The 55,713-nt window shown below is 70.7% G+C and carries 54 protein-coding genes, 1 tRNA gene and 1 other RNA gene (2 of these 56 running past the window's edge); 27 read left to right on the top strand and 29 right to left on the bottom strand.

The window, feature by feature from the left end:
- Nucleotides 1–93, bottom strand: partial view of a hypothetical protein gene (locus AN215_RS13620; RefSeq protein ID WP_070009346.1) — the beginning only. The gene continues 807 nt to the left of window position 1, outside the view; 93 of the gene's 900 nt are visible here — the first part of the coding sequence; it begins with the start codon at nt 91–93; its stop codon lies off the left edge, out of view.
- 236 nt (nt 94–329) lie between these two features.
- Between AN215_RS13620 and AN215_RS13615 the strand changes: the two genes are divergently transcribed.
- A complete protein-coding gene (locus AN215_RS13615; protein WP_107374327.1) occupies nt 330–1,604 on the top strand; it encodes a pyroglutamyl-peptidase I in 1,275 nt (424 codons plus the stop codon).
- Between the two features lie 54 nt (nt 1,605–1,658).
- Here the strand turns inward: AN215_RS13615 and AN215_RS13610 are convergent, their stop codons facing one another.
- The 7 genes from AN215_RS13610 to AN215_RS13580 all read right to left on the bottom strand — a co-directional run bounded on the left by AN215_RS13610 (nt 1,659) and on the right by AN215_RS13580 (nt 8,226).
- Nucleotides 1,659–2,546, bottom strand: coding sequence for an aminoglycoside phosphotransferase family protein (locus AN215_RS13610; RefSeq protein ID WP_070009345.1), 888 nt, complete (start codon nt 2,544–2,546; stop codon nt 1,659–1,661).
- Nucleotides 2,547–2,747: 201 nt separating this feature from the next.
- On the bottom strand, nt 2,748–3,629 hold the full coding sequence (locus AN215_RS13605) for a GNAT family N-acetyltransferase (RefSeq protein ID WP_070009344.1): 882 nt from the start codon (nt 3,627–3,629) through the stop codon (nt 2,748–2,750).
- Nucleotides 3,630–3,894: 265 nt separating this feature from the next.
- Nucleotides 3,895–4,362, bottom strand: coding sequence for a nucleoside deaminase (locus AN215_RS13600; RefSeq protein ID WP_070009568.1), 468 nt, complete (start codon nt 4,360–4,362; stop codon nt 3,895–3,897).
- A 156-nt stretch (nt 4,363–4,518) separates the two neighbouring features.
- Nucleotides 4,519–4,956 (bottom strand): VOC family protein, encoded by a 438-nt coding sequence (locus AN215_RS13595; RefSeq protein ID WP_070009343.1) that lies wholly within the window; start codon nt 4,954–4,956, stop codon nt 4,519–4,521.
- Between the two features lies 1 nt (nt 4,957).
- Nucleotides 4,958–5,566, bottom strand: a complete 609-nt coding sequence (locus tag AN215_RS13590) for a DinB family protein (RefSeq protein WP_070009342.1) — start codon at nt 5,564–5,566, stop codon at nt 4,958–4,960.
- Nucleotides 5,567–5,737: 171 nt separating this feature from the next.
- Nucleotides 5,738–6,922, bottom strand: coding sequence for a 4-hydroxybenzoate 3-monooxygenase (locus AN215_RS13585; protein WP_070009341.1), 1,185 nt, complete (start codon nt 6,920–6,922; stop codon nt 5,738–5,740).
- Nucleotides 6,919–8,226 carry an MFS transporter gene (locus AN215_RS13580; RefSeq protein ID WP_079122954.1) on the bottom strand — a complete coding sequence of 436 codons (1,308 nt, stop codon included), beginning with the start codon at nt 8,224–8,226 and terminating at the stop codon, nt 6,919–6,921. Before AN215_RS13580 ends, AN215_RS13585 begins: the two co-directional genes overlap by 4 nt.
- Before the next feature lie 117 nt (nt 8,227–8,343).
- On the opposite strand from AN215_RS13580, the gene AN215_RS13575 reads away from it, so the two are divergent.
- Complete coding sequence (locus AN215_RS13575; protein WP_216093800.1) at nt 8,344–9,120, top strand: IclR family transcriptional regulator; 777 nt, start codon at nt 8,344–8,346, stop codon at nt 9,118–9,120.
- Between the two features lie 28 nt (nt 9,121–9,148).
- On the opposite strand, the gene AN215_RS13570 is transcribed toward AN215_RS13575, so the two are convergent.
- Nucleotides 9,149–10,057 (bottom strand): alpha/beta hydrolase family protein, encoded by a 909-nt coding sequence (locus AN215_RS13570; protein ID WP_070009566.1) that lies wholly within the window; start codon nt 10,055–10,057, stop codon nt 9,149–9,151.
- 155 nt (nt 10,058–10,212) lie between these two features.
- On the opposite strand from AN215_RS13570, the gene AN215_RS13565 reads away from it, so the two are divergent.
- Complete coding sequence (locus AN215_RS13565; protein ID WP_070009339.1) at nt 10,213–11,172, top strand: TIGR03621 family F420-dependent LLM class oxidoreductase; 960 nt, start codon at nt 10,213–10,215, stop codon at nt 11,170–11,172.
- Between the two features lie 156 nt (nt 11,173–11,328).
- On the opposite strand, the gene AN215_RS13560 is transcribed toward AN215_RS13565, so the two are convergent.
- Both AN215_RS13560 and AN215_RS13555 read right to left on the bottom strand, forming a co-directional pair.
- Nucleotides 11,329–12,663, bottom strand: coding sequence for an SPFH domain-containing protein (locus AN215_RS13560; RefSeq protein ID WP_070009338.1), 1,335 nt, complete (start codon nt 12,661–12,663; stop codon nt 11,329–11,331).
- The gene (locus tag AN215_RS13555) at nt 12,660–14,132 is read right to left on the bottom strand and encodes an SPFH domain-containing protein (protein WP_420856104.1); all 1,473 of its coding nucleotides are present in this window, start codon (nt 14,130–14,132) and stop codon (nt 12,660–12,662) included. The genes AN215_RS13560 and AN215_RS13555 overlap by 4 nt, the downstream gene beginning before the upstream one ends.
- A gap of 1,067 nt (nt 14,133–15,199) precedes the next feature.
- On the opposite strand from AN215_RS13555, the gene AN215_RS13550 reads away from it, so the two are divergent.
- The 8 genes from AN215_RS13550 (at nt 15,200) to AN215_RS13515 (ending at nt 23,863) form a co-directional block, all read left to right on the top strand.
- Nucleotides 15,200–16,924, top strand: a complete 1,725-nt coding sequence (locus tag AN215_RS13550; RefSeq protein ID WP_079122951.1) for a sensor histidine kinase — start codon at nt 15,200–15,202, stop codon at nt 16,922–16,924.
- A gap of 3 nt (nt 16,925–16,927) precedes the next feature.
- The gene (locus AN215_RS13545; protein WP_245694430.1) at nt 16,928–17,332 is read left to right on the top strand and encodes a roadblock/LC7 domain-containing protein; all 405 of its coding nucleotides are present in this window, start codon (nt 16,928–16,930) and stop codon (nt 17,330–17,332) included.
- Nucleotides 17,329–17,682, top strand: coding sequence for a DUF742 domain-containing protein (locus tag AN215_RS13540; RefSeq protein ID WP_070009336.1), 354 nt, complete (start codon nt 17,329–17,331; stop codon nt 17,680–17,682). Before AN215_RS13545 ends, AN215_RS13540 begins: the two co-directional genes overlap by 4 nt.
- Entirely contained in the window at nt 17,663–18,283 is a 621-nt protein-coding gene (locus AN215_RS13535; RefSeq protein ID WP_070009335.1) for a GTP-binding protein, read from the top strand. Before AN215_RS13540 ends, AN215_RS13535 begins: the two co-directional genes overlap by 20 nt.
- A complete protein-coding gene (locus tag AN215_RS13530) occupies nt 18,280–19,812 on the top strand; it encodes a cytochrome P450 (RefSeq protein WP_216093799.1) in 1,533 nt (510 codons plus the stop codon). Before AN215_RS13535 ends, AN215_RS13530 begins: the two co-directional genes overlap by 4 nt.
- Nucleotides 19,813–20,194: 382 nt before the next feature.
- Nucleotides 20,195–21,298 carry a selina-4(15),7(11)-diene synthase gene (locus AN215_RS13525; RefSeq protein WP_070009334.1) on the top strand — a complete coding sequence of 368 codons (1,104 nt, stop codon included), beginning with the start codon at nt 20,195–20,197 and terminating at the stop codon, nt 21,296–21,298.
- 196 nt (nt 21,299–21,494) lie between these two features.
- Nucleotides 21,495–22,838, top strand: coding sequence for a cytochrome P450 (locus AN215_RS13520; protein ID WP_245694428.1), 1,344 nt, complete (start codon nt 21,495–21,497; stop codon nt 22,836–22,838).
- 89 nt (nt 22,839–22,927) lie between these two features.
- Complete coding sequence (locus AN215_RS13515; RefSeq protein WP_070009333.1) at nt 22,928–23,863, top strand: LysR family transcriptional regulator; 936 nt, start codon at nt 22,928–22,930, stop codon at nt 23,861–23,863.
- 240 nt (nt 23,864–24,103) lie between these two features.
- Here AN215_RS13515 and AN215_RS13510 read toward each other — a convergent pair whose 3' ends face one another.
- Complete coding sequence (locus AN215_RS13510; RefSeq protein ID WP_245694426.1) at nt 24,104–25,231, bottom strand: hypothetical protein; 1,128 nt, start codon at nt 25,229–25,231, stop codon at nt 24,104–24,106.
- A 221-nt stretch (nt 25,232–25,452) separates the two neighbouring features.
- Here AN215_RS13510 and AN215_RS13505 point away from each other — a divergent pair, with 221 nt between their 5' ends.
- Nucleotides 25,453–27,318 carry a S9 family peptidase gene (locus AN215_RS13505; RefSeq protein WP_070009332.1) on the top strand — a complete coding sequence of 622 codons (1,866 nt, stop codon included), beginning with the start codon at nt 25,453–25,455 and terminating at the stop codon, nt 27,316–27,318.
- On the opposite strand, the gene AN215_RS13500 is transcribed toward AN215_RS13505, so the two are convergent.
- The 3 genes from AN215_RS13500 to AN215_RS13490 form a co-directional block, all read right to left on the bottom strand.
- Nucleotides 27,230–28,120, bottom strand: a complete 891-nt coding sequence (locus AN215_RS13500; protein ID WP_070009331.1) for an SURF1 family protein — start codon at nt 28,118–28,120, stop codon at nt 27,230–27,232. The genes AN215_RS13505 and AN215_RS13500 overlap by 89 nt on opposite strands.
- A 183-nt stretch (nt 28,121–28,303) precedes the next feature.
- Nucleotides 28,304–30,403 carry a hypothetical protein gene (locus tag AN215_RS29205; RefSeq protein WP_107374326.1) on the bottom strand — a complete coding sequence of 700 codons (2,100 nt, stop codon included), beginning with the start codon at nt 30,401–30,403 and terminating at the stop codon, nt 28,304–28,306.
- Nucleotides 30,403–30,975: a SigE family RNA polymerase sigma factor gene (locus AN215_RS13490; RefSeq protein ID WP_070009561.1), complete on the bottom strand. Its 573-nt coding sequence runs from the start codon at nt 30,973–30,975 to the stop codon at nt 30,403–30,405. Before AN215_RS13490 ends, AN215_RS29205 begins: the two co-directional genes overlap by 1 nt.
- A 474-nt stretch (nt 30,976–31,449) precedes the next feature.
- Between AN215_RS13490 and AN215_RS13485 the strand changes: the two genes are divergently transcribed.
- Nucleotides 31,450–32,424: an aminoglycoside phosphotransferase family protein gene (locus AN215_RS13485; protein WP_070009560.1), complete on the top strand. Its 975-nt coding sequence runs from the start codon at nt 31,450–31,452 to the stop codon at nt 32,422–32,424.
- Nucleotides 32,425–32,471: 47 nt separating this feature from the next.
- On the opposite strand, the gene AN215_RS13480 is transcribed toward AN215_RS13485, so the two are convergent.
- Together AN215_RS13480 and AN215_RS13475 are read right to left on the bottom strand one after the other, a co-directional pair.
- Nucleotides 32,472–33,623 carry an aspartate-semialdehyde dehydrogenase gene (locus tag AN215_RS13480; protein ID WP_070009328.1) on the bottom strand — a complete coding sequence of 384 codons (1,152 nt, stop codon included), beginning with the start codon at nt 33,621–33,623 and terminating at the stop codon, nt 32,472–32,474.
- Nucleotides 33,620–34,972: an aspartate kinase gene (locus AN215_RS13475; RefSeq protein WP_070009327.1), complete on the bottom strand. Its 1,353-nt coding sequence runs from the start codon at nt 34,970–34,972 to the stop codon at nt 33,620–33,622. Before AN215_RS13475 ends, AN215_RS13480 begins: the two co-directional genes overlap by 4 nt.
- A gap of 298 nt (nt 34,973–35,270) precedes the next feature.
- Here AN215_RS13475 and AN215_RS13470 point away from each other — a divergent pair, with 298 nt between their 5' ends.
- The 6 genes from AN215_RS13470 to AN215_RS13445 all read left to right on the top strand — a co-directional run bounded on the left by AN215_RS13470 (nt 35,271) and on the right by AN215_RS13445 (nt 38,794).
- Nucleotides 35,271–35,654 carry an ArsR/SmtB family transcription factor gene (locus AN215_RS13470; RefSeq protein WP_216093798.1) on the top strand — a complete coding sequence of 128 codons (384 nt, stop codon included), beginning with the start codon at nt 35,271–35,273 and terminating at the stop codon, nt 35,652–35,654.
- Nucleotides 35,654–36,304 carry an SRPBCC family protein gene (locus AN215_RS13465; RefSeq protein ID WP_070009326.1) on the top strand — a complete coding sequence of 217 codons (651 nt, stop codon included), beginning with the start codon at nt 35,654–35,656 and terminating at the stop codon, nt 36,302–36,304. The genes AN215_RS13470 and AN215_RS13465 overlap by 1 nt, the downstream gene beginning before the upstream one ends.
- Nucleotides 36,305–36,544: 240 nt before the next feature.
- Nucleotides 36,545–36,730 carry a hypothetical protein gene (locus AN215_RS13460; RefSeq protein WP_070008647.1) on the top strand — a complete coding sequence of 62 codons (186 nt, stop codon included), beginning with the start codon at nt 36,545–36,547 and terminating at the stop codon, nt 36,728–36,730.
- Between the two features lie 120 nt (nt 36,731–36,850).
- Nucleotides 36,851–37,330 carry an SRPBCC family protein gene (locus AN215_RS13455; protein WP_070008648.1) on the top strand — a complete coding sequence of 160 codons (480 nt, stop codon included), beginning with the start codon at nt 36,851–36,853 and terminating at the stop codon, nt 37,328–37,330.
- Nucleotides 37,331–37,415: 85 nt separating this feature from the next.
- Entirely contained in the window at nt 37,416–38,069 is a 654-nt protein-coding gene (locus AN215_RS13450) for an SRPBCC domain-containing protein (RefSeq protein ID WP_070009325.1), read from the top strand.
- Between the two features lie 260 nt (nt 38,070–38,329).
- Nucleotides 38,330–38,794 (top strand): SRPBCC family protein, encoded by a 465-nt coding sequence (locus AN215_RS13445; RefSeq protein ID WP_070009324.1) that lies wholly within the window; start codon nt 38,330–38,332, stop codon nt 38,792–38,794.
- Between the two features lie 40 nt (nt 38,795–38,834).
- On the opposite strand, the gene AN215_RS13440 is transcribed toward AN215_RS13445, so the two are convergent.
- The gene (locus AN215_RS13440; protein ID WP_070009323.1) at nt 38,835–39,497 is read right to left on the bottom strand and encodes a DNA alkylation repair protein; all 663 of its coding nucleotides are present in this window, start codon (nt 39,495–39,497) and stop codon (nt 38,835–38,837) included.
- Between the two features lie 384 nt (nt 39,498–39,881).
- Between AN215_RS13440 and AN215_RS13435 the strand changes: the two genes are divergently transcribed.
- Entirely contained in the window at nt 39,882–40,658 is a 777-nt protein-coding gene (locus AN215_RS13435; RefSeq protein WP_070009322.1) for a vWA domain-containing protein, read from the top strand.
- A 13-nt stretch (nt 40,659–40,671) separates the two neighbouring features.
- Here the strand turns inward: AN215_RS13435 and AN215_RS13430 are convergent, their stop codons facing one another.
- The 9 genes from AN215_RS13430 to ffs all read right to left on the bottom strand — a co-directional run bounded on the left by AN215_RS13430 (nt 40,672) and on the right by ffs (nt 49,414).
- A complete protein-coding gene (locus AN215_RS13430; protein WP_070009321.1) occupies nt 40,672–43,047 on the bottom strand; it encodes an ATP-binding protein in 2,376 nt (791 codons plus the stop codon).
- Nucleotides 43,048–43,111: 64 nt separating this feature from the next.
- Nucleotides 43,112–43,753: a DUF6879 family protein gene (locus AN215_RS13425; protein WP_070009320.1), complete on the bottom strand. Its 642-nt coding sequence runs from the start codon at nt 43,751–43,753 to the stop codon at nt 43,112–43,114.
- Complete coding sequence (locus AN215_RS13420; protein ID WP_070009319.1) at nt 43,746–44,015, bottom strand: hypothetical protein; 270 nt, start codon at nt 44,013–44,015, stop codon at nt 43,746–43,748. The genes AN215_RS13425 and AN215_RS13420 overlap by 8 nt, the downstream gene beginning before the upstream one ends.
- Nucleotides 44,016–44,161: 146 nt before the next feature.
- A complete protein-coding gene (locus AN215_RS13415) occupies nt 44,162–44,437 on the bottom strand; it encodes a DUF1905 domain-containing protein (protein WP_070009318.1) in 276 nt (91 codons plus the stop codon).
- A gap of 96 nt (nt 44,438–44,533) precedes the next feature.
- Nucleotides 44,534–45,208 (bottom strand): DUF5063 domain-containing protein, encoded by a 675-nt coding sequence (locus AN215_RS13410; protein ID WP_070009317.1) that lies wholly within the window; start codon nt 45,206–45,208, stop codon nt 44,534–44,536.
- A complete protein-coding gene (gene recR / locus AN215_RS13405; protein WP_070009316.1) occupies nt 45,201–45,800 on the bottom strand; it encodes a recombination mediator RecR in 600 nt (199 codons plus the stop codon). Before recR ends, AN215_RS13410 begins: the two co-directional genes overlap by 8 nt.
- Nucleotides 45,801–46,095: 295 nt before the next feature.
- Nucleotides 46,096–46,446: a YbaB/EbfC family nucleoid-associated protein gene (locus AN215_RS13400; RefSeq protein ID WP_079122948.1), complete on the bottom strand. Its 351-nt coding sequence runs from the start codon at nt 46,444–46,446 to the stop codon at nt 46,096–46,098.
- A gap of 238 nt (nt 46,447–46,684) precedes the next feature.
- Entirely contained in the window at nt 46,685–49,216 is a 2,532-nt protein-coding gene (locus AN215_RS13395) for a DNA polymerase III subunit gamma and tau (RefSeq protein ID WP_070031180.1), read from the bottom strand.
- A gap of 99 nt (nt 49,217–49,315) precedes the next feature.
- An RNA gene (ffs, locus tag AN215_RS13390) (signal recognition particle sRNA small type) lies at nt 49,316–49,414 on the bottom strand.
- Nucleotides 49,415–49,487: 73 nt separating this feature from the next.
- Here ffs and AN215_RS13385 point away from each other — a divergent pair.
- A tRNA-Ser gene (locus AN215_RS13385) sits at nt 49,488–49,572 on the top strand.
- 115 nt (nt 49,573–49,687) lie between these two features.
- On the opposite strand, the gene AN215_RS13380 is transcribed toward AN215_RS13385, so the two are convergent.
- Nucleotides 49,688–51,202 carry an alpha/beta hydrolase gene (locus AN215_RS13380; RefSeq protein WP_070009314.1) on the bottom strand — a complete coding sequence of 505 codons (1,515 nt, stop codon included), beginning with the start codon at nt 51,200–51,202 and terminating at the stop codon, nt 49,688–49,690.
- Between the two features lie 289 nt (nt 51,203–51,491).
- On the bottom strand, nt 51,492–52,274 hold the full coding sequence (locus AN215_RS13375; protein WP_216093797.1) for a siderophore-interacting protein: 783 nt from the start codon (nt 52,272–52,274) through the stop codon (nt 51,492–51,494).
- 129 nt (nt 52,275–52,403) lie between these two features.
- Between AN215_RS13375 and AN215_RS13370 the strand changes: the two genes are divergently transcribed.
- The 6 genes from AN215_RS13370 to AN215_RS13345 form a co-directional block, all read left to right on the top strand.
- Complete coding sequence (locus AN215_RS13370; protein ID WP_070009313.1) at nt 52,404–53,135, top strand: TetR/AcrR family transcriptional regulator; 732 nt, start codon at nt 52,404–52,406, stop codon at nt 53,133–53,135.
- Between the two features lie 210 nt (nt 53,136–53,345).
- Entirely contained in the window at nt 53,346–53,651 is a 306-nt protein-coding gene (locus AN215_RS13365) for a hypothetical protein (protein ID WP_070009312.1), read from the top strand.
- A 237-nt stretch (nt 53,652–53,888) separates the two neighbouring features.
- Complete coding sequence (locus AN215_RS13360; RefSeq protein ID WP_070009311.1) at nt 53,889–54,182, top strand: hypothetical protein; 294 nt, start codon at nt 53,889–53,891, stop codon at nt 54,180–54,182.
- 253 nt (nt 54,183–54,435) lie between these two features.
- Nucleotides 54,436–54,729, top strand: a complete 294-nt coding sequence (locus AN215_RS13355; protein WP_070009310.1) for a hypothetical protein — start codon at nt 54,436–54,438, stop codon at nt 54,727–54,729.
- 266 nt (nt 54,730–54,995) lie between these two features.
- On the top strand, nt 54,996–55,265 hold the full coding sequence (locus tag AN215_RS13350; RefSeq protein WP_070031160.1) for a hypothetical protein: 270 nt from the start codon (nt 54,996–54,998) through the stop codon (nt 55,263–55,265).
- A 245-nt stretch (nt 55,266–55,510) separates the two neighbouring features.
- Nucleotides 55,511–55,713, top strand: partial view of a hypothetical protein gene (locus tag AN215_RS13345; protein WP_139140731.1) — the 5' portion only. Its footprint extends 115 nt past the window's final position; the window shows 203 of its 318 coding nt (coding positions 1–203); it begins with the start codon at nt 55,511–55,513; its stop codon lies beyond the right edge, outside the window.

The raw sequence follows: 55,713 nt of genomic DNA, 5'->3' as shown, positions 1-55,713 counted from the left end.
CGCGCCGGCCTTCCCCTCCGCCCCGTTCCCGCATCCGGCGACCGCCAGCAGCAGCCCGGCGGCCACCGCCGCGAGACTCCCCCTCTTGATCATCCAACGACCCCTCTCCGGCCTCTGACCACGTCTTCGCGGGCCGGACCCCGGCACCGCATGCCCAGTTCAACGGCGGTGCGGTTTGTTCGGTAACCCCGTCCCCAGCCGTGAACAACGCCTGTGGCCTGGAAGTGAACGCCGGAGCCGAGCAGTTGCGGGACCGCGTGATCGGGAGCAGGATCTCCACGACCTGTCGTCCTCGTCCAGGCCGACACTGCCTAACGGAGGAGAACCGGATGCGGAGACTGCGCGCACAACTGGCCGCGGTGATAGTCGTGAGCATCGCCCTGCCCGTGACGCCCGCGCTCGCCGGGGAGTCCGCCGGGTGCACCGACACCTCGGTGCCGCTGACCGTGGAGGAGCAGCGCCTCGACGATCCCGTCCCCAAGGAGATCCTGGAGCGTTCCGGCTTCGGCGCGGTGGCTTCGGACTTCACCCGTGCCCTGTGCCGTGCGGACTCCTTCCGCGAGGCGCGGCGGACGGCCGAGCGGCAAGGGCAGCGGCTGTGGCAGCGCGCGGTGGAGCGGGCCCAGGGGCGCGGCCAGGCGGACGGGGACCTCAGCCGCGCGGACGACCGGCCCTTGTACTGGGCACGGCTGGGGATGACGGCGGCGCTGCGGCAATGGAAGCCCGGCTTCGCGCTCTCCGACGCCCAACGCACGGCTCTGGGAGACCAGTTGGAGCGCAGCTCGCGTGGTCAGGACGCCATCGGCTTCCCCGGGGATGAGAAGAAGGACATGAAGCGGGTCCTGGTCACCGGATTCGACCCGTTCACGCTGGACGAGGACATCCGGATCAGCAATCCGTCCGGGGCCGCCGCACTGGCGCTGGACGGCACGGTGGTGCGCACCAAGGCGGGCCCGGCGAGGATCGAGACGGCCATGTTCCCCGTGCGCTGGGCGGACTTCACCCAGGGCATGGTCGAGCGGACGCTCCGGCCGCATCTGCCGGAGGTGGACCTGTTCACCACGGTCAGCCAGGGCCGGCCCGGCAGGTTCGACATCGAGCGCCACAACGGGGCGTGGCGGGGGACCTTCCCCGACAACGACAACATCTCGGCCTCCGGGACCGTGCCCGTCTCCGACCCCGCCACGCAGCCTCAGTGGACGGCGACCACGCTCCCCTACCAGGACATCGTGTCCGCCCCGACGGGCCGCTTCCCGGTGAAGGACAACACGGAGGTCGTCGAGATCCCCGCCGGGGAGAACGAACCGGTCACGCGGCCGGACGGCCCGACCGAGGGCTCCACCGCGCGTGAGGGAGGCGGCGGGGACTACCTGTCCAACGAGATCGCCTACCGCGCGACGCTGCTGCGCGACCGGCTCGGTCTGGACATCCCCGGCGGCCATGTGCACACGCCCGTCCTCGAGTTCGGCCCCGGAAACACCGACCCGGCCACCGGCAAGATCACCGACCCGGAGTTCCTCGAGAACCGGCGGGACATCGTCGACCAGGTCCGTTCGATCGTCCGGGTCGCTGCCGGCACGGACAGCGCGGAGTCCCGTAGTTAGTTCGTGACCGCACAGGTTCGCCGGGCCGGTCATCGCGGCCGGTGAATGGGGTGACTACTCCGTGAGGCGGTCCGCTTCGGCCAGCAGCAGATCGCCGAAGGGCTGAAAGCCGATACTGCAGGCGTAGACGCCGCTGACGACCCGGTGAACGGTTCCCCATTCCCAGATGGCGGTGGCATCCACGCCCGTGCGAGAAGCCAGTTGCTCAGTCCGCGCCCGGAGGTCATCGCCGAGGTCCGGGTTGCAACGCACGATTGTGCCGAGATCGCATGCCGGTTCGGCCCGCAGCCCGGTTGGATCGATGAGCTTGTAGCCGCCGTCACTCGCCTGCAGGGCGTTCATCTCGTGGATATCACCGTGGACCAGAACCGCGGATCGATCGTCGTGGGCGAGTCGACGACGGCTCAGGCAATTCAGCGCGTCCGCCACAGTGGCCGGCGAACACGGTCGTCCCGCCTGCTCCCATAGTCCTGGCAGCCGCTCAGCGTACTGCTCAGCCAACTTCGCGCCGGTTGGAAGATCGATGCCGGGACCGACCGGACGCCACAGGCGGACCGCCGCTTCGCACAGCAAGTTGTGGCGGCTTGCAGGATCGGCGACGGTGTCGTGCATCGGAGCCCCAAGGCGCTCCAGCAGAAGGGCTTGTCGCTCCAAGTCTTCGCCCAGCAGCTTGGCGCATCCCTCTCCGTTCGCCAGGCGCAACACCACGGCCTCCTGCCCGATGTCCCGACCTGGCACACCGATCTTGAGGACCGCCGGAGTTCCGTCGACAAGCGTCACTTCGAGGACCAGGGCGGCGTGACCGCCCGCGAAGCCGGCCCCGGTCGTCAGGGACCACCTTCGGGCCAGCGAGTCGACCACGCCTGGCAGCTCGTCCAGCCAGGACTCGTTCCCGTCGGCTATGACCGTCTTGCGGACCTGGTCAGGAATGTCGAGGCTCATACCGCCAACCTAAGGCCGTGATCGCATTGGTTCGCCGATTGGTTCAGGCTGCTGTCCCGGGGGCCCGCCCCTGCGGGAGTGCCCGCCCCAGCGAATGCCTTTCTCGTTGCGGATGCGGGTGGGTTCCTTGCGTTCGCGGCCAGAGGCCGGACCGGGTGGTGCGGTGGTGCCCAAGTGCCCGGTCGGGCCCTTGCGTTCGCCCTAGAGGTCGAGCTGGTAGCCGGACTCCGTGTGCGTGGGCGCGTAGCCGAGGCTGTCGTTGATGCGTCTCATGTGCGTGTTGCTTTCGGCGGTGTCGGTCAGGAGGCCGCCGAGGTCCGGATACCGCGCTCGGGCCTGCCGGACCGACTCGGCCTTCATCCACCGGCCGAGCCCGTGCCCGCGGTGCTCGGGCAGCACGCCGGTGCCGTAGTGCATGCCGTCGCCCGTGCCGTTCCCGGGGACGACGAGTTCCGTGAACCCGGCGACCGAGCCGTCGGAGGTGTCGAGTGCGACGACGGTGTGCAGCCGGTCGCCGCGCTCTTCGACGGCCTTCGCGGCTGCCCGCACCCGGTCCACGTCCCAGGTCACGGTGGGGAGTTCGGCGTCGTCCACGGGCATGTCGTCCATGGCTCGGCGCACGGCTGCGAACGTACGGGCGAGGTCGCCGGGGACGGTCCCCTGCCAAGACGCCAGCCGGTAGCCGGGATGCGGACGCTCGACGATCCCGGCGAGGCCGGTGGTTGCTACGTCCGCGAGCGGCAAGCGGGCGTACCTCAGGGTGAGGACCTTGCGGAAGCCGCGGGCGCGCAGGAAGCGTTCGCCTGGCGATCCGGCCACGGCCCGTGCGGCGAGGCAGCGTCCGGCATCGCTGCGTGCGGCGGCCACGGCGGCGTCGAGGAGCCGGGAAGCGACGCCCTTGCGCCGTTCCACGGGATGCACGTGGACGGCCAGTTCGGCCAGGTGCGCCTGTCCGGCATCGGTGGACAGGCGCAGAAAGGCCGTACCGACGGGAACGGAAGAGGCGTCGGACGCCAGCCATGCGAGGCGCCGGCTGTACGGCCCGTGCCGGGGGTCGGTCAGCGGGGTGATGTGAAGCGGCAAGGTGTCTCCGTCGTGAAGGGGTACATGAGGTCGGTACGCGGGCTCGACTGCTCGGCACTCCTGCGCATGTGCTCCACACCTCCTCTTCGACGGTGCCGGTCCGGGACACCCCGGACGGCTGGGAGAACGTAGACGGCCTGACGCGTCCCCGGCAAAGGGTTATCGCCACGGTGCCGCGTGCGACCGTGTGTTGCTCCCTCTCCGGGACCGGTCAGCACCTGCTGAGTTCGCGAACGACCGGCACACCTGCCGGCACGCACACTGCTCAGGACGGGCTGTCGCCGTGGCAGCGGCGGTGCAGTTCGTGCACCTGCTCCGCGAGGGCCGGTACCGGGCCCTCCACCACTACTCCGGGCGCGACCTCCCGGACCGGGAGGGTACGCACGGGAGGCGCGGGGACGCCCAACTCCGCCAGCCAGGCCGCCAGTTGCTCGGACGAGCTCACGTACACGATGCGGCCCAGTCCGACCCAGCCGTGCGCCGCGGCGCACATGGGGCAGTGCTCACCGGAGGTGAAGACGGTCGCCGCCGCGCGCTCCTCGGGAGTCATGTTCGCCGCTGCCCAGCGCGCCAGCTCGAACTCCGGGTGGCGGGTGCGGTCGCCGAAGGCCACGCGGTTGCGGTCCTCCGCCAGCGCCGTGCCGTCCGCGGCGGCGAGCACGGAGCCGAACGGCTCGTCGCCTGCCTCCAGTGCCTCGGTCGCCAGCTCCACGCAGCGGCGCAGGTGCCGCATCTCGACGTCGTCCACCGTGCTTCCCCCAGAGTGTGACCTTCGCGGATGCCAAGCGTACGAGGGGCCGGGCGCCGGTGACTCCGTTCCGGCGGGCAGGCCGGCCCGGCGGCCCGGCGCAGACCGGCCCCGCCATACGCGGCTGAGGTACGCGGCTGATCAGTCGAGGCAGAACTCGTTGCCCTCGGGGTCGGCCATCACGATGTGCCCGGTGAGGAGCGGCGGATCGGGTTCGTGACGCTCGAGCCGGGTGGCGCCGTGCGAGACGAGCCGTTCTGCCTCCGCCTCCAGGACGGCCATCCGCGCTTCGCCCTCCAGTCCGGGGGCGGCCCGCACATCGACGTGCATCCGGTTCTTCGCCTGCTTGCCCTCCGGCACCCGCTGGAAGAAGAACCGCGGCCCCGACCCGTCCGGATCGGCCACGGCCGAGGCGTCGTTGCGCCTCTCGGGCGGCACGCCCATCGCCTCCAGTGCCTGCTCCCACGAGGCGAAGCCCCCGGGCGGGTCCTGCAGCCGGTAGCCGAGGGCCTCGGCCCAGAAGGCGGACAGTCTGGCCGGGTCTGCGCAGTCGAGAGTGATCTGGATGTCGCGGGCCATCTCAGCTCGCCTCCTCTTGGGTCCGGTCCGGAGTACGGCTCGGGAGTTGCCGGTGGGCGTGCAGGTGGAGGTCGCGGAGCAGGCACACCTCCGACAGGTGGTGGATGAGCTCGCGGTTGATGTGCAGCACGAGCGCTGAGAGCGGACGGTCGGCGTACGGTCCCTCGGCGTCCCCGCACGGGCGGGCGAGGCCGGCTTCGCCGAGGGACTCGACCCCGGCCAGCCACGTGGCGTACTCGGCGTCGAGCTGTGCCAGCGCCTCGCCCGCGGTCTCCGCGTACTCGAACGAGTTGTAGTCGGTGGGCTCACGGCCGAAGTGCGAGGCGCTGCGCATGGCGAGCACGCCGACGATCACGTGGCCGAGCCGCCAGGCGATCGTCGCGAACGGCGGAGGATCGGGCTCCGGCATGGCGAAGTCGATGGTCATGGCGCCGGATCCGCCCTGCACCGGTGCGGAGCCGGTGCCACGCCGCCGCACGCTCCAGCAGTCGGCCACCGGCTCCCAGAAGTACTCGTCGTCGGTGAGCCCGTCGAGGCGCGCGCGAAGCTGGTGGGTCCAGTGCCAGTCGATCTGGTCTCGGAGCTGGAGGTTCCAGTTCTGGTCGGTCATGAGGACAGCCTGGCGCGTGTTGCGGACAGCTTCGTTCCGCAACGTGTGGGAGACGAGTGAGCGCGTGTCAGCGCCGGGCGCCGCGGCCGTACGGAGCCTCGGATCGGCCCGCGGACTCCGGCCCGACCCAGCCGGAACCGGGCAGGACCCGGGCGGGACCCGGGCCGGGGCTCAGTAGCCGATGGGGAGCCCGGCGTAGTTCTCGGCCAGGCCGGCCGCGGCGCTCGGCGAGCGCACCACCCATTCCAGTTGTGAGCGCTGCAGTTGGGCGTCGAAGGGATCGCCGGTGACGTGCAGCATGCTGGTCATCCACCACGAGAAGTGGGTGCCGCGCCAGACCCGCCGCAGCGCCGTCGCGGAGTAGTCGTCCGCAAGGCGCGGGTCGCCTTCGCGCAGCAGTGCCGCCAGCGCCCGGGAGAGCAGCGCAACGTCGGCCACGGCGAGGTTCAGTCCCTTGGCACCCGTCGGAGGGACGATGTGGGCGGCGTCGCCGGCCAGGAAGAGCCGGCCGTACCGCATGGGCGTCGAGACGAAGCTCCGCATCGGCAGGACGGACTTGTCCGTGATCCGCCCGGGCTTCAGCCGCCACCCGTCCTGCCCGTCGCCCAGTCGCCGGGCCAGCGCTTCCCAGATCCGGTCGTCCGGCCATTCGGCGACGTCCTCGTCCGGGTCGACCTGCAGATAGAGGCGGCTGACCGAGGGCGAGCGCATGGAGTGCATCGCGAAACCCTCGGGGTGCCAGGCGTAGATGAGCTCGTCGGTGGACGGAGCGACGTCGGCCAGGACTCCCAGCCATGCGTACGGGTACTCCCGGCCGAACGAGCGGCGCGCACCGTCCGGGATGGTCCGGCGTGCGGGGCCGTGGAAACCGTCGCAGCCGGCGACCACGTCGCAGTGGACGCGGTGAGGACTCCCGTCCGCATCGACGAAGGTCACAGCGGGGCTGTCACCGTCCAGGTCGTGCAGGGCGACGTCGCTGACCTCGTAGTAGGACTGCTGACCCGCTGCGGAGCGTGCCCGCATCAGGTCACCGGTGATCTCGGTCTGCCCGTACACCCACACCGACCGGCCCACGAGCGAGTGGAAGTCGATGTGGTGGCGCTCGTGCGGGAACTGGAGGTAGATCCCCCGGTGCTCCATGCCCTCGCGGCCCAGCCGGTCGCCGACACCGGCGTCGCCGAGCAACTCGACGGTCGAGTGCTCCAGCATTCCGGCACGGATGCGGCCTCGTACGTACTCGGGCGCGCGGTTCTCCAGCAGGACCGACTCGACGCCTTCACGGTCGAGCAGATGGGACAGCAGCAGCCCGGCCGGGCCGGCCCCGATGATCACCACCTGGGTACGCGTCCTCCTCACGAGCGGCTCCCGCGCAGGTGCGCCGGTACGGCCACGAGGGCCAGGACGGCGAGGACCGCGGCCACGGAGAAGGCGTAGAAACCCCAGGGGTAGGCGATCCCCGCGCTCACCAGCAGGCCGCCGAGGAAGGGGCCGACGATGGCACCGAGGCGTCCGACGCCGGCGGCCAGGCCCAGGGCGGTGCCGCGTACCTCCGCCGCGAACAGGTGGCCGACGAAGGCGTACACGAGCACCTGGGCGCTGAAGACGAAGACGCCGGCGAGGAAGACCGCGGCGTACACGACCGCCGTCGACTCCATCTTGACCGACAGCAGCGCCAGGAAGACGGCCGAGACGGCGAACCAGAGCAGCACGGTCCGCTTGTTGCCCCGCGCGTCCGAGACCCGCCCGGCGATCAGCAGGCCGGCCACGGCACCGAGGTTGAGCGCGAGCAGCAGGCCCAGCGAGTCACCGAGCGAGTAGCCGGCGGCGCCCATGATCTGCGGAAGCCAGGTGTTGAGCCCGTACACGAGGAGCAGGCCCATGAACGAGGCGATCCAGATGCCGAGGCTCACGCGCAGCAGCCGGCCGCGCATGAGGGCGGAGGGCCGCACGGGCGCTTCGGCAGGAGAAGCGGCCGGGGAGGCGGCAGGGGAGGCGCTCTTGCCGCGGGCCTCCAGGAACGCCTGCGACTCCGGCAGCTTGACCCACATCAACGGCAGCGTCAGCAGCCCGGCGACCCCGCCGATGACGAACATCGCCTCCCAGCCGAACTCGGGGATGACCACGATCGCCAGCACGGCGGTGAGCACCGCGCCCACGTGGTAGCCGGTCATCATCTGCGTCACGGCCGAGCCGCGGCGGCCTGCCCGCGCGTACTCGGTCATGTACGCCAGTGCGGTGGGCAGGCAGGCGCCCAGGCCCAGGCCGCTGAGGAACCGCAGGGCCACGAAGGTGGTGATGTTCGGGGCCCAGGCGATCGCGAGGGTCAGCACGGAGAACACCGCGATGCAGGTCAGCAGGCTGGCACGGCGGCCGAACCGGTCGGTGAGGGGGCCGATCGCCACCGCGCCGATTCCGACGCCGACCAGCCCGAGAGTGGCGGCCGTCGTGAGGGAACCGGAGTCGAATCCGAGCGCGTGCGACTCGGTGAGCGCGGGGATCACCGCTCCGAGCACGACCAGGTCGAACCCGTCGAGCGCGACCGCGAGCCAGCAGAGCAGAACCGGCCAGAACCCGCCCTGGGCTGCGCGGGCGGCGCCCGACGCCGCGGCGGAGTTCGTGGCGGAAGGGGGCACCGGGGAACTCGGGGACGTTGACGACATGGTGTTTCTCCTTGTCGGGGTGACCGACATCGTGGGGCGTGGCACACTCCACGCACAGCACTGTCTTTCACTGGGCGGAAGCCGATGTCCGGAAACAACAGTCAGCCGGGTCGCACCGTGGCATCACGCATGCTGGCGATCCTCGACGCGTTCGACTTCGAGCACCCGCGGCTCTCCCTCTCCGAGCTCGCCCGGCGGGCGGACCTGAGCCTGCCCACCACCCACCGGCTCGTCGGCGAACTCACGAGCTGGCGCGGCCTGGAGCGTGAGGACGACGGCAAGTACCGAGTGGGGCTGCACCTGCTGGAGCTGGGGCTGCTCAGCGGTGTGCACACGCGCCTGCGCGACGTCGCCATGCCGTTCATGCAGGAGCTGTACGAGGCCACCAGGGAGAACGTCCATCTCGCCGTACGCGACGGCGACAAAGCCCTGTACGTGGAGAAGCTCACGGGCCACCGGTCCGTACCGATCATCTCCCGTACCGGCGGACGACTGCCGCTCCATACGACCGGCGTCGGCAAGGCGCTGCTGGCCTGGGCCTCACCCGCCGTCATCGACAGCCATCTCGGCCGGCAGCTGAGCCGCCCGACGAGGTACTCGATCCGGGAGCCGGGCCGTCTCCGACGTGACCTGCGGCGCACGCGGCGGCGCGGGTTCGCCACCACGCGCGAGGAGATGACGCTGGGCAGCTGCTCGGTCGCGAGCCCGGTGCTGGTGGACGACGAGCCGGTCGCAGCCGTCGGCGTGGTGGTCCGCTCCAGCAGTCTGGAACTGGACCGGCTGGCTCCGCCCGTACTCGCGGCCGCACGCGGCATCGGCGCCCGGCTCGCGGAGGCCGGCGACGACCCCTATCCCGGTTACGTACGGGACCACACCCCGCGGCCAAACCGCTGAGCCGGGCGGCTCCTTCGGTGCCGCGCGGTCAGCCGATCGGGCATGTGTCGCGGGACTCGGTGATGAGGCCCGTGCTGGGAAGCCGGCAGAGGGAGGCGGCTGAGCCGGAGTCGCCGGCGACGAAGTGGCGGAACCAGGCGACGACTTGGCGGGTCACCAGTCCGTCGGGCGGAGTGGCCACGAAGTGGTCGCCCTTCAGCTCCAGGTACGCCTTCTCCCCGGCCCCGCTCAGACCGTCGTAGAAGGCCTCGGCGTGGTCCGTGACAGGGGCGATCTCGTCGTTGTTGCCGCCGATGACGAGCGTGGCCGCCTTCACGCGGGGCCAGTCGCGGCGGGTCTCCTCGTACGGAGTCAGCGGTACCGCCGCCTTGATGTCCGGGTTGCGGGACGCGGCGAACAACGCACCGCCGCCGCCCATCGAGTGGCCCATCACACCGAGGCGCTTGTCGTCCGTACGGTCCGCGGCGGCGCTGCGTCCGGTCGCGTAGTCGAGGGCGTCCAGCAGCTGGCGGCCCCGCTGGGACGGCGAGTCCTCCAGCGTCTTCGTGTTGAAGGTGATCACCACGAAGCCGTGCGAGGCCAGCAGTTCCCCGTACGGCGTGACCATGGACTCGTCCGCGCCGAGCCCCGGTGAGGCGGCGATGACCCCGAAGTCACGGCCGGTGTCGTCCGGGTAGTGGACGGTGCCGCTGCCGAAGTCGCCGTCCACGTCGCCGGGCGAGACGGTCTGCGTACGTACCTTGTACGGGCCCTTCCCCGGCCCTTCGACGTCGCGCTCGGGCGGGGCCTCGCCCGGGCTGCTCTTCGGCGGGGGATTCTCAGGCGGCTCCCCGGCGCAGGCCGAGCTCGCCACGGCAGCGGCAAGGAGGGCTGCGGCGAGCAGCCCGGCGGCCTTGCGGCGCCTGGGAGCTGGGGCGTCAGCGGCAACTCGTGCCATGACCATGACCGTACGAACGCCCGGGCGCACCGGCAACCCCCGGAGCACGCCTGCGGGGTCTGAGTTCGGCGCCCCGCGTTCTGCCCTCGGCAGAGCCGGGTGCCGGACGGCGCCGCAGAGCCATGGGCGGGCCGCCCGGTGGGTAGTTTCGGCGCATGCTGCGGGAGTTTCGGTTTTCACACGGGCTGGAGAGCTACGAGTCGTACGACGCGGTCGTCGCGGAGTGCCGCCGGGCCGAACGGCTCGGTTACGACGCCGTGTACGCCGCGGACCACCTCGGCATCGCGGCCCCCTTCCCGCTGCTCGTCGCCGCCGCACAGGCGACCGAGCGGCTGAAAGTGGGGACCCTGGTGCTGAACGCGGCCTTCTGGAACCCGGCGTTGCTGGCCCGGGAGGCCGCGACCGCCGACATCCTGACGGGCGGACGGCTCGAACTCGGCATCGGTGCCGGGCACATGAAGTGGGAGTTCGACGAAGCGGGCATCCCGTGGCGGGCCTTCGGCGAACGCGCGGATCATCTGCGCGACACCGTACGGGAGTTGGGACGGCTCTTCGCGTCGGACGGCTATGAGCAGGAAGCCGGCATGCGGACCAGGTTCGGCCTCCCCGCCCTGCGTCCCGTACAGCGGACCGGGTTCGACGGAGCGGGGCCGCCGCTGATCGTGGGCGGCACCGGTGACCGGGTGCTGGACATCGCGGCGGAGTACGCGGACATCGTCGGCATCGCGGGGGTGTACCAGGTCAGAGGCGAGCCGCCGGGGACGATGCGGCTCGGTACCGCCGCCGAGGCCGACGAGCGTGTTCGTCACGTGCGGGAGCGTGCGGGAGCGCGGGCCGACCGGGTCGAATGGCAGGCCCTGACGCAGATGGCCGTGGTGACGGAGGACCGGCAGGCGGAGGCGGAGCGCCTTCTGGAGCGGTTCGGCCCGTCCATGAGCCGGGACGAACTCCTGGAGTGCCCCTTCGTGTTCATCGGCACGGTCGAGGAGATGGCCGAACAGGTGATGCGCAACCGCCGGCGGTACGGCTTCACCCACTACACCGTGCACGGCCCGTACGCGGAGGCGTTCGCCCCCGTCGTCGCCCGCGTACGGGAGCTCGCGGCCCGCGGCTGAACGGACGCGCACGGGCCTGAGCCCGGCCCCCGCCGGGCACGGCGCGCACATGCACGCGGCTGAGCTGCCCCGCCGGGCACGGGCCCGGAGCCGAAGGCCCGGAGCCCGGGCCCATGCCCCGCACGAGCGGCGGTGGCACGGGCCCGGACGGCCAGGTCAGGCCTCGCCGCCTCCCTGACGGGTGCCGCTCTGCGGCCCCCACCCGGCGGCAGCCGGGCCGGACGTCAGCGAACCGTTCAGCTTCGGCATCAGCTGGGCCGTGAGCAGCGTCGAGAGCGCCGAGTTGTCCCCGCCCCCGCCGTCGGTGCGGACGACCACGGGCTGCGGGGCACGCCCGGCGAGGATCGCGCCCACCTCCAGCCGCCTGCGGGCCAGTTCGTACTGGAGCACCGCACGGTTGTCGCGGTAGGCCTGCGCCAGACGGCGCTGCGCACGGGACTCGTTCTCGGCGGAGATCAGGCCGCTGCGGCCGCGGGTCTCGATCTCGAAGCGGACCTTCTGCGCGTTGGTCTCCTGCTCCTCCAGGAGCTGCGCGACGTCCTCGCGCGCCTTGTTGAGCGCGGCCTTCACCTCGACGATGCGGGCGTCCCGCACCTTCTTCGCCCGCTCGATGTCCATCTGCAGGCTGTCGATCCGGCGCTTGCGCGTCAGACCCCATTCCTGGTCGTACGCGGTGCGTTCCTTGGCGACACGTTCCCGCGTGGCCAGGTGCTGCTGGTACTGGGCCGGCAGCTGGACGTCCGGGATGTTGGAACCGGTGATGCGCACCCCGTAGCGGGCGAGCTGGCGGTTGAGAAGCTCCTGCATGTCGGCGACGTCGGAACCGCGCAGGTCGTACGCCCGTTCCGTCTGGACCAGCCGCGCGCGCTGCCGGATGGCGTCCTGCACCGCCTGGGAGAGCACCAGGTCGAAGTTGCCGGCGCCGATGGTCCGTACGAACAGGACCGCGTCGGTGATGCGGAACTTCAGGAAGAACTCGATCGAGCGCAGCGGCACGTTCTCCCGGGTCGGGCAGGCCATCACCGGGGCCGAGTACGGGATCTCGGTGGCGGTGTCGACCACGAAGTCCACCCGGGACCAGGGGTGCCAGAGGTAGTGGCGCCCGGGGTCGAGGGTGCGGCTGACGGCTCCGTAACGGGTGAGGACACCGGCTGTGCCCTGCTCGATCTCCGCGATGGAGGAACGCCACCACCACAGCACCCCGGCCAGCACCAGGAAGGCACCGGTCGCGTAACTCACCGTGGCGAGCGCGCCGTAGGCGATGTCGGCCGCGCCGCCGTCGCCGGACTCCTTCAGCGTGAACATCACGCCGGTCAGCAACGCGAACAGCCCCAGCCAGATCAGCAGCAGCCACCACAGCCTGCGGGTGTGCTTGGGGATGATGACGGGGACCAGCTTGTCCGTCTCGCCGCCGCGCAGCAGCTGACGGATCTCGCTCCAGGGCGCGACCTCTTCGGAGATGACCGACCTGCGGTTGCGTGTGGCGCTCATTCTGCGGCCTCCTCGGATGCGGCGTGGACGTCTGCTGCCGTGACGCCCGCTGCCGTGACGCCGGCGGCGGTGCCGTCTGCTGCGGTGCCGTCCGCTGCCGCGCCCGCCGGCGCCGGCACCGTCGGGCGCTCCGCCTCCAGCAGCGCCTCGATCTCGCCCTCGCGGGAGCGGATGCGCTCCGCGACCTCCTCGAGGCGGGTGCGCACGGCCGCCATGTCCTCCTCGGAGAACAGCTCCGTACCCTGCTCGCCCACCAACTCCCGTGCGAGCGCGAGGAAGTCGACGCCGACGCCGCCGTCGGCCTCCGAGCCGCCGCCGATCCGCACCAGCCGCGGAAGGTGGTCGGCGACCTGCTCCAGGGTGTCCAGAACCTGCTGCTGATAGCGGTACTGAAGGATCTCGGGTGCCTCGGCGGCCGTCACCGCGCGGATGTCCAAGGCCTGGGCCTCCAGCAGCGCCGCGTTGGCCTTGGCCTCGGACTCGGCCTGTACGTAGCGCTGGCGGGCCGTCGCCTCGGCCCGGTTGGTCTCACGCTCGACCGCGGTGTCCATCTGCGCCTGGTACTGCGCGATGTCCGCCATGATCGCCGACAGCGTCTCCTGTCGGGAGGCCAGCTCCTTGGTCAGATCGCCCTCGTCCTGCTCCTTGCGCAGGTGCAGTGCGTACTCGTGGGTGTAGGCGTCCTTGGCGACGCGCACCATCTCCGGCGAGGCCAGGTCCATCCGGTAGCCGCGGTCGGACGGTTCGGCGTGCGTGATGTTGGCGTTGGTCAGCTCCACCGCGGGACGGAACTGCTGGTTGACCTGCTCCAGCAGGCGGCCGGTGTCCTCGCCGACCATGTCGTAGATCTCCGCGGCCTCCTGCTCGTAGATGAGGCTGCGGATCGTCTCGCTGACGGCGTTGCTGAGCTTCTCCTCGAATCCGCGTACGGCGCCGAGCGTGTAGACGAACTCCACCGGGTCGCTGATGCGGAACTGGATGAACAGGTCGATGGAAGCCTTGACGCCGCCCTTCGTGGGGGCCTCGCGCACCGGAGCGTTGAACGGGTACTCGCGGGTGGTGTTGATGATGTACGACACCCGCTTCCACGGGTTCAGCAGGATCACCCGGCCCGGGCCGACCACCTCTTCCAGCTTCCCGAAGCGGGTGATCAGGGCCTGGCAGCCGTCCGGCACCATCACCATGCCCTGCCGCCACCACACGAAGCCGACGGCGGCCAGTGACAGGACCCAGTAGTGGATGCCGAAGACGGGGTGAGTGAGCAGCGGGCTCCCCGCGGCGGACGCGACGGCGCCGCCGACGGCTCCCAGCACGAGCAGCATCAGTACGGGCAGCATGCTCACGAACGAGCGGCCGCGGGGCAGGGCCATCGGGCAGATCGCATGGACCTTGCGGCCGTCCTCCCGGCGCTGCTCGCTGCGGTTGAGCACCTCCCGCGCCTCGTCCATGGACACGGTCTGCTGCGTCATCACCGTGTCGATGCCGCCGCCCTGCTCGCGGGCGGCCGGGAAGTCGGCGGGGTCGAGCCCGTCGTCGCCGCGCGGCCCGTCCGAACCGCCGCCGCCACGCCCTCCGTCCGGCACCTGCTGCACGACGGCACCGCCGCGGCGCCGCAGTTCGCCCTCGGCTGCTTCGCGCAGCTCCGGATTCTCCGAGACCGCTTTCGCGACTCTCTTCACGCTCTGACTCACGCAGTTCCCCCTCTTCGCATGCCGTCCGTCCGCCGGGTGCCGGGGCGGTGGTGCCGATGGGGGCCCACCCAGCGACAGCTGGGCGAGGATGCCGGTGTCCGCCGTACGCGGTCGTACGCCGGTGCCGCAGGCGAATGCCGTACGCCGTCCGTGCGTCACGCGGTCATGTGCCGGTGTCTGCAACCGTTCCGACGCAGTGCGCAGGCGATGCGCCCCCCGATCGGTGAACCGCCTCCTACCCCGCCTGCCGGCCGGATACCGGTACACCCGCGAGCCAACCTACACAAGCGCAGCGCCTCTCCCCACCGGGGGCGGGGCAGCTTTTCGAAGTGACGCTGCGTCAGTTCTGCTCAGCACGCACTCACCGAATACGAGATCGACACGAAATCTCCTCGACCGGAGGGCCCACGTACGATCCACCGTTCCAGGCTGGCGCGGCGGCCTCTCGCCGGCCAGGAGGAGTGGCGCCCAATACGGCCCTTCGGCACCGGTTCCCGGCGATGCGGCCCTTTCTCCTCCATCTCACCTCCCCTCGCCGCATTCCGCTTTTCGGTGCAGCGGCCATCTGTCCACCTGGCACACATTTGTAGGATCCGCCGCCCTACTGTCCTGACCTGCTCAGTTTCGGCACTGAAATGGTCTGTCAAGAGCGCACAGCCGAAGACTCTGTGTCACAAGTGATCGGTTCCGGCTATGCTGCCCGGGGCTCGGTGGACCGGACCAAATCTCTTGCCCTGCCGCCGACTTGGGACCACCCGTGCGGCGGGGCGAGCTCCCCAGGACCTTCTGCTGCAGCCCCCTCGCACCGCCTGCTCACCAGCTTTTCGATTGATTTGAGGATCCTGATGGTTCGTGCTGGATCGTCACCCGGAGATCAGGGGTCCGGCGGCCCGGTACTCGTCTGGCTGCTGCCCGCCCTCGCGACGGCCGTGGCCGCAGGCATCGCCGTCCCCCTGCTGCCGGAGGACGCCCGGATCGCGGTCTCCGTGTGCGGCCTGGTCGCAACCGTCGCGGTCGCCTTGGTCGCCGCCGAAGTGGCCCGCCGCGGGCGGGCGCTGGCGGCTCTGCGCGCTCAGCATGCCCAGCAGCTGTCCGTACTCCAGGCCCGGCTGCACCAACAGGAGCTTGCCACCGTGCAGTTGGCCAAGGAACGTCTGCCCGAGGCGGTGGAGCGTCTCCAGGAGGGCGAGTTCGCCGAGGACGTGCTGCAGTCCATGCCTCGCGCGGAAGGGCTGAGCAGCGAATTCCAGACCGCACACCAGCAGTTGCTGCGTTCGGTCGTCGAGGCGGTCCAGGCCGAGGAGACGCTCCGCGACTCGGCACAGCGCGGCGTCGTCAACGTCGCACGGCGCGTCCAGGCCATCGTCCACAGGCAGGCGACCGACCTGCGCGGCATGGAGGACAGGCACGGCCGGCACCCGGACTTCTTCGCGGACCTGCTGCGGCTCGACCACGGCACGGCGCTCATCGGCCGGCTCGCGGACAGCATCGCCGTGCTCGGCGGCGCCAGGCCGGGCAGGCAGTGGAGCAAGGCAGTCCCGGTCTACAGCGTGCTGCGCGGCGCGATGTCACGCGTGCTGGACTACCAGCGCGTCGAGCTGCACTCCGTCGCCGACGTCGCGGTCGTCGGCCCCGCCGTGGAACCGCTCATCCACGCGCTCGCCGAACTGCTCGACAACGCCACGCGCTACTCGCCGCCGAGTGCCCGCGTCCATCTCACCGCGGGCGAGGTGCACGCCGGCATCGCCATCGAGATCGAGGACGGCGGTGTCGGGCTGAGCGAAGAGGCGCGTGCCCGGGCCGAGTTGAGACTGAAGGAAGCCCAGGCCGGCATCGACCTCAACGACCTCGGGGAGTCGCCGCGCCTCGGGCTCGCCGTGGTCGGCCGGCTCGCCCAGGCGTACGACTTCCAGGTCTCGCTGCCACCCTCGGCGTACGGCGGTGTGCGTGCCGTCCTGGTCGTACCGAAGAAGCTGATCACCACCGCGCCCGCGTCGGGACGGGCCCACGGCATCGGAGCGGGCCCGGGGCAGGAGGCAGCTCGCCAGGACGCGTTCGGTCAGGCAGGACCTGCTCAGGCAATGCCCGCTCAGGCGGAGCCCGGCCAGGCTGCTCCCGGTCCGGCCGCTCCCGGTCGGGCCGCTCCCGCCGCCGTCGCCTCCGCGAACAGCGCACCCTGGCACGAGACCGCGCCCGCGTCCTCCGCCGGCTCCCCGGGCGGTGAACATCCCACGGAGGCGCAGCGGATGCCGCGTCACGAGCCCTGGCTTCCGGAAACCGGCCCCGCACGGCAGGAAGACGAAGTGCAGGACGAGACGCCGCCAGTGATCGAACGCAACGCCAACGGGCTGCCCCAGCGCCGCCGCCGCACCCCGAACCCGGACGCGCGCCCGGGCGGCGCCGGGCGGGCCTCCGCCACGCCTCCCGCGCAGCCCGCGGCGGACGAACCGGCACCCGGCCTGTGGATGGCCGACCTGCAGAGCGGACTGTCCGGCCGGACGGGCGAGGACGCCAGGACGGACAGCGGCTCCGAGAGCAACCAAGACACGTCGTCGGATGAGGGTGAGTGAACGATGGAACGACGTGCCGACATGGACTGGATGCTCAAGGATCTCGCGGAGACCGTTCCGCAGACCCGCCACGTGCTCGTGCTCTCCTCCGACGGGCTGTGCATGGCCAAGCACGGCACCGACACCGACACGGCAGACCGGCTCGCCGCGATCGGGTCCGGTCTGCAGAGCCTGTCCTCCGCCGTGGCCTCCGAATTCCCGCACAGCGACGGGCGGATGCGCATGGTCGTCATCGAAGTCAACGGCGGATTCATGTACTTGATGGCGGCCGGTACCGGTGCGCACCTCGCCGTGCTCGCGGACGAGGGTGTCGACGCCGGACTGGTCGGCGGTCGCATGAGGGACCTGGTGGCGCGCATCGGCGAACACCTCACCAGTCCCCCGCGCGACGGCGGATTGGCCGTATGAGCCAGGAGGTTCCGGGGTGGGACGAGAACGGCCCCGAGCGGCTTTATGTGATCACCGGTGGACGCAGCGACCCCGCTCGGCAGACGGGTCTGGACCTGGTCACGTTAATCGTGGCCAGGGCCGACCCGCAGGTGGGGATGCAGCCTGAGCACGCGTCGATTCTGCGCGTGTGCAACTCCCCGCTCTCCGTGGCGGAGATCTCCGCGTACCTGGGGCTTCCCGTGAGCGTGATCACCGTCCTGCTGGCGGACCTGCTCACCGAGGAACGGGTCGAGGCGCGATCGCCCGCCCCGTCGCTTCCCGACATCGAACTAATTGAGGCGGTGATCCATGGACTCCGGAATCTCTGACACGACCACGGGGCCGCGGAGCGAAGACAGACTGCCCTCCTCGGCCAGCTCCGCGGTGAAGGTCGTGATCGTGGGCGGCTTCGGTGTCGGCAAGACGACCCTGGTCCGTTCCGTCAGCGAGATCCGTCCGCTGACGACGGAAGAGACGATGACGCAGGCGAGCGAGAACGTCGACGACACCGCCGGCGTGGAGCGCAAGACCGCCACGACGGTGGCGATGGACTTCGGACGCATCAGCCTCAACGAGGAGCTGGTGCTGTACCTGTTCGGGACGCCGGGCCAGCAGCGCTTCTGGTTCCTGTGGAACGGCCTCTTCGACGGTGCCCTGGGCGCCGTCGTCCTCGTCGACACGCGTCGTCTCGAGGTCAGCTTCGACGTGATCGGGCGGCTGGAGGAGTCCGCCGTCCCGTTCGTCGTCGCAGTCAACGCCTTCCCGGAGGCCCCCGATTACCCCGTGGAGGAGCTGCGCAAGGCCCTGGACCTCGACCCGAAGGTCCCGATCGTCGTGTGCGACGCGCGCCAGCGGTCCTCCAGCCAGGACGTCCTGCTGAAGCTGATGCACTACCTGCGCTCGCTTGCTCTCACCTCGGAGGCGAAGTGACCTCTCCACCACCGGACCCGGACGCTCACGGCCCCGACGACCGCGGCCCGTCCGCTCCCGGCCCTGTCTCCCCCGGTCCCGCGTCCCCCGCGGACCCAGGCCCTGCGGCCCCTGCCGCCACCGGCCCCGAGGCCTCCTCCGCCCCGCCGCCCGGCTGTCCCGCACACGGCCTCGGCCCCGGCGGGCTGCGACGTCTGTACGGCCCCGAGGCCGACACCGATCCCATCGCGCTGTACGAGCGGCTGCGCGGCGAGCACGGAGCCGTCGCGCCCGTACTGGTGCCCGGCGACCGCCCCGCGTGGCTGGTGCTCGGGCACCGGGAGAACCTGGAGGTCTCCCGCACCCCCTCGCTCTTCTCCCGTGACTCCCGGCTGTGGCGGGACATGCAGCAGGGGAAGGTACCGCCGGACCATCCGCTGGCGCCGCTGACGATGTGGCAGCCGCTGTGCGTCTTCGCCGACGGCGAGGAGCATGAGCGCCTGCGCAGGGCCGTCACGGAGAGCCTGGCGCGATTCGAGTCGCGGGGCGTACGCAGGTACGTCACGCGCTTCGCGCACCAGCTCATCGACGAATTCGAACCGACAGGCCGCGCCGACCTGGTCGAGCAGTTCGCCGACCAGTTGCCGCTGCGCGTCATCACCCAGCTCTTCGGCATGCCCGAGCACCACGGGCCCCGTCTGGTTGACGCCGCCAAGGACATGATCCGGGGCTCGGAGACGGCGGTCGCGAGCAACGACTACATCACCGAGGCCCTGCAGGACCTGGTGGACCGCAAGCGTGCCTCACCGGCCCACGACCTGGCGTCGATGCTGCTGGAGCATCCTGCCCGGCTCACGAACGACGAAGTACGCGAACACCTGCGGGTGGTGCTCGTCTCGGCCAACGAACCGACCGTGAACCTGATCGCGAACACACTCCGCCTCGTGCTGACCGACAACCGCTTTCGCGCGACTCTGGCCGGGGGGCATATGACGCTGCCCGACGCCCTGGAGCAGGTGCTGTGGGACGAGCCCCCGATGACGACGAATATCGGCCGCTGGGCGACCGGTGACGCGCAGCTCGCGGGCAAGACGATCAAGGCCGGAGACATGCTGCTCCTCGGCCTTGCAGCCGGCAACGCCGACCCCGCCATCCGTCCCGACAAGTCCGCGCCCATGTACGGCAACCGTTCGCATCTGGCCTTCAGCGGAGGTCCCCACGAGTGCCCGGGACAGGACCTCGGCAGGGCCATCGTGGACACGGGAATCGACACGCTGCTCGGGCGGCTACCGGATCTCCGCCTGGCCGTTCCGGAGGAGCGTCTGACCTGGGAGACCGCGCTGATGTCGCGTCGGCTCATCGAGTTGCCGGTGGAGTTCGCGGCGCGCCGCGGCAACCGCAGCACCCGGCAGGGCCCGGGCGTGCCCTCCGTCGAACTCCCCCCGTTGCGGCCGCAGGAGCCTGCTTCGATGCCCATGCCTCCGGAGGCGCCGCCGACCGTGCACGCCTCCTGGTGGACGTCGCTGAAGCGAAAGCTGCGGGGACGGTGACCGACGGCAGAAGCCGGCGCTCGCCCGGAATGTCGTCAATGCCCGGCCTCATTCAGCCACTGGCGTCAACTCGCCTCACAGCAGCGTTAGTTGAACGTGTAATCGCGGGTGACCTGGGGCAAGGCTCCCTGTGGCCTTGACCGCTCGGCAGCGTGTCACGCCTGTTCTCCGTGGCCGGATAGCCCCTTGATGAAGTGGTGATGTCCATGTAGCAGACGGTGACGACCCGGTCTCCGCCGGTCGCGGGAACGCGTCGTCTCCGCAGCTAGTGCGTGGTATTGGCTGATTTCTGCCCAGGTCAGGAGGTCGCGGGTCGGACCGACTGCCGAAGCGGCTGAGTGGACGGCGGCCAGGCGCCGCCCGACGACTGAGGTGATCGACAGTGGAGCACGGCTTGATCGTGCCGCCCCTTTTCTCCCCCATACCGCCCGCGATCCATCCCCGTCACGAGGCGATCAACGAACGTACAACCGCCTGGGCGAACGCCTTCTCCATCGGCTCGCCGGAGCTGCGCGAGAAGCTGGTCGTGCACGACATCGGCACTTTCGCCGCCCGGGTCCTGCCCGAGGGCCGCGAGGAAGTCGTGTCGATACTCGCGGACTTCATCATCTGGCTCTTCGGGGTGGACGACGGCCTCTGCGAGGAGGGCGAACTCGGCAAGGACCCGGCCGGGCTGGTCGGTGAGCTCTCCCGCATGCTGCGCGTTGCACAGAACCCGGACGTGCCGATGCTCTCGCAGAACGCCCTGGCCGAAGGTCTGAGAGATCTGCGGCACCGGGTCTCCCGGCACGCGACGCCGGGCCAGGAGGCCCGCTGGGTGGACGCGCTGCGCGAGTACTTCCTCTCGGTGGTGTGGGAGGCCTCCCACCGCAGCAACGAGACCGTCCCCGACCTCAACGACTACACGCTGATGCGCCTGTACGACGGTGCGACGTCCGTCGTACTGCCGCTGCTGGAGATGGGCCACGGCTACGAGCTGCACCCCAACGAGCGGGACAGCACCGCCGTCCGGGCCGCGGCCGAGATGGCGTACTTCATCATCACCTGGGACAACGACCTTTTCTCGTACCACAAGGAGAGCAGGGCACAGCGCTACTACCTCAACGTGCTGCGCGTGCTGGAGCACGAGCAGCAGCTCTCCCCGGCCCAGGCGTTGACGCGCGCCGTCGCCCAACGCGACCGCGTGATGTGCCTGTTCCTGCGCCTGCGGGACGAACTCGCCGCCAGGGGAAGCCCCCAGCTGCGGCAGTACCTGGAGAACCTCGGGACGTTCATCCGGGGAGCCCAGGACTGGGGCATCAGTTCACACCGCTATACGACGCCTCACGACCCCGCCGGACTGCCCTCGACGTTCTGCGACACCCCCACCGACGCCAGCGACGAGGCGCTGGACATCCCGGCCGTCGCATGGTGGTGGGACGTGCTCCCGGAGAGGGAATCGTTTCAGCCTGCGTTTGGCGAATTCCGCCCGTCCGCGACTGTCTGAGCCCGACAGCCGCCTGAGCCCGACGACCGCCTGACCGCTTGACCGCCTGGACCGCCTGAACCGCATCCGGCCGAGGCCGCCGGCCCCTGTCCTCCCCACCGGACAGCAGCGGTCCGCTTCACGGATCACCGAACTTCACATCGGCTGCACCTCCACACCGGACCCCCCCCACCTCCCGCCCGAAGGAGCTGCGAACGTGAGTGCTGCACTGAAGGCTGTTCCACGAGCCCCCAAACACCTCCCCCTGATCGGTCATGCCCTCCCGCTGCTGAGGCATCCTCTCGACTTCATGAAGTCGCTCCGGGACACGGGCGACCTGGTACGCGTCGACGTCGGCACCCTGCCGGTCTACTTCGTCACCAGCGCGGAGCTCACCCACGAGCTGCTGGTGACCAAGGCGCGCAACTTCGACAAGGGACGGTTCTTCGTACGCGCACGAGTCCTCGTCGGGGACTCCCTGCCCACGGCGCCCTCCACGATCCACCGCACCCACCGTCGGCTGATGCAGCCGATGTTCCACCAGGCCCGCATCGCCGGCTACGCGAAAGTCATGGCCACCCGCGCACAGGCCATGGCCGACGGCTGGAAGCCCGGTCAGACGGTCGCCGTCGACGTGGAACTGGCGCAGTTCTCGGTCGCCACACTCGCCGAGACCATGTTCTCCGCGGAGATCAGCCGCCCAGCCGCCGACGCCGTCATCCGCGACGTACCGATCCTGCTGAAGACCGCGCTGATAAGGGCCGTGACGCCCAGGCTCCTCGACAGGCTGCCGATCCCCGCCAACCGTCGCTTCGACACCGCCGCGACGCGCCTGCGGAAGGTCATCGACGACGTCATCGAGCTCTCCCACCAGGAGGGCGACGAGGAGAACGCGGATCTCCTCTCACTGCTGCTCAGCGCCCGGGACGCCGACACCGGCGAGAGGCTCAGCGACCGCGAGGTGCGGGACGAACTCGTCGCGATCATGTTCGCCGGCACCGAGACGACGGCTTCGACGCTCGCCTGGACCTTCCACGAACTCGCAACCCACCCGGAGGTCGAGAAGAAGCTGCTGACCGAGATCGAATCCGTGATCGGCGACCGTCCGGTCACCTTCGAGGACGTGCCCAAGCTGGAGTACATGGACCGCGTGCTGCGCGAGATCTCCCGTATGCACTCCGTACCGCTGCTGATGCGCCAGGCCACCGCGCCCGTCGAACTGGGAGGCGCGAAGCTGCCCGTCGGCACCGAGCTCGCCTTCAGCCTCTACGCGCTCCACCGCGACGCACGCCTGTATGAAGACCCCGAGCGCTTCGACCCGGACCGATGGCTTCCGGAGCGGAGTGCGAGCGTGCCGCGCGAGGGCTACATCCCCTTCGGCGCGGGCAACCGCAAGTGCATCGGCGACGGCTTCGCCTGGACGGAGATCGTGATCACGCTGGCGACCGTCCTGCGGCGCTGGAAGTTCCAGCGGGTGCCGGGCCATACCGTCCGCGAGGTCGCCTCGGCCGTCGCGCACCCCGAAAGCCTTCCGATGACGGTCGTGCCGAGGCAGGAATGAGGCAGGGCCGAGCACGCTGAGACAGGCCCCGGCGGGCTGAGCAGGGCCGGAAGGTGGACCGCTCCCCGTCCGCCGGGTCAAGGTGGGGCATGCTGCTCCGCCAGTTGGAATACCTGGTCGCGCTCGCCAGGGAACGTCACTTCGCCCGCGCGGCGGCCGCGTGCTTCGTCTCGCAGCCGTCCCTCTCGGCGGGCATCCGCAAGCTGGAGCGCGAGCTGGACATCCCGATCGTCCAGCACGGCCCGCGCTTCCAGGGCCTGACCCCGGAGGGCGAACGTGTCCTGCTGTGGGCGCACCGCATTCTGGGCGACCGCGACGCTCTCCAGCAGGAGGTCGCCGCGATGCACGGCCGGCTCACCGGCACGCTGCGCCTGGGCGCCATCCCCACCGCGCTCACCGTCTCCTCGCTGCTGACCACGCCGTTCTGCGAACGGCACCCGCAGGCGGGCGTACGTCTGGAGTCGCTCTCCTCGATCGAGATCATGCGCCGGCTCGCCGAGTTCGAGATCGACGCGGCACTGACGTACCTGGACGACGAGGACCTGCAGGGCGTCCACAGACTGCCGCTGTACGAGGAGCGCTACGTACTGCTCACGCCCGAGGACGAGCCGCTGGCCGCCCACGACGAGGTGAGCTGGTCACAGGCCGCACGGCTCCCGCTGTGCCTGCTCTCGCCGCGCATGCGGAACCGCCGCATCCTCGACGGGCTCTTCGACGCGGACGGCGCGGCCGTCTCCCCGGCCGTCGAGTCCGACACGGTCGACGGCCTCTACGCACACCTCGGCTCGGGACGCTGGTCGAGCGTCATCTCCCACGCGTGGCTGCACATGTTCGGGATTCCGGCAGGCATGCGCGTGGTGCGGCTGCACGGCGACGGCGAGGCCGCGCACAGGCCGCGCGTCGGCCTGGTCTTCGCCGCGCACGAGCCCCGCCCGGCGATGGTGCGGGCCCTGCTGGAGGTGGCGGAAGGGGCAGGCGTACGGGACGCGCTGGACGAGCTGCTCAGCGTCCACCTGGGGTCATAGGCACCGGCTATGCCGCGATAGCGAGGTTCGCTTTGACCGCCCGCACGGCACGCGGAGATTCTGATGGTGCGCTCGCGACCCTGCTCCGCCGTCTCGCGGTATCCCGGAGCGGACACGAGAGCCCGGCGGCGCCCCGGCCGCCACCGGCCCGCCCCGGCCGGTGGGGGCCCCGGGCCCGAAGGGGCCCACGAGGGTCCGCTCGTGATGTCCGTCCGCGAGGTCTTCCGCCGCCCGCGGCGCCTACTCGTACATCACGTACTCCGGTTCGGGGCGGAGCTTGAGGACCTCCTTGGGCTTCATCAGACGGGAACCCTCGGTGTCCTCCTCGTAGAAGAGCTTGAAGCCCGTGTGCACCCCGTCCGGCATGCCGTCGACGAGCTGCCGCCACGTGGCGCGCTTGAGTTCCGGGGAGCCGATGCCGTCGGCGCTCTTTATCAGCGGGACGCCCTCGGCCGGGCGCAGCTCCTTCTCCTCGCTGACGACGGACGTGGCGACCTGGTGGAAGACGAGCGGCTTGTGCGGCAGGTCGTGGGTGCGGACGAGTTCCGACAAGTAGTCGGAGATGTCGTTCAGTTCACCGCCGGAGGTACGTCCGTAGGTCTCTCCCGGTGTCTCGCCGGGGCCCATGTCCCACTCCGGGTCGAGTGCCACGCCCACGTCGGGGTGTTCCAGCCAGTCGCTGAGCGCCTGGACCTCCTTCAGCGGCGCGGCGCGCCCCGGCTGGATGTTGAGCAGCAGCAACGCGTCGCGTTCGCGGGCGAGTTCGTGGAAGCGGCGGATCGTACTGCCGGGGGTGCGTGTGCGGTACGTGCCGTCGCGGCCCGCGTCGGGATTGGCCACGGCGGCCAGCAGTTCGAGTACCGGCAGGGGCTCGCGGCCCCCGGCGTACTCGTCCGCCTTCTTCTCCATCTCGGAGACCCGCTTGCCGGGGTCGCCGTCGCCGAGCCTGCCCAGGGCGGGCGCCCCGGGCAGTCCGCAGTAGCCGACCAACCGGTAATGGGGAAACAACTCCCGCCCGCCACGCGGGAGTTGCGGCCGCTTTCGCGTTTTCCGCGGCGACGGCGACCGGGACGGCGACGCGCCGCCGCCCTTCCCGGTGCCCGAACTCCCGCCGGGCTTGGGGTCGTCGGGCCGTGCGGAGGAGGACGTGCCGCAGCCCGTCAGGACGCCGAGCCCGGCGGCCGCAGAGGCGGCGAGCAGTCCGCGGCGGCTCGGCGGCTCAGGCGGACCCGTCCGCAGCCGCCGGAGGCTCTCCCCGCCCTCCTGCCGGCGGGCGTCCCGGGAACCCCCGAACCCGCCCTGCCCGCCCGGTACTTCGCCACCGGGCTCCTCGTGTGCCGCCGGCTCACCGGTCTTCTCGCCAGCCACGTCGCCTCCGTCCGTCGATTGCCAGACGCTCGTACGGGCGCGACAAGCGCGGTGCCCGGCGCCGTGCCGTGCGCTGTGCTGTGCGCGTCGCGCCCGGTTCACATGCCCGTACGCCCCGTCCCGTCCGCATGTCCCGTCCGCCCGCCGCCGAAACGATGTTGCTGCCGTCCGTACCGCCTCCCGCACGACGGCCGCCCCGGCCCGCGGCGCAGAATGGGCACATGACGCAGAACACGGATGGCATGCCCGAATGGGAGAAGCGCTTCCGGGCGCCGCGGGTCTCGCTGCCCGACTGGGCCGAGGACGCACCCGACCGCTCGCTGTACGTCTCCAACGTGACGGGCACGTTCGAGCTGTACGCGTGGGACCGGGCCACGGACGGACACCGGCAGGTGACGGACCGCCCCAACGGGACAACGGACGGAGTGCTGACGCCCGGCGGCGACGAGATCTGGTGGTTCTCGGACACCGACGGTGACGAGTTCGGGATCTGGATGCGGCAGCCCTTCAAGGGCGGCGACGACGAGGCCGCGGTCCCCGGACTCGCCCCGTCCTTTCCCGCGGGCCTGGCGATCGGGCGGGACGGCACGGCCGTCATCGGCCGGTCGACCGACGAGGACGGGACGACGATCCACCTCTGCCGCCCTGGTGAGAAACCCGCGGAGATCTACCGGCACCGCGAGTCCGCGGGAGTGGCCGATCTCTCCCACGACGGGACACTGCTGGTCGTAGAGCACACCGAGCACGGCGACGCGATGCACTCCGCGCTGCGCGTGATGCGCCCCGACGGCACCACCGTCGCCGAACTCGACGACAGTGAGGGCGGCACGAAGGAACTGGGCCTGTCCGCACTGGGGTTCGCACCCGTCGCCGGCGACTCGCGGCTGCTGATCGCGCACCAGCGCACCGGCCGCTGGGAACCGGTGATCTGGGAGCCGCTCACGGGCACCGTCACCGAACTCGCCGTCGACCTGCCCGGGGACGTGAGCGCCGACTGGTATCCGGACGGCAGTTCGCTGCTGGTGTCCCACAGCCACCAGGCACGCAGCGACCTCTGGCGCTACGACATCGGTGCGCGCACGCTGACCAGGGTCGAGACCCCGCCCGGCTCGGTCGCCGACGCGACGGTCCGTCCCGCCGCGGCGGCTCCGGCGCGTACGTCCGGCGAAGCCGCCGCCGGGGTCGAGATCGAGTATCTGTGGTCGTCGGCCGCGCAGCCGCCTCAGGTGCGTTCCGCGGCCGGCGCGGTCGTCCTCGATCCGCCCGGAATGGCGGCCCCGCCGTCCGTCCCGGTCGAGGACGCATGGGTGGAGGGCCCCGGCGGCACCGTCCACGCCCTCGTGCAGAAGCCGGAGGGCGAGGGTCCCTTCCCGACGGTCTTCGATGTGCACGGCGGCCCCACCCACCACGACAGTGACGCCTTCGCCGGCCAGCCCGCCGCGTGGGTCGACCACGGCTTCGCCGTCGTACGCGTCAACTACCGAGGCTCCACCGGCTACGGACGGGCCTGGACGGACGCCCTCAAGCACCGCGTCGGCCTGATCGAGCTGGAGGACATCGCAGCCGTACGGGAGTGGGCCGTCTCCTCGGGACTCGCCGATCCGCAGCGGCTGGTGCTGGGCGGCGGTTCGTGGGGCGGCTACCTGACGCTGCTCGGCCTGGGGACGCAGCCCGGAGCATGGGCCGTCGGCCTGGCCGCGGTGCCGGTCGCCGACTATGTGACCGCGTACCACGACGAGATGGAGGCCCTGAAGTCCCTGGACCGCACCCTGCTGGGCGGATCGCCCGAGGAGGTGCCGGAGCGGTACGAGCTCTCGTCACCGCTGACGTACGTCGACGACGTGCGGGCGCCGGTCTTCATCTCCGCGGGCGTCAACGACCCGCGCTGCCCGATCCGTCAGGTCGAGAACTACGTGGAGCGGCTGGAGCAGCGCGGGGCACCGCACGAGGTCTACCGCTACGACGCCGGACACGGCTCGCTCGTCGTGGAGGAGCGGATCAAGCAGTTGAGGCTGGAGATCGACTTCGCCCTGAAGCATCTTCCTGGTCCGGTGCCGGGTCCGGCGGCCCGTCGGGAGGAGGGATGATGCCGAGCTCGGCGTCCTTCGCCAGCTCGCGGTCACGGCGGAAGAGCCGGAACCACATGAAGACCACGAAGCCCGCGAAGACGAACCACTCGGCCGTGTAACCGAGGTTCTGGAACGCCTTCATGTCGAGGCCGGTGTTGTCGGGACGTACCGGCGGCACCGGCTTCAGCTTCGACCCTGCGGGGACGTGCTGCACGGTGATCCACGCGTCGTGGACGTCGTACGGCACGACGTTGACGAGCGCGGCCGCGCTGATCATGCCGAGCTGCCCCTCCGGCAGGCCGCCGCCCGCCCGCACGCCCGGGCTGCCCTGGGACTCGGACGCCTGGAGCGCACCGGTCACACGCACCTCGCCGCGCGGGGGCGGCGGGACGCGGGAGGCGTCGGCGTCTCCGGGCAGCCAGCCGCGTACCACGGGGAGCGCCTTGCCGTCGCCTGCTCCGGTGCCGGCGTCCTCGCCCCGCCCGTCGCCGGCCTGCGTACGCAGCAGGGACAGCGCGTAGAAGCCCCGCTTGCCGTCGAGGTTCCGGCCGGGCACGAGCAGCGGCCGCGAGGTGTCGTAGCGCCCGGTGGCCTCCGCCGCACGGCCGCTGGTCTCCACGGAGACGGGCAGCAGCCGGGAGAGCGGTTCGGGCTCGGCGCGTTCCGCGCCGGAGACCGTCCTCTGCTGCTCCTCATGGCTCTCGACGCGCGCCTCGAAGCGGGAGAGCTGCCAGCTGCCCATGAAGAGACAGACCGGGATCGCAAGCACGGAGAAGAGGTTGATTCCCCACCACCGCGGGGTCAGCAGAAACCGGTACACGGCTCCACGGTACGGGGCTGCGGAACCGGCGGAGTGCGTGGGTCGCGGGCGCACCGGGGCGCACCGTCCGGCTCCGCCCTCGGTCCGCCCGGGCGGGCGGCCGGGCGGCCGGGCGGGCGGGCGGCCGGGCGGTCAGTCGGTCGGTCGGTCCGTCGTCAATCGGTCCGTCGGCCGGCAAGCCCGTCAGCCGGCCGCCATCACGCCCGTGCGGTACAGCGTGCCCGCGCAGGCGCCCTTGAGCTCGGTGCCCGCCGCCACGGGGTCGCCGACGTCCGGGGTGTGGCTGACCACGACGCTGGCCTGACCCTCGGAGCCGTCGTCGTCTCCGCCGTCGTCGCCACCGTCGTCGCCGCCGTCGTCATCGTCGCCGTCGTCTCCGCCGCTGCTGTTGCCGCCGTTGCCCGTCCCGTTGTTGCCACCGTTGCCGTGGCCGCCCGAGTTGCCGTTGTTGCCGCCCTGGCTGCCCCCGGGGCCGTCGCCGTCGGCGGACTTCGTCTCGGACTTCACCTGCGGGCACTCGCTGGGCACCCAGGCCCACTTGACCTCGTACGCCTGTCCCGGCTTCAGCACGAGCTGGCTCGCGGCGAGGCTCGGGTCGGGCAGCCCGGTGGCGGCGTCGCCCGCGGTGTGGTCGAGGACGTCGATGCGGCCGACGTCGGCGACTCCGCGTGCGGACGCACCCACGATGCCTTCGCCTTCGACCGTGCACGCCTCGCCGGAGGTGTTGACGACCCGGAAGCTGCCGTAGACCTTGCCGCTGGAGTCGGGGCTGCCTTCACTCGCCGAGCCGTCGCCGAGCTGCTGACGGCCGCAACTCGGGGCGCTCGTCGCGATGTCGTCGTTCGAGTCGGCGCCCTCGGAATCCCTGCCCTCCGTGGGCGACGGGGACGCCGAGCCGTCGCCGGACGAATCGCCGCCCGCGCCGCCCGCCGCACTGCCCGGGCCCTGCGTTTCGCCGGAGCCCCGTGCGCCGCCGGCGCTCTGCGACTGCTCCTGGTTGCCGCCCGCGTTGAACCTGGAGTCGCCCGGCAGCCCCGGAACCAGGCCCGTGCCGACCAGGCCGGGAACGCCCACCCCGACGAGCACGACCGCGGCCGCCGCGCCGACGAGGGCACGGCGCCGGTGCGCCCGGCGGGCCGGGACCGCGTGCCGCAGATAGCTGAGGGATTCGGGAGCGGGCTCGATGCCGCGCACGCTCTGGTGCAGCATCTGGCGGAGCGCCGCCTCGACTTCGCTGTCGTCGTGGCCCCCGCCGTCGCCGTTGCCGCCGTCACCGGTGCCGTCTCCGTGCGCACCGCCTCGTGCACCGCCGCCACCGCCCGTACCGCCGTGGCCGCCGCCCGGGCCGCCCGTACCGCCGGGGCCCCCGGCTGCGGGCGGCAGCCCGGAAGCCGAAGCGCCGGCCGCAGCCGCAGCACCGTCGGTCAGGGTCCGCTCCGCGTCCCCGCCCCGTACGGGCAGATCCGGGCTCGCGGGGCCGTCGGGCCGCGCCGGCTGGTCGTGGTGGCCGGAACGCCCCGGCTCGTCCGGGAACTGCGAACCGTCCGTGTGGTGCGAATGCATGGCTGTAACCGCGTCTCGGACCGCGTCCGGCGCCCCGGGCGCGGGATGCGGAGGGTCAGGGATGTCCGGCTTACGGGGCAGGCCCGGCGCGTCAGGGGACACGGGACCGTCCGGCATACCGGGGAGCCGGTCGGGCAGGTCGACGTCCGGAAGGTCCGGGTCCTCGATCTGGGGAGGGTCGGGGATCTCCGGCTCGTCGTAGATGCCCGGGGTCTCGGGGATCTCGGGAGCCTCCGGAACGTCGGGCATCTCGGGAACGTGGGGCGCCGGCGGAATGTCCGGCGTCGGCGGGACCTCGGGGCTCCGCAGGATGTCCGGCGCGTCGGGGATGGCGGGCATCTCGGCCGGGCCGTGCACGTCTGGAATCTCCGGTACACCCGGAAGGTCCGGCAGGTCGGGTGACTCGGGCGCCTCGTGCGGCGGCAGGTCCGGACTGCCGGGCAGATCGGGGGCTTCCGGCGCGTGCGGGGTCTCCGGCGCGTGCGGCCCGCTGGGCGGACCGGGCTCCTCCGGGCCGGTGCCGCCGCCCTCGCCCTGGTCGCGCGCCGCGGCCGGCGCGGTGTCCTGACGGCCAGGGGACCGGCCGCTCAGGTGCAGGCCCTGTTCGTACGGACCGCCGGGCTCGGACGAGACGTCGGCCAGCTCGCCGGCGCCGGCCAGACGCACCAACTCGCGCAGGCGCTCGCTCAGCACCTGGTCCTGCTCGTCGTAGGCGCTCATCAGGCCGCCTCCATCGCGACCCGGAGCGCGGCTATGCCGCGCGAGCCGTACGCCTTCACGGAACCGAGCGACAGGCCCAGCACCTCGGCCACCTGCGCCTCGGTCATGTCCGCGAAGTAGCGCAGCACCAGCACCTCGCGCTGCCTGCGCTGCAGTCCGCGCATCGCGCGGATCAGTTCGTCCCGCTCCAGCTGTTCGTAGGCTCCCTCTTCGGCGCTCGCCATGTCCGGCATCGGTTTGGAGAGCAGCTTCAGGCCGACGATCCGCCTGCGCAGCGCGGAACGCGAGAGGTTGACGACGGTCTGCCGCAGGTACGCGAGGGTCTTCTCAGGGTCCCGGACGCGCTTGCGCGCCGAGTGGACGCGGATGAAGGCCTCCTGCACGACGTCCTCGCAGGAAGCGGTGTCATCAAGAAGGAGGGCGGCCAGCCCGAGCAGCGACTTGTAGTGGACGCGGTAGGTCTCGGTCAGGTGGTCGACTGTCGTGCCCGCTGCCATCGCGTCGTCAGATTCCGCGCCCTGCGCCGGGACGCGCGTGGGGCGGGTGGCAGACCACGGCGAGATCACCGGCATGCCTCCGGTGCTGATGCCGGAGGTGCCGGGTGCTGTCGCGAGTACCGATCCGAATGCTTCCGCCACGCTTGTTGGACACACACTCCCCCTGCAGGGTTGTACGCGTCTGGCATCGCCGTCGACGATCGTTCGAACGCGCTCATGCGTACCAGCTCTTCCCGGATGCCCCTGTAGTCACGGCGCCTCTCGAATCCAGTCGAGCCCAGGCCTCGAATCCAGGCAGTGGACAGATAGACGCCTCCTGCCCGGCCGCCGGTTGCAGCGGCCGGAGAGGGAAATTCTCGTCCAGGCGTCCCGTGCCCGCCAGTGCCAAGAGCCTTCCTTGGGCCAGAACTTGCACGGATTCGTGTGCGCGGAGGGGGTTCGGCGATGGATACAGCAGACCGTCGACAGTTCTCCCGGATGCGTGTGCGCGCCCTGCCGGCGCCGAAAACCGGTTGTCCGCCGCCGTACGGCGACGCCAGCCTGTACCGGGTGAGCGAAACCACAGCACGCCCGTTCATCGACGCCGCCCTGGTACGGAAGTTGATCGCGGCGCAGTTCCCGCACTGGGCGGACCTGCCGGTCGTGCCCGTCGCCGCCGGCGGCGTCGACAACCGGACGTTCCACCTCGGGGACGCCATGAGCGTCCGCCTGCCGAGTGCCGAGGGATATGCGCCGCAGGTCGCCAAGGAGCAGGAGTGGCTGCCCTTTCTCGCGCCGCAGCTTCCGCTGCCCGTCCCGGCGCCGCTCGCCAAGGGCCTGCCCGCCGCGGGCTATCCCTTCCACTGGTCCGTCAACCGGTGGATCGAGGGCGAGACCGCGCACACCGAACTGGTCGGCGATCTCACGGAGTTCGCCACGGACCTCGCCGGATTCGTCACCGCGCTGCAGCGCGCCGACACCTCCGGCGGTCCGCTCGCCGGAGCGCACAGCGCCTACCGCGGCGCATCGCTCACCCATTACGACACCGAGACCCGGCAGGCCCTCGTCGACCTGGAGGGACGCATCCCGTGTGAAACCGCCGCCGCCGTCTGGGAGACGGCCCTGCGCAGGCCCAGGCCGCCGGAGGGCCCGCCGGTCTGGTTCCACGGCGACATCGCACAAGGCAACCTGCTCGTGCGTGAGGGCCGGCTCGCGGCAGTGATCGACTTCGGCACCTCCGGCGTGGGCGACCCCGCCTGCGACCTCCAGATCGCGTGGACGATGCTGTCCGGCGAGAGCCGCGCCGCGTTCCGCGAGGCGGTGTACGCGGGCGGCCTGCTCGACCCCGGAGCCTGGGCGCGCGGACGCGGCTGGACGCTGTGGAAGGCGCTCATCACCCTCGCATGGGGTACGGACGAGGGCCTGCGCAGCGAGGCGTCCCGGGTGCTCGACGCCGTACTGAGCGAATACGAGGAGGACGAGCAGGAGGACGAGAAGGAGGAGGAGCGGAAGACGGAGGAACAGCCGTCCCGGTCACGGCACTAGACCCTCCTCCGGCGGCTCTCCCCGGTCCCCCGGGTCCGGCGCACGCGTCACGACGCGGCGCGCAGCTCCCTCACGACCCGTTCCGCTATCTGCGCCATGTTGAGCGCAGCGCCCTTGCGCAGATTGTCCGCGCAGAGGAACAGCTCCAACGAATGCGGGTCGTCCGGCGACTGACGTACGCGCCCCGCCCACGTGGGGTCCGTCCCGGCCACGTCAGCGGGCGTGGGGAAGTCGCCCTGCGCCGGGTCGTCGCACAGCACCACACCCGGTGCGTTCGCCAGTACCTCGCGGGCCCGTCCCACCGACACCTCGGTCCCGAACCGCGCGTGCACGGAGGTCGAATGAGCCGTGAGCACGGGCACCCGGACGCAGGTCGCCGCCACGCGCAGGCCGGGCCGCCCGAGCACCTTCCGCGTCTCGTCGCGGACGGTCAGCTCCTGGGACGTCCAGCCGCCCTCGCCCATCTCCCCCGTGAACGGCACGACGTTGAGCGCCACGGGCGTGCCGTACGGATCGCCCGGCCCGGCCGCTCCCGCGGCGACTGCCCTGCCGCGCCCCTCGGCCACGGCTCTGCGGATGTCGCCGGGGTGCCTGCCGAGTTCGGCTCCGGCCGCCTCGGCGGAGGTGACGGCGGCCAACTGGCCCCGCAGCTCCTCCACTCCGGTGCGCCCGGCCGCGGACACCGCCTCGTACGAGGAGAGGACCAGCTCCGCCAGCCCCCACTCCGCGTCCAGCGCTCCCATCGCGACGATCATCGCCAGTGTGGTGCAGCCGGGGCTCGCGATGATGCCCCTGGGCCGCTCCGAGGCTGCGTCGCCGTTGAGTTCGGGAACGACGAGCGGCACGTCGTCCGCCATGCGGAAGGCCCGCGAGCCGTCGACGACGACGGCGCCCAGCCGGGCCGCGACCGGCACCCACCGGGCCGCGACCTCGTCCGGTACGGCGAAGACCGCCACGTCCGCGCCGGTGAGCGATTCCTCGCTCAGCGCACGCACGGCGGTGTCCTCGCCACGGACGCCCCGTACGCGCCCCGAGAAGCGCGGCGAGGCGATCAGGCGGATCTCGCCCCAGACGTCGGCCCGTTCGGAGAGCAGGGTGAGCAGCACCGTCCCGACGGCACCGGTCGCACCGACGACCGCCAGGACGGGCTTGCCCGCGCGCCCGCCACCGGGGCGGGCCGCACGGGCGGCGGGCGTCACCGCCCTGTGCCTCCGTAGACGACGGCCTCGTCGCTCTCGCTGTCCAGCCCGAAGGCCGAATGCACCGCGCGCACCGCCTCGTTGACGTCGTCCTCGCGGGTCACCACGGAGATGCGGATCTCGGAGGTGGAGATCAGCTCGATGTTGACCTTGGCCTCCGAGAGCGCCTCGAAGAAGGTCGCCGTCACACCCGGGTTCGTCTTCATGCCGGCACCGACGAGCGAGATCTTCGCGATCTGGTCGTCGTAGCGCAGCGAGTCGAAGCCGATGGGCCCCTGCGCCTTCTCCAGCGCGGCGATCGCCTTGCGGCCCTCGCTCTTGGGGAGGGTGAAGGAGATGTCCGTCAGACCTGTCGACGCCGCGGAGACGTTCTGCACGACCATGTCGATGTTGACCTCGGCGTCCGCGATGGCGCGGAAGATCACCGCGGCCTCGCCCGGCTTGTCCGGCACCCCTACAACCGTGATCTTCGCCTCGGACGTGTCGTGCGCCACACCCGAGATGATCGCCTGCTCCATCGACTGATCCCCTTGCCCGCTGTCCTTGCTCTGCCCGCTCTTCAGCGCGGCCTGTGCACCCGGAGTGCCCTCTCCGTGGCCTTCGTACCCACCCGGCGGCTCGCTGCTGACCCAGGTGCCGTTCAGTCCCGAGAAGGACGAGCGGACATGGATCGGGATGTTGTAGCGGCGGGCGTACTCGACGCAGCGGTGCAGGAGCACCTTCGAACCGGAGCTTGCCAGCTCCAGCATGTCCTCGAACGAGATCCAGTCGATCTTGCGGGCCTTCTTCACCACCCTGGGGTCGGCGGTGAAGACGCCGTCGACGTCGGTGTAGATCTCACAGACGTCCGCCTCCAGCGCGGCCGCCAGCGCCACGGCGGTGGTGTCGGAGCCGCCGCGGCCCAGGGTGGTGATGTCCTTGCTGTCCTGGGAGACGCCCTGGAAGCCGGCGACGATGGCGATGTTGCCCTCGTCGACGGAGGTCTGGATGCGGCCCGGCGTGACGTCGATGATCCGCGCCTTGTTGTGCGCGGAGTCGGTGATCAGGCCCGCCTGGCTTCCGGTGAACGACTGTGCCTCGTGCCCGAGGGATTTGATCGCCATCGCCAGCAGTGCCATGGAGATCCGCTCTCCGGCGGTCAGCAGCATGTCGAACTCGCGCCCCGTCTGGACGGGGGAGACTTCCTTCGCGAGATCGATCAGCTCGTCCGTCGTGTCACCCATCGCCGAGACCACGACGACAACCTGGTTGCCGTTCTTCTTGGCCTCGACGATCCGCTTGGCAACGCGCTTGATGCCCTCGGCATCGGCAACGGAGGAGCCGCCGTACTTCTGCACGACAAGGCCCACGTGTGCTCGCTCCTCGAATCTCAAGTCTTCGCGCCCTTCCCCCGCTGCCTGGGCTGCCGGGGGGACTCCCGTCCGGGAATCCACGGGTCGGCTCATTTTACCGAGAAGGCGTCCCGCCCTCTCGTCCAGCAGGCAAACCTGCCCGCTGTCCGGGCGCCCACACGGGAACGTAAGGCAGCTCACACGCGACGCGGTGATCATGCGGGCGCCACGGAGCCCTCCGAGGGGCGAGCGGCGGCCCCCTCCCTCCACAGGATTCGTGTATCACCTCTGGCTTATATAAGCGTGAGCTGGGATAGTGACTCCCGTGCACGCATTGGATGTCCTGGGAGACCCGGTGCGCCGCCGGATACTGGAGCTGCTGGCCGACGGCGAGCAGACCTCCGGTGCCGTCTGCGCCGTGATCCAGGCCGAGTTCGGCATCTCCCAGCCCGCCGTCTCCCAGCACCTGCGGGTGCTGCGCGAGTCGGGCTTCGCCTCCGTACGGGCCGAGGGCACCCGGCGGCTCTATGCCGTCGAAGCCGCTCCCCTGCGCGAGATCGACACATGGCTGGAGCGCTTCCGCGGCTTCTGGGAACAGAGGCTGGACGCGCTCGGCACGGAGTTGGCGCGCGGCAAACGCGAACGCCGCAGGAAAGAAGCCGGAGCCGCGGGCGCGGACCCCGGCAGCGAGGAGCAGTGATGAGCGACATCGTCGACCAGATCAACGACGTCCACCGGGAAGTCGGCAGCCGGCGCGTGGGCGAGCCCGAGGAGGAGGCCCGCACGGTCCTGCTGCGGCGTACCTACGACGCCGCCGTCGAGGACGTCTGGGACGCCTGCACCACCAAGGAACGCATCAGCCGCTGGTTCCTGCCCGTCAGCGGCGACCTGAAGCCCGGCGGGCACTACCAGCTGGAGGGCAACGCCGGCGGCGAGATCCTCAAGTGCGAACCGCCCCGGCTGCTGAAGGTGAGCTGGGTGATGGGCGAGAGCCCCGGCCTCAGCGAGGTCGAGGTGCGGCTGACACCCGGGGGCGAGGGGGAGACAGTCCTCGAACTGGAGCACGTCGCGGTCGTACCGCCGGAGTTCTGGGACCAGTTCGGCCCCGGAGCGGTCGGAGTCGGCTGGGACATGGGCCTGCTCGGACTCGGGCTCCACCTGCGCGGCGAATCGGTCGGCGACCCGTCCGAGTGGGAAGCGACCGACGAGGCAAGGGAGTTCATGACCCGCAGCAGCGAGGCGTGGGGCACCGCATACGAGACCTCAGGCGCACCCGCCGACGTGGCCGCGGCAGCAGTCGCCGGCACGACGGCCTTCTACGCACCGCCCCGCGAGGACGACGCCGGCTGACGAGGGGCCGCGGCAGGCACCGGCGGGGGCGGCATACGGGCGTCGGCGGCGGGGGTGCGGGTGCCCCGCCGCCATCGGTAACGGGTTGACCGGTGCATGTCGACCAGCTTTCATGACGGTGTCCCCGGCTGACCGCACGAGCGGCACCGGAGCCCACGGCACACACCCGGGCCGGGCCCGGGAGCCGCGGAGCGGACAGCCGGAGCAACCCCCACGCCACGGCAGAAACGGTGAACACCGATGAGCACGCGCAATCCCACAACCGCCTTCGTGATGCTGACGTCCGTCTGCGTCCTGCTGTCGCTCGTTGTGAAGGAGGCCGCTGCGGTCCTCTGGGGCGCCGGGTCGCTCTTCCTCGTCTGTGCCGTGGTCGCCGCCGTACGGCACCGGAACCGGACCGAGGAGACCGCCGGTTCCCGGTCGTGAACCCGGCACCCGCCGCACCCGGTTGAGAGCAACGGCTCCACGGCCGTTGTCAGTGCCCTCTGCTCCAATTCCGGACAGCGGGACGGACGACGGGGTCCGCCCGGGCAGTTGGAGGACGTCATGGGCACAGCACAGGTGACAGTGGAACGGCGCATCGCGGCTCCGGCCGGCCGCGTTTGGGAGGCGCTGACGGACATCGAGCACAGCGCCGAAGTGATCAAGGGCATCGACCGCATCGAGATGCTCAGCGAAGGCCCCTTCGGCGTCGGCACACGCTGGCGGGAGACCCGCACCATGCTCGGCAAGGAAGCCACCGAGGAGATGTGGGTGACGGCGAGCGAGGCGCCGGAACGCTGCGTCATAGAGGCCGAGTCACGCGGCGTCCACTACACCTCGGAGTTCCTTCTCACGCCCGCGGGCGGCGAATCCACAGACGTACGCCTGACCTTCGGCTCCAGGACAACAGAGAAGGGCGGCCTCAAGGGAGCCGTGATGAAGATGCTCGGCGGGCTCCGCTCGAAGGCCGCGGCCAAGGCACTCGCCAAGGACCTCGCGGACGTGGCCGCGTCGCTGGAGTCCCCGCAGCCGCCGAAGAGTTGAGGGCGCGACACTGGCTGCGAGCCCTCTCCCGTATCAGCCGGCCGCGTCCGGCCCCCGGAGCCGCCCGACGACCCACGGAGCAGTGATGAGCGACATCGTCGACCAGATCAACGACGTCCACCGGGAAGTCGGCAGCCGGCGCGTGGGCGAGCCCGAGGAGGAGGCCCGCACGGTCCTGCTGCGGCGTACCTACGACGCCGCCGTCGAGGACGTCTGGGACGCCTGCACCACCAAGGAACGCATCAGCCGCTGGTTCCTGCCCGTCAGCGGCGACCTGAAGCCCGGCGGGCACTACCAGCTGGAGGGCAACGCCGGCGGCGAGATCCTCGAATGCGAACCGCCCGGACTGCTCAAGGTGACCTGGCTGTTCGGCGACGACGACCCCGACTTCGGAGAGGTCGAGGTGCGGCTGACACCCGACAGCGAGGAACGGACCGTCTTCGAACTGAAGCACGCCGCCGTCGTACCCGATGAGGTATGGGAACACTTCGGCCCGGGAGCCGTCGGTCTCGTCTGGGATCTGTCGGCGCTCGGCCTCCACCTCCACCTGCTGGGCGATCCCGTCGGGGATCTGGCCGCCTGGCGGGAGTCCGACGAGGCAAGGGAGTTCATGACCCGCAGCAGCGAGGCGTGGGGCACCGCGTACCAGACCTCAGGCGCACCCGCCGACGTGGCCGCGGCAGCAGTCCACAACACCACGGCCTTCTACGCACCGCCCCGCGAGGACGACGCCGGCTGACGAGGGGCCGCGGCAGGCACCGGCGGGGGCGGCATACGGGCGTCGGCAGCGGATCGAGGCCGGGCCGCGGCCCGTTGACGCGGCGCCCGGCTTCCGGTCATGTGGTGGTCGACGCCGGCCGGTGGTGCGTCACTCGGCCTTTCCCGGACCGCCCGGCCGGCCGACCTCTCGACGCTCGGGGTCGGTTGCCGGAGACTGCTGGTCTAATTCCGGCCAAAGGGCTGGATGCCGATCCCGGTCCCCTACGGAAGGGCTCGTTCATGACCACGTGGCAGGTGACGGTGGAGCGTCGCATCGCGGCTCCGGCCGGTCGGGTGTGGGAGGCGCTGACCGACATCGAAGGCTCCCCTCGCGTGATCAGCGGCATCGAGCGCGTCGAGATGCTCAGCGAAGCACCCTTCGGGACCGGCACCCGCTGGCGGGAAACCCGCCGCATTTTCGGGAAGGAGGCCACCGAGGAGATGTGGGTGACGGCTTCCGAGGCCCCGAAGCGCTATGTGGTCGAGTCCGATTCGCGCGGCGTCCACTACACCTCGGAGTTCACGCTCACCCCCGAAGAGGACGACGCCACCACGGTGCGGCTGTCCTTCGAATCCGAGACGGAGAAGAAGAGCCTGAGCGGCACGATGGGGAAGTTCCTCGGCGGGATCGGTTCCAAGGCGGTCGCGAAGTCACTGTCCAAGGACCTCGAAGACGTGGCCGCTTCCCTGGAGTCGTCGAACTGACCTGCCCGGCCCGGCAGCCGGCGGCCCGGACGCGTCGCGCTCAGCGAGGCGGCGTTGTCCGCGGAGGGTTCTTGCGGCCGGTGGTGAGCTTGTGGCCGGTCTCCCGGACGACGCGGGCGGCCAGCACGTCCTGGTGGCTCCGCATGAAGCTCCGTACGGCCTCGGGGTCCTGGACCACCAGCTGACGAAGCGCCCAGGACAGCGCCTTGACCACCATGTCGTCGCGGTCCGCCACGAGCAGGGCACAGACGCCCAGGGTGCGCTCCGCGTCCCCGGTGCCGCCACGGGACCGCAGATTCAGCGGCACGGTCGAGACCAGAGCGGCACGGCGCCACCACCTGTCCTCCGACGCCGCCCAGCGGTGGATCACCTCGTCAGGGATCACCCCCCGCCGCCACGCCGGACCCGAGAGGCAGCAGCCGAAGGCGTCCACCGATCCCCAGCTGTCGAGCCGGCGGGCCAGCCCTTCGACGTCCTCAACACTGAGGCAGGTCAGCGCACTCGGGTGGTGGTAGATCAACTCGTAGGCGACCCAGCGGTGCCGGTCCACCAGCGCCTCGGCCAGAGACACGACACTCTCACCCGACTCGGACCGCAGCCGCTTCGAGTACTCGCGCCTGACGCGACGGACCGACTCCGTCGTCGGCCCGGGCAGCGCGCGGATGCGCCGGTCGAGTTCGTCGGCCCACCCTCGCTGGTCCATGTCGCTCCGATCACCGCGCACCCGTAGCGCTCAGACATTCTCCACGGCGACATCCTGGGAGGCATCGGCATCGGCACCCGCTTCGGCATCGACGTCGGCTTCGGCATCGGCATCGGCATCGGAAGCGCCCAGCCCCAGCCCCCGCACAGAGCGGAACCCGGCCCGTCAACCTCTCGGCTGACTGCCGGGTCCACCTCACCGGGCTTTCGCCCGATGCACAATCCAGGGTACACCCGCATATTCCGTACGGACCAGGGCAAGCATCCGCGCCCTGCGAGGGCGAGCACCGCATGGAGCGGCGGCCAGGATCCGGCCGTAATCTTCCAGTACGCACACGCACCGTGCACACCCGCACGCTCGCCGCACACGCCCCCTGGAGGACCCGTGGCCATCGACTACGTCAAGCGCCCGGCCGGAGCTCAGTCCCCCGACGCCCATGGCCCGGCGGTGAGTCAGGAGCGGATCAGCGCCTCGGCTCCCGGCCTCGTCAGCCTGTACAAGAAGGCGCGCGTGTCACTGGAGAAGGCGGGTCTGCCGGCCCAACGGGCCGCCGTCTACCTGGTGCTGGACCGTTCCGGAAGCATGCGCCCGTACTACAGGGACGGTTCGGTCCAGCAGCTCGCCGAGCAGACGCTCGGCCTCTCCGCGAACCTGGACGACGACGGCACGGTGCCCGTCGTCTTCTTTTCCACAGATGTGGACGGCGCCGCCGAAGTGAGCCTCGACTCCTACGAGAACCGCATCGCCGCCCTCAGCGACAGCCTCGGCCACATGGGCCGCACCAACTACCACGTCGCGATGCAGGCGGTCATCGACCACTACACGGCCTCGGGCGCCACCGATCCAGCATTCGTCGTCTTCCAGACGGACGGCGGCCCCACCTCACGTGCCGCGGCCGAACACGTGCTGTGCACCGCGGCGCGACTGCCGCTCTTCTGGCAGTTCGTGGGCTTCGGCGAACCGGCGGGCAAGCACTTCGACTTCCTGCGGAAGCTCGACGAACTACCCGTGCCTGCCAAGCGTGTTGTGGACAACGCGGGCTTCTTCCCCGCCGGCACGGACCCCAGGTCCGTCCCGGACGACGTCCTGTACGCGGCGCTCATGCGGGAGTTCCCCGCCTGGCTCGCGGCGGCACGCCAAGCCGGCATCCTGCCCCGCTGAGGCCCGCGGCCCGTCACCGCGGCGTACCGGCCCCCGCGGAGAACCCCGCAGCACCGTCCGGACCTCCGCCGATCCGCGCCTGCACACCTTCCCTCATCCGCCGCGCACGCGCGTCGTCGTAGCGGTCGAGGAGACGCAGGCACTCGGCCCAGTGCTCCCGGGACGCCTCCTGGTCCTGCTCATGCACGGCGCACGCGAGTCCGTCGAGGGCGACGGCTTCACCCCAGGCGTCACCGAGTTCGCGGTGTGCCGCCGCGGCCCTGCGGTGGAAGGCGACGGCCTCGTGCGCGCGGCCCTGCCGGCGGTACGTCTCACCCGCCCCGTGCCAGGCCAGCGCCTCGCGGCTGCGGTCCCCGAGCCGCCGGTGGAGCGACGCCGAACGGTTGTACGCGGTGAGCGCCTCGCCGTGCTCTCCCAGCGCCTGCTGTGCGTCGCCGAGCGCGAGCAACCAGCATCCTTCCGCCACATGGTTGCGCAGATCCAGAGCCAGCTTCACCGCCTCCTCGGCGGCGTCGAACGCCTCCCGGACCTCGCCGCGGTCGAGCCGGATTCCGCTCAGCACCCACAGGGCGTTGCCGATGCTCGGCGTCCTGTTCATCCGGCGGTGCGCCGCGAGAGCCTCCTCGATGTCCTCCGCGGCCCGCGTCAGCTCCCCCGCCCTGAAACGGACGAGCGCCAGATTGGCGCGCGTCACGTACTGCCAGTGCTCCTCACCGAGTTCGCCGAAGAGAGCCGAGGCTTCTGCGAGCTGTGTCTCGGCCGGGCCCAGTTCACGTCTGCGCAGATGGACGAGGCCCAGTGCGTTCAGCGAATCCGCTTCGCCTTCGCGGTCCCCGCATTCACGACGGATACCGAGCGCCCTCTCATGGCACTCGCACGCCTCAGCCAGCCGGCCCAGGTTGGTGTATCCGAACCCGAAGCTCTCCAGCAGCATCGCCTGCGCCCGCCGGTCCTCCAGCCGGCGGGCAGCGGCCAGTCCGGTCTCTCCGATGGGCAGCCAGTCCGTGGTGAGTGCGGATGGTGCATCGGCGTTCCACAGCACGGCCGCCAGCTGCCAGGCGTGAACGTCGAGTCCGGACTTGGCGGCGGCCCGTACGGCGGGCAGGAAATTGGCGTGCTCCCGTTCCGCCCAGTCCACCGCCTGGTCGTAGTCGGCGAATGACACCGGCGTCACGCCCTCGGAAAGCGGCTGGGAGGGCAGATGAGCCTCGTCGGGCCTGATCCAGCCCTGCGCCGAATCGGCCGTGTGCAGATACCAGTCGAGCACCCGCCGAAGCGCGGCCGACCTCTCGCCGTCCGGCTCCTCGCGCTGCGCCTGGTCACCGGCGTAAGCACGCAGCAGATCATGGAACTCGAAGCGATCGGGCGCCGTCTGCTCCAGCAGATGCGCCCCCACCAGCGCGTCGAGCAACTGCCGCGCCCTGCGTACGCTCACACCGGCCAGGGCCGCCACCGCGCCGAGCCCGAACTCCGGCCCGGGATGCAGCCCCAGTAAGCGGAACAACCGCGCGGCCTCCGGAGCGAGCGCCCGGTAGGACCATGCGAAGACCGCGCTGACGGCTTCCGCCCCCTCCTCGTCCCCCGTACTGAGGGCGTCCCACAGCGCCGACTCGTCACACAGGTCCGTGATCAGCTCGTCGAGGCTCATGTGGGGGTGTGTGGCCGCTCGTTCGGCCGCTATACGCAGCGCGAGCGGCAAGTGGGCGCACAGGCGGGCGAGTTCGGCGAGTTTGGCGGAGTCGTCGTCGGCGCGGTGGCCGGCTGTGACGGTACGGAGCAGAGCCACGGCCTCCGGCTCGTCCAGGGTGCCCAGGGTCAGCCGGTCCGCGCCGTCGCGTACGGCGAGCGGGGAGAGCCGGCTGCGGCTGGTGACGATGGTGAGGCAGTGGGCGTTGCCGGGTAACAGCGGACGCACCTGAGCGACCGTCGCGGCGTTGTCGAGGAAGACCAGCATCCGCCGGTCGGCGAGCAGCGTGCGGTACAGGGCTGCGGAGCTGTCCGGATCGGACGGGACCGCGTTCGCCGCGACACCGAGCGCGGTGAGGAAGCGGGGCAGCACCTCCTCCGCCGTCACCGGTTCCCCCGGGTCGTAGCCGCGCAGATTGACGTACAGATGTCCGTCGGGGAAGCGGTCCTTGACCTGATGCGCCCAGCGCAGGGCCAGCGCGGTCTTGCCCGCACCGGCCGTGCCGGCGATCACGCACACGGGCGGGACGAAGGGGTCCCCGCCGGTGGTCAGTGTGGCGTCGAGGCTCTGTAACTCCGCGGTGCGGTTGACGAAGTGCCGCAGATCTCCGGGCAGTTGGCGTGGGGAATGGTGGCGAGGCGCCGGACCGCCGTGCCGGCCGTGGAAGTGGACGCCGCCGCTGACCTGGCCCGCCTGCACCACGTCACGCGAAGACCCCGACAGGTCCGAGTGGGTGCCGCCGGAGTTCTGTCCGTCTGCGCTGCTGTCAGTGATGGTCGGCTACCTGGCTCGTCATCGGGGCGGGCAAGTGGGACACACGACGACTGAAGTAGGAGCCGATCTCCTCGCCCTCCTCGTACAGCCGCGTGATGAAACGCTCCCAGCTCGCGATCGATTCCGGGGCCGTGTGGCGGACGCCCCCGTCGAGAAATCCGTCGTCCGTGTAGACGACCTCGTAGAGCACTTCCCCGCCCAGTACGACGACTTCGGGCAGCGGCCCTGCGCTCTCCAAACGCCTCAACTCCCGGCCGTCGACCACCCGCACCGGCAATCCGCTCTCGCCCTGGACCCGTAAGGCGTGCAACTCCCACTGCATGTACGGCGTCAGAGGCTCTTCCACGACGCGCACACGGTGGAAGACGCTCCCCCGCTCCGCGTCCTCACGGGCGATGCTCTGCCAGTGCTTTCGGCCTTCGCCCGTCAGACGGAGCGCCTCCTCCCACTTGCCCCTCCGGAACGCTTCCCAACTCGGGGAGGACTGCTCCTGGAAGTGCTGGCGCCGCTCGAACTTCCAGGAGTGCCGGCCGGTGACCGCTTCGTCCCGCTGCCGGAAGTCATGCCTGTACTCGGCGAGTCCGAGCCGGTCCCCGCGGGAACGGTCGAGCGCGAGGGGAGTGTGGTCACTCATCGGCGATGTCCGGCTTCGCCGCCCGGAGCGTGCTGCCCGGGATGACGACGAGCCGTTCATCGGCGGCGATCGACGCGTCGGCGGGGAGGCGCGACGCATAGTCAGCCGTGAGATCCCTGCCGATGACGGCGACGTCGCCGTTGTCCAGCTCCCAGATGTCGGGGCAGCCGTCTCTGCCCTGGGTGGTGCCCAGCTCCGCTGCCGACTTGCCCAGCCTCCGCGTGAACAACGCGGACGGGTCCGCCTCCCACACTCGAGCCATCAGCCCGCCTCCGCCGTCGATCGGTCGCCCGGTCAATTACGGAGTGTAAAATCCGCGATCACTCACCGCAACGTCACAACCAGCCAGTATCGCGGGCGTTGAGCGGAATCCGGCCCGGCGCGAGGTCCCGGCCGGCGCGGTCGGGCTCAGTCGTGGCCGCTCACCCGCTCCTCGAGGTGGACGGTCACCGTCTCCCCCGCCTCCTTGCCGATCGCCTTGCGCACCTCGGACCTCACAGGCAGCTTGTGCGTGCCGTCGCCGAGGGCCATGAACGAACTGCGGAACGGATGCCCGTCGACGGTGCCCCGGACCTTCACCAGGCCACGGGTACCGAAGTACTCGACGGAGTCCGGCCAGACGACATACGTCCAGCCGCCCACGTCGGGGCCCTTGCGCAACGTGGCCGTGAACCGCTTGTCCATGATCGGCAGCCTCCTCGCGTCATCCGCTTCACCGGTCCTGCCAGTGGGGACCACGCGCGGCGGGCGAACTCATCGCACGCGCCGGCGCCGGGCGGTTCAGCGCCTGCCGCGCTCCGGCTGCATGCCCAGCGGCACACCGATCTCGGCCGCCATCACGGCGCCCGCTTCCTTCTCCAGCGAGTCGTCGTCATCGTCGGCGTGACTGTCCGTGTCCAGGCCGTCGAGCGAGTCGAGCGGGGTGTCGAGACGCACGTGCGCCACGAGGGACTGCAGGGCGCGCAGGGCGGCGGAGGCCGTGGGGCCCCAGTTCGACAGGTATGAGAACTGCCACCACCACAGGGCCTCGCTGACCCGGCCCTCGTTGTAGTGCGCCATGCCGTGCCGCAGGTCGGTGATCACGTCGGCGAGGTCGTCGGAGATGCGGCAGGCAACGGGCGCGGTGCGCGGCTCGTACGGGTCGAAGACCTCGGAGTAGACATCCACCGGGTCGAGCAGCGCGGCGAGCTTGAGCCGCATCTCGTCCACGTCGGGCTCGGGACCGATGTCCGGCTCGTAACGCTCCACCGGCACGAAGTCCTCGTGGGCGCCCAACCGCCCGCCTGCGAGAAGGAGTTGGGACAGCTCCAGCAGCAGATACGGGATCGCGCTGGACGGTTCGTCGCCCTTCGCCACCTCGGTCACCGACACGATGAAGCTCTCGACCTGGTCGGAGATCTGGACGGCGAAGTCGTCGGGATTGTCCTTGATCGCATTCAGTGTGGCCTCAGACATCGAGCAACCTTCTTCCCTCGAAGGCCCGCCCCAGCGTGACCTCGTCCGCGTACTCCAGGTCTCCCCCTACGGGGAGGCCGCTTGCCAGGCGCGTCACTTTCAGCCCCATGCTTGAGACCATACGCGCGAGGTACGTGGCCGTCGCCTCTCCTTCAAGATTGGGATCAGTGGCAAGGATCAACTCGGTGACGGCGCCGTCCGCGAGGCGCGCCATCAGCTCGCGGATGCGCAGATCGCCCGGCCCTACGCCCTCGATGGGGCTGATGGCGCCGCCGAGCACGTGGTAGCGGCCGCGGAACTCCCGCGTCCGCTCGATCGCGACGACGTCCTTGGGCTCCTCGACCACGCAGATGACGGTGCCGTCACGGCGTGTGTCCAGGCAGACGCGGCACTTCTCCTCCTGCGCGACGTTGCCGCACACCGCGCAGAACCGGACCCTCTCCTTGACCTCGGTCAGCGCGTGCGCGAGGCGGCGCACGTCGGCGGGCTCGGCCTGGAGGACGTGGAAGGCGATCCGCTGCGCGCTCTTGGGACCGACGCCCGGCAGCCTGCCGAGTTCGTCGATGAGGTCCTGAACCACGCCTTCGTACACGGATTCTCCCGTCTCTGCCGTCGGACCCGGCCGCCGGTCTTTCCCTCTGTGCCGCTGTGTGCCGCTGTGTGCCGCTCCTTCCGCGACGCCGCTCCCGGCCGCCGCGGAACGGCAGTTGCCCCTGACGCCCGCACGTCAGGCCCGTACGGACAAGGCCCGCCCGGGGCCTCCGGGGCGCCTCCGCCGTAACGGCACTCACGACGTGAACGAGGCCGGACCCCGCGGCCGTTCCAACAGCCGTGCCGGCGGCGTCAGCGACGTGAGCGGCCCCGGCGGCGCCGGTGCGGCAGCGGGGTCAGAACGGAAGTCCTGGCATGCCGCCGCCTCCGCCCAAGCCCTGTGCGAGCGGGCCGAGCTTCTGCTGCTGGAGTTCCTCGGCGCCCCCGACCGCGTCCCGTACTGCCGCCAGTACGAGATCGGCGAGCGTCTCGGTGTCCTCCGGGTCGACCGCCTTGGGGTCGATGACGAGGCCCTGGAGCTCGCCCGAACCGTTCACGGTCGCCTTGACCAGACCGCCGCCCGAGGAGCCGTCGACGGTTGTCTCCGCCAGCTCCTGCTGCGCCGCGGCGAGGTCCTGCTGCATCTTCTGGGCCTGCTGCAACAGCTGCTGCATGTCGGGCTGGCCCCCACCACCACCGGGAATCACGACTTGGCTCCTGGCTCGTCGACGATGTCTTGTCCGCACCGCGCGCTGCACCCGCCGTACGCGGCGGGCGTGCGGCGCATGCACTTCGCGCAGTCCGCGCCGTACGCCCGCGTCAGGTGTCCACGCAGGTGCCGTGCGCGTACTTTTCATCTCGTAGATGAGCCTACGTGCTCTGTGCGGAGCCCGCTGAACCTGTCCTCATCCTGCCCGCCGCCCGCCCGGAGCGGGCACTGACAGCTCATTCGTGATCGAACTCCTCGATCACCGTGGCCCCCAGCTCGCGCATGATCAAGTCGTAGCCCGAGAGGGCCGATTCGTCGAGGTCCGGATCGTCCTCCGCAGGCATGTCGTCCTCCAGCGCACCGTCGTACGCGACGGCCGCCGGGGCCCCCGATACGGAACCGGAGCCATGCGGACCCGCGGGGCCCGGAACCCGCGCCGTCACCCCGCCCGACGCCGGCCCGGCCTGCGCCGTGGCGAGCGCCTGGCGTGCTCCGGCGGCGGCGCCCGGGGCGCCCTGACCCTGGGGCGGCCGGCCGCCACCGCCCGTACCCGGCCCTGGTGAGGAGCCGGGCCCCGACTGTGCGGACGGGAAGGAAGCGGACTGCGCGGGGGAGGCCGTGGAACCGGAGGGAGCCGGAGGGCCGTTGCCCGCACCTCCGCCGGCCCCGGCGCCGAAGCCACCGCCACCGCCGCCCCCGAAGCCGGATGCGCCCGGGGAGGCACCTCCGCCGCCCGGTCCGGCCGCGCCTCTCACGCCCGTGCCGCCGCCACCGGACGGATCCACGATCGCTTCGACCTTCCACTGGACGCCCAGGGCGTCGTTCAGGGCCTGCAGCAGTACGTCCTCGCTGCCGCCGCCCACGAAGCTGTCGCGTGCGCCGGAGTTGGAGAATCCGAGCTGGAGCGTGGCGCCGTCGAAGCCGATCACCTGCGCGTTCTGGCTCAGAAGGATCCAGGTGAAGCGGCGGCGGTTCTTCACCGCGTCCAGGATCTGCGGCCACATCTGCCGCACCTGTGCCGCACCCTGGGACGGATCCTGCGCGGCCGGTGCCGGAGCGGAATCCGCATCCGCGTGCTGCGGCGGCGGGGACTCGGCGGAACCGGCAGGACCGGGGGTACCGGCGGGACGGGCCTGCTCCGCCGGACCGGCGGGCCCGGCCGGGGCAGCCTCCGCCGGGGCGCTCCGCTCCCCGCCACCGCCCGGCCAGGCGCCGGGCCGGCGGGCCTGCTGCCCTGACGACCGCTCCTCCTGAGCCTCCTGGTCCTCCTGGTCCTCCTGCACCGCTGGTGCGGCCGCCGGCGCGCCGGACACCACTGCGGCGTCGTCGCCCCCGGTCCCGGCCCCGGCTCCGGCTCCCGTAGGCCACGCGCCCGGTCGCCGGCCCGCGCCGCCGGTGGGCGGTGCCGAGGCAGGAGCGCCCGCGCCACCGCTCGGCAACTCGGCCGAGGGCGCCGGTCCGTCACCCGTGCCGGCCGCCTGAGCAGCCTCGGATGCGGGCTCCGGCACCGGACGCTGAGCCGGCGCAGGGGCCGGGACGGGCGCCTGTGCCGCCGACGCCGACGCCGCAGGCTGCGCCGCCGCACCCGCCGGGGCACCGCCCGCGAAGGCCGCCCCCCGCTCCAGCCGGTCCAGCCGCGCCTGCACCGAACGCTCGTCCCCGTACGCCGCGGGCAGCAGCACCCGGGCACAGATCAACTCCAGCTGCAGCCGCGGCGACGTCGCGCCGCGCATCTCCGTCAGCCCCTCGTTGACGACGTCAGCCGCGCGGCTCAGCTCCGCGGCACCGAAGGCACGGGCCTGGGCCTGCATCCCCTCGACCACGTCTGCCGGTGCGTCGATCAGCCCCTTGTCCACGGCATCCGGGACGGCCGCAATGATCACCAGATCGCGCAACCGCTCCAGCAGATCCGTCACGAAGCGCCTCGGGTCGTGACCGCCCTCGATGACCCGGTCGACGATCTCGAAGGCCGTCGCCCCGTCCCCCGCGGCGAAGGCCTCGACGACGGTGTCCAGCAGCGCGCTGTCGGTGTAGCCGAGCAGCGCCGTGGCCATGGCGTACGTCACGCCGTCCTCGCCGGAGCCCGCCAGCAGCTGGTCCATGACCGACATCGCGTCCCGCACCGACCCGGCACCCGCCCGTACGGCCAGCGGAAGCACGGACTCCTCCACGGGAATCGCTTCCTGCTCACACACCTCGACCAGGTGATCACGCAGCGTCCCCGGCGGCACCAGCCGGAACGGATAGTGGTGCGTACGCGAGCGGATCGTGCCGATGACCTTCTCCGGCTCGGTCGTCGCGAAGATGAACTTCAGGTGCTCCGGCGGCTCTTCGACCACCTTGAGCAGGGCGTTGAAGCCCGCCGAGGTGACCATGTGCGCCTCGTCGACGATATAGATCTTGTAACGGCTCGACGCCGGCCCGAAGAAGGCCTTCTCCCTCAACTCCCGTGCGTCGTCCACGCCGCCGTGCGACGCCGCGTCGATCTCGATCACATCGATCGAGCCCGGCCCGTTGCGCGCGAGGTCACGGCACGAGCGGCACTCACCGCACGGCGAAGGCGTCGGCCCCTGCTCGCAGTTGAGACAGCGGGCGAGGATGCGCGCACTGGTCGTCTTGCCGCAGCCGCGCGGGCCGCTGAAGAGATAGGCGTGATTGACACGGTTGTTGCGCAGGGCCTGCTGCAGCGGATCGGTCACGTGGTCTTGCCCGATGACCTCGGCAAAGGTCTCGGGGCGATACCGGCGGTACAGGGCGAGGGACGACACACCCCTGACGATATCGGTGCGGACCGACAAGTCACGCCGCGCTCCGCCCGCCCGTACACGAGGCCGATTCGCGGACCCCGCAACGATCTTGAGCCCGGAAACGCGAACGCCCCCCACGCACCCGCCAGAGCCCTCCTACCCTTGCTGCCTTCCGGCCCTGGGGGAGTTCAGAGAGATAGCGCCACGTGAGGGGCTGCGCCCAACAGTACCCGATGCCTGCACCGGGGATCGAGTTCGCAAGCACTCCTCGGCGTCTTGTAGTGTTTGCCGCGGAGGATTCGCCTAGTGGCCTAGGGCGCACGCTTGGAAAGCGTGTTGGGGGCAACCCCTCACGAGTTCGAATCTCGTATCCTCCGCCGTGCCTCACCGGGCACAACGACAGGCCCCGACCGCACGCCGGCCGGGGCCTTCGTCGTGCTCCGTCGCATCCGCCGTCTCAACGGCGGGGACCGGGATCCGGAGATCCGGAGATCAGCCTGCGCGGCAGAGCTTGTCTTTCCCGGGCATCTTGCCCTCGACGAGGTAACGCGTCGTGGTGTTCAGCGCGCAGGGGTTGTCGCCGAGAACGTAGGCGCCGTGCCCGGTGTCGTCGACGCTGAGCAGGCGGGACCGGTCCGCGAACTTCTGGCGCAGCATCTTCCCGCCGCGGTGCGGTGTCGCCACGTCCCGCTGGTTCTGTACGAGCAGTACGTTCCGCGGCCCGTCGTCGTTGACCGCGACGGGCGGCTCGGCCGGGGCGTGCGGCCAGTAGGCGCAGGGCGTGATGTTGGCGGTGGCGGCGCCGAGCAGCGGGTAGCGCTTGCGGTCCTGGGCGACGGCGCGCCGGTAGGTGCCGACCTTCTCGGGCCACTCGATGTCGTTGCAGGTCACGGCGAGAAAGACGGACAAGGAGTTGTCGAACGAGGACGGCACCTCGGCTGGGGCGGTGCTCTTCGGCAGCAGGCGCCGGACCGCCGTGCCGTCGCCGTCGGCCAGTGCCTGCCACTGCTGCGCCAGCTTCGGATACTGCTTCTTCTTGAACAGGTTGGCGAAGGTGTACGTCCGGAACAGACTGCCGTCGAACCCCGCCACCGGGGACTTGTCGAGTCGCTTGGCGAAGGCCAGGTAATTCCTGCGGACCTGTGCGGGCGTGCGGCCCAGACCGTAGCTGTCGTGACGTGCGGCTGCCCACTTCGCGAAGTCGGGGAACGACTGCTCCATCCCGAGGGCGTAGCGGCGCATGCCGTCGGGGTCGAGGTGGGTGTCGCCGACGTTGCTGTCGAGCACGATCCGGTCGGAGCGCTCGGGGAACATCGAGGCGTAGGCGGCGCCCAGCGCCGTGCCGTAGGAGTAGCCCAGGTAACTGGTCTTCTCCTCGCCGAGCGCGGCCCGGATACGGTCCAGGTCGCGGGCGGTGTTCGCCGTGGTCAGGTGGCGCAGCAATCCCTTGCGGTCATTGCGCGCGCACTGCTGGGCCACCTGCTCGGCGACCTTCGCCTGTGCGGTGACCGCCGCGTCGTCGGCCGCATAGGGAGGAATGTTGGCGGTGTAGGGGCCCTCCGGCGTGAACCCGCACCCGATCCGTCCCGACCGCCCGATGCCGCGGGTGTCCATGCCGATCAGGTCGTAGCCGTCGCGGACGCCGTCGGGAAGGCCCTGAGTTGCCAGCAGCGCGGGCAGAGCCAGTCCGGACCCCCCTGGCCCGCCCGGATTGAGCATGAGTGTTCCGCGCCGCTTCTCCGGGTTCGTACTGGCAAGCCGCGAGATCATGAGGTCGATCCGGGCGCTCCCCGGGTCCGCGTAGTCCACCGGCACGGACACGGTGGCGCACTGCAGCTCGATCGGAGCCGCTTCGGCCACGACATCCTCAGGACAGGCGCCCCACTTCACCTGCGGCGCCCGCAGCCCGTCCGCGACGGCGGGCGCCGCGAGGAGTGAGCCGCCAAGGCTGAGGCCGAGGACGAGCGCCAGGGCCGAGCGCCGGCCGATACTGCGTTGTCGTTTCATGTCCAGTCTCCGAATACCCGTCTCGCGGCTGTGGTCGCGAGACATCGCACACCGTGCCGCAACGGCATGGTCAACACCTCGGGTGAGTGAGCCGGACATGTCCTCGCTGCTCGCACAGGTACGGGATCAACTCGCCTGGGTCTTCAGGCCGTTGCCGGAGGAAGGCACTGCTCTGGCTCCTGCTCGTGGCCGCCGCAGCCGTCAACGTCGCCACCAGCTTCGCCTTCGACGGCATCGAGCAGACGAGGCTGAAGCGAGCTAGGCAGACAGCGCCCTGCCCGTCGCGGACTCAGTGGTGGAGCCCACGCTTGCCGGGCGTCCAGAACGGCTTCACCTTGACCTGCGCACGAGGCCATGAGCGCTCGTTCACGAGGTGGTTGCGGACCGCCTGCCCCGTGCGTGCCTCACCCGCGACGTAGGCCGCTCCGGGCTCGCCGGGAAGGTCCAACTCCGACAGAGCTTTCAGGAGAGTGGACGAGGAGACCGCCGAGGCACCGCGCCGGTGCACGCGCGTCATGGGGTGATTCCCCGGCAAGGGGACCTCGTCGTCCGCCGTCTCGCTCTCCAGGAGCCCGTACACCGGAGCGTCGGGCTTGAGCGCTCTGATCATGGAGCCGAAGGCCGCAGCCGCGGTCTCCTCGCCGACGAACAGGTGGTAGGAAGCGTCCTGCTGAAGCTCGAAGTCGCCCAACGGCCCCCAGAAGGCGAGGTGTTCACCTTCCTGTACATCGCGGGCCCACCTGAGGCCGATGCCGTCCCCGTCGTAGAGATGCGCCCGGATCTCGAACTCACCGCCGGCTTCCGAGTGGTCCCAGACCGAGTACGTGCGCAGCGTCTCGCCCGGACGCAGGATGCCGTAGAGCGACAGCGGGTCGTTGATCTCGATCCTCACGTGCCTGCCCGGCAGGACCGGCACCCCGGCGAGTGCGTCGCAGGCGATCTTGACGCGCTTCATCGTGGGCGTGACCGATCCCGTCTCAGTGACCACCCCGCTCAGTCTCTGCTTGGCGAAGAAGTGCTCCAGGGGATTGCGGGACGCACGCCGGGCCGGCTTGGCCGAACTTCCTGGCACGTGAGGCTCCTTCCAGTGATCAGGACACCAGGCCCGACTCATGGAATGTTGAGTACTAACTTTCGTTACGACATATAACACTGGAGACTGATCACCGTTGTCAACGGCGACGAATGCGAGGACGGACCGATGGGCCAGCAAGCCTCAAGCCCCTGGGTGAAAAGGCGCCGGCAAGCCACGCTGCAGGAGATCCGCACCACGGCCCGCCGGCTGTTGCGCCAGCACGGCCCCGGCGGGGTGACGGTCAACGCCGTGGCCCGGGAGATGGGAATGAGCGGCCCTGCCGTGTACCGCTACTACGCAAGCCACGACGCCCTGGTCGAAGCGGTCATCACGGACTTCTACGAAGAGCTGACGACGACGATGCTGGCGGCGCGGGACGCCGGCCCTCCCGAACACCCCGGCAGAAGACTCCTGTCGACCTGCCGCGCGATGCGCACCTGGGCCATCGACCACCCCAGCGAGTTCGGCTGGATGTTCGCCAGCCCCGCGCTGTCGGCTGCCAAACAGGACGAGGAGTCCCCGCGACTGAGAGCGGGTCAGCAGTTCGAGAAGGTCTTCCTCGACCAGTTCGTGGACCTGTGGGAACGGGCCCCCTACCCGGTACCGGACTTCGAGGACTTGCCGCCCTCGATCCAGCGGCAGATGACCGACTACTCGGCCCGGACGAACAGCCCGCTCCCACCCGAGGCACTCCACCTGTTCCTGTCGAGCTGGATCAAGCTGTACGGCCTGCTCTGCATGGAGATCCTCCACCAGCTCGACTTCGCCTACTCCGATCTCGAACCGGTATTTGAGGAGAACCTCCAAGAGCTGTGCGCCATGCACGACCTGACGTACGAGCCGCCGTCCGCCGAGTGACAGCCAGACCCGGCCCGCCGGATCTGCCGGGGCGGACGACGGGAGGCCACAGCCCCGGCGCCGCCGATTGTCGATTAGTTCCATTCGATGCCGAATCAACCCCTTACGGCGTGTTACGCGAGATCAGCCGACTTGCGCCAATACCGTCTGTGACTGCCTACATGCGATCGACTACTGATCGTGTCGAGCCCTCACGAAAGTGGAGATGAAATGCGCAAGCTTCGCGAAGCTGCCGTACTGGCCGCCATGGTCGGCAGCGTCAGCATGCTCGGTGCCGGCATCGCCTCCGCCGGCGGGTCGGAGCTCCCGACCATCGCCTGCGAGCAGACGAACGGCGACGAGATCGAGAACGGCGACGTCGACCTCCCCGGCCTGATCACGCTCACCCCCGGCGGCGGCGACGCCGACTCCCGCGCGCAGCAGAACAACTGCGGCATCGGCGTCGAGGAGAACGTGAACACCTCCGGCGACGCCACCGGTGGGGCAACGACCGGCCTCGCCGGCGACGCGCTCTAGGAGCGAGCTCGTCGGTACGGATTCAGGGACCGAGCCCGCGGGCTCGGTCCCTGACCCATGTCCCACTCGATCAGCACGCAGACCGACCGAGCCACAGTTCCAGCGGTTGCCAACGCCGCGAATCGGAGCAAAACGGCGTGTTATAGGTGAAAAGCCGCAAGGTGGGCAATATTGTTTGCCTCTGCTACATGCGATCAGCTGCTGGTCGTGTCCAAGCCTCACGAAAGTGGAGATGAAATGCGCAAGCTTCGCGAAGCTGCCGTACTGGCCGCCATGGTCGGCAGCGTTGGCATGCTCGGTGCCGGCGTCGCCTCCGCCGGCGGGTCGGAGCTCCCGACCATCGCCTGCGAGCAGACGAACGGCGACGAAATCGAGAACGGCAACGTCGACGCCCCCCTGCTCACCACGCTCACCGGTGGTGGCGGTGACGCCGACTCCCGCGCCCAGCAGAACAACTGCGGCATCGGCATCGAGGGGAACGTGAACACCTCCGGCGACGCCACCGGTGGAGAGGCGTCGGGCCTCCTCTGATTGACCGACCTCGTCGGTACGGATTCAGGGACCGAGCCCCCGGGCTCGGTCCCTGATCCATGTCCCACCGGATCGCCGACAGTGGCCGAGCGGCAGCCCGACCGTTTGCCAACAGTCGCAGAACAGACAAGGCAGCAGAATAAAACGGCGTGTTACAGGTGAAACAGGGCAATAGCGCCAATACTGTTTGCCGCTTCTGCTGCAGGCGATCAACTGCTGGTCGCTTCCAATCCCTCACGAAAGTGGAGATGAAATGCGCAAGCTTCGCGAAGCCGCCGTAGTGGCCGCCATGGTCGGCAGCGTCAGCATGCTCGGCGCCGGCGTCGCCACCGCCCAACCGGAATCCGCGGGCATCGCCTGCGCCCAGGCCAACGCCGACACCATCGAGGAGGGCGACGTCGACCTCCCCGCCCTCGTCACACTGACCCCCGGCGGCACAGACGCCGACACCCGCGCACGGCAGAACAACTGCGGCGTCGACGTCGAGGGGAACGTGAACACCTCCCCCGACGCCACCGGCACGGACGCGACCGGCCCCATCCAATAAGGCCCGACCTCGTCGGCACGGATCAGGGACCGAGTCTCCGGGCTCGGTCCCTGACCCATGTCCCGTCTCCGGTCACCCCCACCGACAGCAGGGGACTGGGACTCAGGCGGGGCAAATCGGAGCATAACGGCGTGTTGCAGATGTAGAGCTCGATTTCACGCATAACGTATGTCACTGCCTCATGCGATCGATTACTGATCGTGTCAAGCCCTCATGGAAGTGGAGATGAAATGCCCAAGCTTCGCGAAGCTGCTCTTGTGGCAACCATGGTCGGTAGCGTCAGCATGCTCGGTGCCGGCGTCGCCTCCGCCGGCGGCTGGGAGCCCCCGCGGCAGCTCCCGAGCATCGCCTGCGAGCAGACGAACGGCGACGAGATCGAGAACGGCGACGTCGACCTGCCCGGCCTGGTCACCCTCACCGGCGGTGGCGGCGACGCCGACTCCCGCGCCCAGCAGAACAACTGCGGCATCGGCGTCGAGGAGAACGTGAACACCTCCGGTGAAGCCACCGGCGGAGCGGCCACCGGCCTCCTCTGATTGACCGACCTCGTCGGTACGGATTCAGGGACCGAGCCTGCGGGCTCGGTCCCTGATCCATGTTCGGCACCGGTCGCGGGCCACAACGGTAAGTCGAGAAGCCACGCACGTCGGCCCGAACTGCCGTCAGAACCCAACGGCGTGTTGCAAGACCGAAATACACCATTTGAGGAATATGGTTTCCCACTGCCTGTATGCGCGATCGATTACTGATCGCGTCAAGCCCTCATGGAAGTGGAGATGAAATGCCCAAGCTTCGCAAAGCCGCTCTTGTGGCAACCATGGTCGGTGGCGTCAGCATGCTCGGCGCCGGCGTCGCCTCCGCCGGCGGCGCTGAGGAGCAGCCTCCGAGGTCCGTGACGATCAACTGCGACCAGAGCAACGGCGACACCTCGTCGACGAGTCTTGGCGGCCTCGTCACCGTCACCGGTCCCCTGATCTCCATCGC

The sequence above is a fragment of the Streptomyces abyssalis genome (assembly GCF_001751365.1).
In the GTDB taxonomy this organism is placed as follows: domain Bacteria; phylum Actinomycetota; class Actinomycetes; order Streptomycetales; family Streptomycetaceae; genus Streptomyces; species Streptomyces abyssalis.
The sequence above is the reverse complement of the archived record's forward strand: the minus strand, read 5'-3'. Positions and strand labels throughout refer to the sequence as shown.

Excerpts from the sequence above, each read along its gene's own strand:
- AN215_RS29205 (WP_107374326.1), bottom strand. The coding sequence starts at position 30,403 with ATGAGCGCCTACGACGAGCAGGACCAGGTGCTGAGCGAGCGCCTGCGC.
- AN215_RS13535 (WP_070009335.1), top strand. The coding sequence starts at position 17,663 with ATGGACTCCGGAATCTCTGACACGACCACGGGGCCGCGGAGCGAAGAC.
- AN215_RS13445 (WP_070009324.1), top strand. The coding sequence starts at position 38,330 with ATGACCACGTGGCAGGTGACGGTGGAGCGTCGCATCGCGGCTCCGGCC.
- AN215_RS13540 (WP_070009336.1), top strand. The coding sequence starts at position 17,329 with ATGAGCCAGGAGGTTCCGGGGTGGGACGAGAACGGCCCCGAGCGGCTT.
- AN215_RS13450 (WP_070009325.1), top strand. The coding sequence starts at position 37,416 with ATGAGCGACATCGTCGACCAGATCAACGACGTCCACCGGGAAGTCGGC.
- AN215_RS13555 (WP_420856104.1), bottom strand. The coding sequence starts at position 14,132 with ATGACGCAGCAGACCGTGTCCATGGACGAGGCGCGGGAGGTGCTCAAC.
- AN215_RS13610 (WP_070009345.1), bottom strand. The coding sequence starts at position 2,546 with ATGAGCCTCGACATTCCTGACCAGGTCCGCAAGACGGTCATAGCCGAC.
- AN215_RS13365 (WP_070009312.1), top strand. The coding sequence starts at position 53,346 with ATGCGCAAGCTTCGCGAAGCTGCCGTACTGGCCGCCATGGTCGGCAGC.
- AN215_RS13465 (WP_070009326.1), top strand. The coding sequence starts at position 35,654 with ATGAGCGACATCGTCGACCAGATCAACGACGTCCACCGGGAAGTCGGC.
- AN215_RS13380 (WP_070009314.1), bottom strand. The coding sequence starts at position 51,202 with ATGAAACGACAACGCAGTATCGGCCGGCGCTCGGCCCTGGCGCTCGTC.
- AN215_RS13615 (WP_107374327.1), top strand. The coding sequence starts at position 330 with ATGCGGAGACTGCGCGCACAACTGGCCGCGGTGATAGTCGTGAGCATC.
- AN215_RS13550 (WP_079122951.1), top strand. The coding sequence starts at position 15,200 with ATGGTTCGTGCTGGATCGTCACCCGGAGATCAGGGGTCCGGCGGCCCG.
- AN215_RS13350 (WP_070031160.1), top strand. The coding sequence starts at position 54,996 with ATGGTCGGTAGCGTCAGCATGCTCGGTGCCGGCGTCGCCTCCGCCGGC.
- AN215_RS13415 (WP_070009318.1), bottom strand. The coding sequence starts at position 44,437 with ATGGACAAGCGGTTCACGGCCACGTTGCGCAAGGGCCCCGACGTGGGC.
- AN215_RS13595 (WP_070009343.1), bottom strand. The coding sequence starts at position 4,956 with ATGGCCCGCGACATCCAGATCACTCTCGACTGCGCAGACCCGGCCAGA.
- AN215_RS13600 (WP_070009568.1), bottom strand. The coding sequence starts at position 4,362 with ATGCGGCACCTGCGCCGCTGCGTGGAGCTGGCGACCGAGGCACTGGAG.
- AN215_RS13580 (WP_079122954.1), bottom strand. The coding sequence starts at position 8,226 with ATGTCGTCAACGTCCCCGAGTTCCCCGGTGCCCCCTTCCGCCACGAAC.
- AN215_RS13440 (WP_070009323.1), bottom strand. The coding sequence starts at position 39,497 with ATGGACCAGCGAGGGTGGGCCGACGAACTCGACCGGCGCATCCGCGCG.
- AN215_RS13455 (WP_070008648.1), top strand. The coding sequence starts at position 36,851 with ATGGGCACAGCACAGGTGACAGTGGAACGGCGCATCGCGGCTCCGGCC.
- AN215_RS13410 (WP_070009317.1), bottom strand. The coding sequence starts at position 45,208 with ATGTCTGAGGCCACACTGAATGCGATCAAGGACAATCCCGACGACTTC.
- AN215_RS13545 (WP_245694430.1), top strand. The coding sequence starts at position 16,928 with ATGGAACGACGTGCCGACATGGACTGGATGCTCAAGGATCTCGCGGAG.
- AN215_RS13355 (WP_070009310.1), top strand. The coding sequence starts at position 54,436 with ATGCGCAAGCTTCGCGAAGCCGCCGTAGTGGCCGCCATGGTCGGCAGC.
- AN215_RS13570 (WP_070009566.1), bottom strand. The coding sequence starts at position 10,057 with ATGGCACGAGTTGCCGCTGACGCCCCAGCTCCCAGGCGCCGCAAGGCC.
- AN215_RS13515 (WP_070009333.1), top strand. The coding sequence starts at position 22,928 with ATGCTGCTCCGCCAGTTGGAATACCTGGTCGCGCTCGCCAGGGAACGT.
- AN215_RS13360 (WP_070009311.1), top strand. The coding sequence starts at position 53,889 with ATGCGCAAGCTTCGCGAAGCTGCCGTACTGGCCGCCATGGTCGGCAGC.
- AN215_RS13565 (WP_070009339.1), top strand. The coding sequence starts at position 10,213 with ATGCTGCGGGAGTTTCGGTTTTCACACGGGCTGGAGAGCTACGAGTCG.
- AN215_RS13420 (WP_070009319.1), bottom strand. The coding sequence starts at position 44,015 with ATGGCTCGAGTGTGGGAGGCGGACCCGTCCGCGTTGTTCACGCGGAGG.
- AN215_RS13370 (WP_070009313.1), top strand. The coding sequence starts at position 52,404 with ATGGGCCAGCAAGCCTCAAGCCCCTGGGTGAAAAGGCGCCGGCAAGCC.
- AN215_RS13505 (WP_070009332.1), top strand. The coding sequence starts at position 25,453 with ATGACGCAGAACACGGATGGCATGCCCGAATGGGAGAAGCGCTTCCGG.
- AN215_RS13560 (WP_070009338.1), bottom strand. The coding sequence starts at position 12,663 with ATGAGCGCCACACGCAACCGCAGGTCGGTCATCTCCGAAGAGGTCGCG.
- AN215_RS13590 (WP_070009342.1), bottom strand. The coding sequence starts at position 5,566 with ATGACCGACCAGAACTGGAACCTCCAGCTCCGAGACCAGATCGACTGG.
- AN215_RS13490 (WP_070009561.1), bottom strand. The coding sequence starts at position 30,975 with ATGCCGGTGATCTCGCCGTGGTCTGCCACCCGCCCCACGCGCGTCCCG.
- AN215_RS13425 (WP_070009320.1), bottom strand. The coding sequence starts at position 43,753 with ATGAGTGACCACACTCCCCTCGCGCTCGACCGTTCCCGCGGGGACCGG.
- AN215_RS13460 (WP_070008647.1), top strand. The coding sequence starts at position 36,545 with ATGAGCACGCGCAATCCCACAACCGCCTTCGTGATGCTGACGTCCGTC.